General features: G+C 44.6%; 52 protein-coding genes, 5 tRNA genes, 3 rRNA genes and 1 other annotated feature (2 of these 61 cut by a window edge). Of the genes, 21 read left to right on the top strand and 39 right to left on the bottom strand.

Annotated features, from left to right (window positions below):
* The 16 genes from OKX00_RS00610 to OKX00_RS00535 form a co-directional block, all read right to left on the bottom strand.
* Positions 1-56, bottom strand: partial view of a S1C family serine protease gene (locus OKX00_RS00610; RefSeq protein ID WP_265410436.1) — the 5' end (the start) only. It extends 1,153 nt beyond the left edge of the window; 56 of the gene's 1,209 nt are visible here — the first part of the coding sequence; its start codon is at positions 54-56; its stop codon lies off the left edge, out of view.
* Between the two features lie 161 nt (positions 57-217).
* The gene (locus OKX00_RS00605) at positions 218-1,015 is read right to left on the bottom strand and encodes an MBL fold metallo-hydrolase (protein WP_265409010.1); all 798 of its coding nucleotides are present in this window, start codon (positions 1,013-1,015) and stop codon (positions 218-220) included.
* Between the two features lie 13 nt (positions 1,016-1,028).
* Positions 1,029-1,829 carry a two-component system regulatory protein YycI gene (locus tag OKX00_RS00600; RefSeq protein ID WP_053356339.1) on the bottom strand — a complete coding sequence of 267 codons (801 nt, stop codon included), beginning with the start codon at positions 1,827-1,829 and terminating at the stop codon, positions 1,029-1,031.
* Positions 1,829-3,223 (bottom strand): YycH family regulatory protein, encoded by a 1,395-nt coding sequence (locus tag OKX00_RS00595; protein WP_265409009.1) that lies wholly within the window; start codon positions 3,221-3,223, stop codon positions 1,829-1,831. Before OKX00_RS00595 ends, OKX00_RS00600 begins: the two co-directional genes overlap by 1 nt.
* A 3-nt stretch (positions 3,224-3,226) precedes the next feature.
* Entirely contained in the window at positions 3,227-5,071 is a 1,845-nt protein-coding gene (walK, locus tag OKX00_RS00590) for a cell wall metabolism sensor histidine kinase WalK (protein WP_265409008.1), read from the bottom strand.
* Between the two features lie 4 nt (positions 5,072-5,075).
* Positions 5,076-5,780 carry a response regulator YycF gene (gene yycF / locus OKX00_RS00585; RefSeq protein WP_053356336.1) on the bottom strand — a complete coding sequence of 235 codons (705 nt, stop codon included), beginning with the start codon at positions 5,778-5,780 and terminating at the stop codon, positions 5,076-5,078.
* Between the two features lie 243 nt (positions 5,781-6,023).
* Positions 6,024-6,608: a glycerol-3-phosphate acyltransferase gene (locus OKX00_RS00580; protein ID WP_265409007.1), complete on the bottom strand. Its 585-nt coding sequence runs from the start codon at positions 6,606-6,608 to the stop codon at positions 6,024-6,026.
* A gap of 160 nt (positions 6,609-6,768) precedes the next feature.
* Positions 6,769-6,844 (bottom strand) — tRNA-Phe (locus OKX00_RS00575).
* A gap of 161 nt (positions 6,845-7,005) precedes the next feature.
* Positions 7,006-7,081 (bottom strand) — tRNA-Asp (locus tag OKX00_RS00570).
* 46 nt (positions 7,082-7,127) lie between these two features.
* A tRNA-Glu gene (locus OKX00_RS00565) sits at positions 7,128-7,202 on the bottom strand.
* A 16-nt stretch (positions 7,203-7,218) separates the two neighbouring features.
* A tRNA-Lys gene (locus tag OKX00_RS00560) sits at positions 7,219-7,294 on the bottom strand.
* Between the two features lie 374 nt (positions 7,295-7,668).
* Positions 7,669-8,955: an adenylosuccinate synthase gene (locus tag OKX00_RS00555; protein WP_265409006.1), complete on the bottom strand. Its 1,287-nt coding sequence runs from the start codon at positions 8,953-8,955 to the stop codon at positions 7,669-7,671.
* 312 nt (positions 8,956-9,267) lie between these two features.
* Entirely contained in the window at positions 9,268-10,632 is a 1,365-nt protein-coding gene (gene dnaB, locus OKX00_RS00550; protein WP_053356333.1) for a replicative DNA helicase, read from the bottom strand.
* 96 nt (positions 10,633-10,728) lie between these two features.
* Positions 10,729-11,172, bottom strand: a complete 444-nt coding sequence (gene rplI / locus OKX00_RS00545; protein ID WP_265409005.1) for a 50S ribosomal protein L9 — start codon at positions 11,170-11,172, stop codon at positions 10,729-10,731.
* Entirely contained in the window at positions 11,169-13,142 is a 1,974-nt protein-coding gene (locus tag OKX00_RS00540; RefSeq protein WP_265409004.1) for a DHH family phosphoesterase, read from the bottom strand. The genes rplI and OKX00_RS00540 overlap by 4 nt, the downstream gene beginning before the upstream one ends.
* 17 nt (positions 13,143-13,159) lie before the next feature.
* Positions 13,160-14,098 carry a YybS family protein gene (locus OKX00_RS00535; protein ID WP_053356330.1) on the bottom strand — a complete coding sequence of 313 codons (939 nt, stop codon included), beginning with the start codon at positions 14,096-14,098 and terminating at the stop codon, positions 13,160-13,162.
* Between the two features lie 208 nt (positions 14,099-14,306).
* Here OKX00_RS00535 and OKX00_RS00530 point away from each other — a divergent pair, with 208 nt between their 5' ends.
* Positions 14,307-14,750, top strand: a complete 444-nt coding sequence (locus tag OKX00_RS00530) for a YtoQ family protein (protein WP_053356329.1) — start codon at positions 14,307-14,309, stop codon at positions 14,748-14,750.
* 54 nt (positions 14,751-14,804) lie between these two features.
* Here the strand turns inward: OKX00_RS00530 and OKX00_RS00525 are convergent, their stop codons facing one another.
* The 7 genes from OKX00_RS00525 to OKX00_RS00495 all read right to left on the bottom strand — a co-directional run bounded on the left by OKX00_RS00525 (position 14,805) and on the right by OKX00_RS00495 (position 18,827).
* Positions 14,805-15,026, bottom strand: a complete 222-nt coding sequence (locus OKX00_RS00525; RefSeq protein ID WP_265409003.1) for a hypothetical protein — start codon at positions 15,024-15,026, stop codon at positions 14,805-14,807.
* A gap of 89 nt (positions 15,027-15,115) precedes the next feature.
* On the bottom strand, positions 15,116-15,349 hold the full coding sequence (gene rpsR / locus OKX00_RS00520; RefSeq protein ID WP_053356327.1) for a 30S ribosomal protein S18: 234 nt from the start codon (positions 15,347-15,349) through the stop codon (positions 15,116-15,118).
* A gap of 57 nt (positions 15,350-15,406) precedes the next feature.
* Positions 15,407-15,916 carry a single-stranded DNA-binding protein gene (gene ssb / locus OKX00_RS00515; protein WP_053356326.1) on the bottom strand — a complete coding sequence of 170 codons (510 nt, stop codon included), beginning with the start codon at positions 15,914-15,916 and terminating at the stop codon, positions 15,407-15,409.
* A gap of 25 nt (positions 15,917-15,941) precedes the next feature.
* Entirely contained in the window at positions 15,942-16,229 is a 288-nt protein-coding gene (gene rpsF, locus OKX00_RS00510; protein ID WP_053356325.1) for a 30S ribosomal protein S6, read from the bottom strand.
* 183 nt (positions 16,230-16,412) lie between these two features.
* Complete coding sequence (ychF, locus tag OKX00_RS00505) at positions 16,413-17,510, bottom strand: redox-regulated ATPase YchF (protein ID WP_062238068.1); 1,098 nt, start codon at positions 17,508-17,510, stop codon at positions 16,413-16,415.
* A 246-nt stretch (positions 17,511-17,756) separates the two neighbouring features.
* A complete protein-coding gene (locus tag OKX00_RS00500) occupies positions 17,757-17,954 on the bottom strand; it encodes a DUF951 domain-containing protein (RefSeq protein ID WP_053356323.1) in 198 nt (65 codons plus the stop codon).
* A 75-nt stretch (positions 17,955-18,029) separates the two neighbouring features.
* Entirely contained in the window at positions 18,030-18,827 is a 798-nt protein-coding gene (locus OKX00_RS00495) for a mechanosensitive ion channel family protein (protein WP_265410435.1), read from the bottom strand.
* A gap of 403 nt (positions 18,828-19,230) precedes the next feature.
* On the opposite strand from OKX00_RS00495, the gene yyaC reads away from it, so the two are divergent.
* Positions 19,231-19,854, top strand: coding sequence for a spore protease YyaC (gene yyaC / locus OKX00_RS00490; RefSeq protein ID WP_265409002.1), 624 nt, complete (start codon positions 19,231-19,233; stop codon positions 19,852-19,854).
* A 31-nt stretch (positions 19,855-19,885) separates the two neighbouring features.
* Here yyaC and OKX00_RS00485 read toward each other — a convergent pair whose 3' ends face one another.
* Complete coding sequence (locus OKX00_RS00485) at positions 19,886-20,620, bottom strand: DUF554 domain-containing protein (protein WP_053356321.1); 735 nt, start codon at positions 20,618-20,620, stop codon at positions 19,886-19,888.
* Positions 20,621-20,708: 88 nt separating this feature from the next.
* Between OKX00_RS00485 and OKX00_RS00480 the strand changes: the two genes are divergently transcribed.
* Positions 20,709-20,963 (top strand): hypothetical protein, encoded by a 255-nt coding sequence (locus tag OKX00_RS00480; RefSeq protein WP_265409001.1) that lies wholly within the window; start codon positions 20,709-20,711, stop codon positions 20,961-20,963.
* 86 nt (positions 20,964-21,049) lie between these two features.
* Here OKX00_RS00480 and OKX00_RS00475 read toward each other — a convergent pair whose 3' ends face one another.
* The 11 genes from OKX00_RS00475 to rpmH all read right to left on the bottom strand — a co-directional run bounded on the left by OKX00_RS00475 (position 21,050) and on the right by rpmH (position 30,518).
* A complete protein-coding gene (locus OKX00_RS00475) occupies positions 21,050-21,895 on the bottom strand; it encodes a ParB/RepB/Spo0J family partition protein (RefSeq protein WP_265409000.1) in 846 nt (281 codons plus the stop codon).
* Entirely contained in the window at positions 21,876-22,649 is a 774-nt protein-coding gene (locus tag OKX00_RS00470; RefSeq protein WP_053356319.1) for a ParA family protein, read from the bottom strand. Before OKX00_RS00470 ends, OKX00_RS00475 begins: the two co-directional genes overlap by 20 nt.
* Before the next feature lie 163 nt (positions 22,650-22,812).
* Entirely contained in the window at positions 22,813-23,667 is an 855-nt protein-coding gene (gene noc / locus OKX00_RS00465; RefSeq protein WP_062238064.1) for a nucleoid occlusion protein, read from the bottom strand.
* Positions 23,668-23,803: 136 nt separating this feature from the next.
* Positions 23,804-24,520, bottom strand: a complete 717-nt coding sequence (gene rsmG, locus OKX00_RS00460; protein ID WP_265408999.1) for a 16S rRNA (guanine(527)-N(7))-methyltransferase RsmG — start codon at positions 24,518-24,520, stop codon at positions 23,804-23,806.
* Between the two features lie 16 nt (positions 24,521-24,536).
* Positions 24,537-26,423 carry a tRNA uridine-5-carboxymethylaminomethyl(34) synthesis enzyme MnmG gene (gene mnmG / locus OKX00_RS00455; RefSeq protein WP_265408998.1) on the bottom strand — a complete coding sequence of 629 codons (1,887 nt, stop codon included), beginning with the start codon at positions 26,421-26,423 and terminating at the stop codon, positions 24,537-24,539.
* A 13-nt stretch (positions 26,424-26,436) separates the two neighbouring features.
* Complete coding sequence (mnmE, locus tag OKX00_RS00450; protein WP_053356315.1) at positions 26,437-27,813, bottom strand: tRNA uridine-5-carboxymethylaminomethyl(34) synthesis GTPase MnmE; 1,377 nt, start codon at positions 27,811-27,813, stop codon at positions 26,437-26,439.
* A 429-nt stretch (positions 27,814-28,242) separates the two neighbouring features.
* Positions 28,243-28,863, bottom strand: a complete 621-nt coding sequence (gene jag, locus OKX00_RS00445) for an RNA-binding cell elongation regulator Jag/EloR (RefSeq protein WP_265408997.1) — start codon at positions 28,861-28,863, stop codon at positions 28,243-28,245.
* Entirely contained in the window at positions 28,860-29,633 is a 774-nt protein-coding gene (spoIIIJ, locus tag OKX00_RS00440; RefSeq protein ID WP_053356313.1) for a YidC family membrane integrase SpoIIIJ, read from the bottom strand. The genes jag and spoIIIJ overlap by 4 nt, the downstream gene beginning before the upstream one ends.
* A gap of 28 nt (positions 29,634-29,661) precedes the next feature.
* On the bottom strand, positions 29,662-29,892 hold the full coding sequence (gene yidD, locus OKX00_RS00435; RefSeq protein WP_053356312.1) for a membrane protein insertion efficiency factor YidD: 231 nt from the start codon (positions 29,890-29,892) through the stop codon (positions 29,662-29,664).
* Positions 29,889-30,248 carry a ribonuclease P protein component gene (gene rnpA / locus OKX00_RS00430; protein WP_053356311.1) on the bottom strand — a complete coding sequence of 120 codons (360 nt, stop codon included), beginning with the start codon at positions 30,246-30,248 and terminating at the stop codon, positions 29,889-29,891. Before rnpA ends, yidD begins: the two co-directional genes overlap by 4 nt.
* A 135-nt stretch (positions 30,249-30,383) precedes the next feature.
* On the bottom strand, positions 30,384-30,518 hold the full coding sequence (rpmH, locus tag OKX00_RS00425) for a 50S ribosomal protein L34 (protein WP_007201576.1): 135 nt from the start codon (positions 30,516-30,518) through the stop codon (positions 30,384-30,386).
* A 761-nt stretch (positions 30,519-31,279) separates the two neighbouring features.
* On the opposite strand from rpmH, the gene dnaA reads away from it, so the two are divergent.
* The 11 genes from dnaA to rrf all read left to right on the top strand — a co-directional run bounded on the left by dnaA (position 31,280) and on the right by rrf (position 46,784).
* Entirely contained in the window at positions 31,280-32,632 is a 1,353-nt protein-coding gene (dnaA, locus tag OKX00_RS00420) for a chromosomal replication initiator protein DnaA (RefSeq protein WP_053356310.1), read from the top strand.
* Between the two features lie 213 nt (positions 32,633-32,845).
* A complete protein-coding gene (dnaN, locus tag OKX00_RS00415) occupies positions 32,846-33,988 on the top strand; it encodes a DNA polymerase III subunit beta (RefSeq protein WP_053356309.1) in 1,143 nt (380 codons plus the stop codon).
* A 106-nt stretch (positions 33,989-34,094) separates the two neighbouring features.
* On the top strand, positions 34,095-34,307 hold the full coding sequence (gene yaaA, locus OKX00_RS00410) for a S4 domain-containing protein YaaA (protein WP_053356308.1): 213 nt from the start codon (positions 34,095-34,097) through the stop codon (positions 34,305-34,307).
* Positions 34,308-34,321: 14 nt separating this feature from the next.
* Positions 34,322-35,443, top strand: a complete 1,122-nt coding sequence (gene recF / locus OKX00_RS00405) for a DNA replication/repair protein RecF (protein ID WP_265408996.1) — start codon at positions 34,322-34,324, stop codon at positions 35,441-35,443.
* Positions 35,444-35,451: 8 nt separating this feature from the next.
* Positions 35,452-35,721 carry an extracellular matrix regulator RemB gene (remB, locus tag OKX00_RS00400; RefSeq protein WP_053356306.1) on the top strand — a complete coding sequence of 90 codons (270 nt, stop codon included), beginning with the start codon at positions 35,452-35,454 and terminating at the stop codon, positions 35,719-35,721.
* Between the two features lie 51 nt (positions 35,722-35,772).
* On the top strand, positions 35,773-37,695 hold the full coding sequence (gene gyrB / locus OKX00_RS00395) for a DNA topoisomerase (ATP-hydrolyzing) subunit B (protein ID WP_265408995.1): 1,923 nt from the start codon (positions 35,773-35,775) through the stop codon (positions 37,693-37,695).
* A 124-nt stretch (positions 37,696-37,819) separates the two neighbouring features.
* The gene (gyrA, locus tag OKX00_RS00390) at positions 37,820-40,345 is read left to right on the top strand and encodes a DNA gyrase subunit A (RefSeq protein WP_265408994.1); all 2,526 of its coding nucleotides are present in this window, start codon (positions 37,820-37,822) and stop codon (positions 40,343-40,345) included.
* 92 nt (positions 40,346-40,437) lie between these two features.
* On the top strand, positions 40,438-41,526 hold the full coding sequence (locus tag OKX00_RS00385) for an HD-GYP domain-containing protein (protein WP_265408993.1): 1,089 nt from the start codon (positions 40,438-40,440) through the stop codon (positions 41,524-41,526).
* A 317-nt stretch (positions 41,527-41,843) separates the two neighbouring features.
* A 16S ribosomal RNA gene (locus OKX00_RS00380) occupies positions 41,844-43,393 on the top strand.
* Positions 43,394-43,650: 257 nt separating this feature from the next.
* A 23S ribosomal RNA gene (locus OKX00_RS00375) occupies positions 43,651-46,588 on the top strand.
* A gap of 80 nt (positions 46,589-46,668) precedes the next feature.
* Positions 46,669-46,784: ribosomal RNA gene (gene rrf / locus OKX00_RS00370) — 5S ribosomal RNA — on the top strand.
* The 16S, 23S and 5S rRNA genes sit together here, the layout of an rRNA operon.
* A gap of 554 nt (positions 46,785-47,338) precedes the next feature.
* Here rrf and OKX00_RS00365 read toward each other — a convergent pair.
* Positions 47,339-48,292, bottom strand: a complete 954-nt coding sequence (locus tag OKX00_RS00365; RefSeq protein ID WP_265408992.1) for a YaaC family protein — start codon at positions 48,290-48,292, stop codon at positions 47,339-47,341.
* A gap of 131 nt (positions 48,293-48,423) precedes the next feature.
* On the opposite strand from OKX00_RS00365, the gene guaB reads away from it, so the two are divergent.
* From guaB to OKX00_RS00335, 6 genes are all read left to right on the top strand, one after another.
* Entirely contained in the window at positions 48,424-49,881 is a 1,458-nt protein-coding gene (guaB, locus tag OKX00_RS00360) for an IMP dehydrogenase (RefSeq protein WP_265408991.1), read from the top strand.
* A gap of 148 nt (positions 49,882-50,029) precedes the next feature.
* Positions 50,030-51,334 (top strand): serine hydrolase, encoded by a 1,305-nt coding sequence (locus OKX00_RS00355; RefSeq protein ID WP_416054323.1) that lies wholly within the window; start codon positions 50,030-50,032, stop codon positions 51,332-51,334.
* Positions 51,335-51,483: 149 nt separating this feature from the next.
* Positions 51,484-52,368: a pyridoxal 5'-phosphate synthase lyase subunit PdxS gene (pdxS, locus tag OKX00_RS00350; protein ID WP_053356298.1), complete on the top strand. Its 885-nt coding sequence runs from the start codon at positions 51,484-51,486 to the stop codon at positions 52,366-52,368.
* A 16-nt stretch (positions 52,369-52,384) separates the two neighbouring features.
* Positions 52,385-52,969 (top strand): pyridoxal 5'-phosphate synthase glutaminase subunit PdxT, encoded by a 585-nt coding sequence (gene pdxT / locus OKX00_RS00345; RefSeq protein WP_053356297.1) that lies wholly within the window; start codon positions 52,385-52,387, stop codon positions 52,967-52,969.
* A gap of 39 nt (positions 52,970-53,008) precedes the next feature.
* Positions 53,009-53,226 (top strand) — a binding site (T-box leader).
* Between the two features lie 467 nt (positions 53,227-53,693).
* A complete protein-coding gene (gene serS, locus OKX00_RS00340; protein ID WP_265408989.1) occupies positions 53,694-54,968 on the top strand; it encodes a serine--tRNA ligase in 1,275 nt (424 codons plus the stop codon).
* Positions 54,969-55,073: 105 nt separating this feature from the next.
* Positions 55,074-55,166: transfer RNA gene (locus OKX00_RS00335), tRNA-Ser, on the top strand.
* A gap of 347 nt (positions 55,167-55,513) precedes the next feature.
* Here the strand turns inward: OKX00_RS00335 and OKX00_RS00330 are convergent.
* From OKX00_RS00330 to OKX00_RS00320, 3 genes are all read right to left on the bottom strand, one after another.
* Entirely contained in the window at positions 55,514-56,182 is a 669-nt protein-coding gene (locus tag OKX00_RS00330) for a deoxynucleoside kinase (RefSeq protein ID WP_053356294.1), read from the bottom strand.
* Entirely contained in the window at positions 56,179-56,820 is a 642-nt protein-coding gene (locus OKX00_RS00325; RefSeq protein ID WP_265408988.1) for a deoxynucleoside kinase, read from the bottom strand. The genes OKX00_RS00330 and OKX00_RS00325 overlap by 4 nt, the downstream gene beginning before the upstream one ends.
* Before the next feature lie 114 nt (positions 56,821-56,934).
* Positions 56,935-57,537 (bottom strand): cysteine hydrolase family protein, encoded by a 603-nt coding sequence (locus tag OKX00_RS00320; RefSeq protein WP_265408987.1) that lies wholly within the window; start codon positions 57,535-57,537, stop codon positions 56,935-56,937.
* A gap of 109 nt (positions 57,538-57,646) precedes the next feature.
* Here OKX00_RS00320 and tadA point away from each other — a divergent pair, with 109 nt between their 5' ends.
* Positions 57,647-57,671: the 5' portion of a tRNA adenosine(34) deaminase TadA gene (gene tadA / locus OKX00_RS00315; protein ID WP_091010726.1), read on the top strand. 473 nt of this gene lie beyond the right edge of the window; the window shows 25 of its 498 coding nt (coding positions 1-25); the start codon lies at positions 57,647-57,649; its stop codon lies off the right edge, out of view.

The raw sequence follows: 57,671 nt of genomic DNA, 5'->3' as shown, positions 1-57,671 counted from the left end.
CGGTTACCTTTTTGCCTTCTTGGACTAGATTCATAATCATCATCATAATAGCCCATTCCCTGCTTCACCGTTCCTTTCAACAATAAAATGAATGCTGTGATGATTTTTTATTTATTATAAAAAATCAAATCCCTAACTTAAAAAATATGGGTTATTTTTCACACTTTTCCACATTTATTGTTATTTCCTTAAACGGTGTCCCTTAAACAGAGAGCAGTTAAACAAGCACCAAGTCAGTCGGCTGGGCTGCATCCGTATGATAAAGCTGCAGATCTTCACCGATCACAAACCCTTTGTTTTCAAGTGTCTGTTTTACAGCAAGGTGAGCAATATCTTTCATATTGTTGTCTTTACTCAGATGGGCGAGGTAGATTCGTTTCGTCTGGCCGCCAATCAGATCTGCAAGAGCAAACCCGCAGTCTTCATTGGAAATATGGCCGTGATCGCCAAGGATCCTTCGTTTGATGTTCCAAGGATAGCGCCCCATCATAAGCATGTTGATATCATGGTTCGATTCGATCACAAACGCATCGCTGTGCTTTGTGATTCCTTTCATCCGGTCACTGACATAGCCGGTATCCGTCATAAGCGTCAGCTTTTTTCCTTCATGATGGAACACATAAAACATCGGCTCGGCCGCATCATGGGAAACACCGAAGGACTCAACCTCCAGATCACCAAATGTGCGGACCGTTTCCATTTCGAAATCAAATTTCTGTTCCGTATCCACTTCACCGATCAGTCCGTTCATCGCTTTCCATGTTTTTGCGTTGGCATAGACCGGCAGTTTATACTTTCGTGCCAAAACGCCGAGTCCTTTTATATGATCGCTATGTTCATGGGTTACGAGAATTCCGTCCAGCTGATCCAGTTCACAGCAGCTTGCTTTTTCAAATAAGAGTTTCATCTGCTTTGCGCTAAGGCCGGCATCAACAAGCAGGCGTGCATTCCCCGTTTCCACGTAAATCGCGTTTCCTGTACTGCCGCTTGCCAGCACGCTGAATTGCAAACTCATTGTTCAATCCTCTCTATTGTTCTCTGTCAATCTCCTGAATGGAACTGTCTGTTGCGTTCACGAGAAAATGCGCATCCTCCGTTTCAATTGACCACGTTGGCGCATATACCTGCACATCCTCCACATTTGCCAGACTATAATAACCGAGAACAATCTTATTAATTTTGTCACCGCTTGAAAGGTGCTGGGTATTAAACAAGCTACCTAATGCTTTCATAGGTGAAATAATTTCCTGCGGCGTACCCTGTCTGTACACAGAAATAAAAGTTTGTGTATAGCGGGTGAGATAGCCTTTTTCATTCCATTCGAACATCACCATTCCGCTCGGGCGGTTCGTATCATCATTCGTATCAAAGAAAAGTGGTTGCCCCTGATAGATTTGTGTAAACCAAATCTTATGGTTTTTCGTGTCTTTTTTATAGAATCGATATTCATCGCCCCGGTAAACATCATCTTTCAGAAATTGAGAAACATCTTTGACAAGGTCGTTCTTATCCAGTTCCAGCGGCTTTTTTAAGTTAAAAATGAGCGTCGTATCTGTACTGCTGCTGTCCAGCTTACTCGTTTTTGATTTAATCTCGTTCGCTGAAAAAGGAGCCCGCTGACCGCTAATCAGGGTTTGATGGTCTTTATAGCTCTGCGGAAGACTATCTTTATAATCAATATTGTTGTCCGCCAGCCTTTTTTCAAGAGGCTGCTCAGACAGGTACTTGAGATTGCTCTTGTCCATTTTCTGCGAGAGCTGGTACCCGAGAAAGATATTCAGAATCAGGAACGTCAGAATAAAAATCGTCTTAGTTTTTTTCCAATCCATTAGAATTCTCCTCCAGGCCTTTGACTGTCACGGAATAATGGCTGCCAGTCATGGCTTGGTCCATAATTGACAAACCATTTCGGCTGGAGATTGTACACATTTTCCTGTCCTCTTGCATGCGTCATCTCATAGCCGACTGCCAGTTTGTTAACAAGGGACATGTCATAATCCTTAAGAGCAGCCTTAACTTCTGCTGCAGACTGAAGCTTCACTTTTTTCGGTTTGAATGAATATTCATTTTCATCCATGACGAGCTCTACCAAGGAACGCTGATATTCATTCAATTCGTTGTTCGTCCAGCCGAGTTTCATTTCCATATCACTCTTGATCACTGGAATGCCTCTGACAAACAGCAGAAATTCGACTGAACCGCTTGTAGGGTCCAAATTGTAAAAGTAATATGGATTTCCCCAGCCCGCATGGTTATTAATAAAATCAACACTGTTGAAGAGCGGGCTTCTCGTCTGCTGGGTCATATCTTCATCAGGGCTTTGTGTGAAATTGGTATATTTAATTCGATTTGTGTTGCGGTTCACGTCCAGTGCGGAGCTTTCATCAGTATAATATTCTCCGGTGTTGCCGCTCTTGACGTTGCCTGGATCACGGAACAGCGCGTTCTTGTAGCGGTCAATTGTATCACTATTAATGGAACGGGAGAGATAACTGTAGGAGTTAAGCTCAAAGCTTTGTTTTGGGAAATAGAAGCGTCTGGAAACTTCTGCCCCTTGGTCAGTATCGCGCTCCACATCATACGGCTCATATTCAAGCACACCGCTTTTCGCGTTATTGATAATGTTCTTCAAAGAATCAAACGGGAAGGTTGTGCTTGCAGTGATCATCTTCCTCTGTGTATAGGAGATGATGTGCGCCTCCACTTCATTTGTATCTTTTTTATAGAAAATGACACGGTCTGCAGATGGGATAGTAAACGTTCCGCCTGAGGATGTCAGGTTGAAGATCTGGCTGTAGATATCCGCTGTCATATCGGTCGGATAGATGACCTCGATGTACTCTTTATTCTTCAGCTTTTCATCAATGTTCGTTGAAGGCCGATTTCGGCTTTCATAAAACTTCGTGTTTTCAAGCATCTGGTTTACCCGCTCGATAAAATTATCATTGGCGGGCATTCCCCTGTAAGAGTTCTTGTCATAATAGATGATCTGGCTAGGCCTGATGACATCCGTAATTTTTTTCGTATCTGTCACTTGTGCTTTTTTCAAAGTCCTTGTTTCTTCCAAATTGCTGTAGTTCGGCTTAAGCGTCCACAGACTCCATGTCATAATCAGGCTTAGCATGATCAAAAAGATCAGTAAGACCGACTTAATGACTTCAAAATTCCGATATACAGACTTTGCCACAAATTTAATAATGTTGTAAATTTTGCTCCACGTCATCTTTTACTCCCCCCTTACCTTTTTTAAAGGAAGGGTAAAATGTATAGTTGTTCCTTGGCCCCATTCACTTTCAGCCCAAATATCCCCGCCATGGGCAAGCACGATTTCTTTTGTGATCGCAAGTCCCAGACCTGTACCGCCTAAGTCCCTGGAGCGGGCACGGTCTACACGGAAAAAGCGGTCAAAGATTTTAGAGACATTGTTTTTCGGGATGCCGACACCCTGATCGGTCACGCTGACCTTAATCTTTCTGCCGTGAAGAGAAGCGGAAACGGAAATCGTTCCACCCTCCGGAGAATACTTGATCGCGTTGGAAATAATATTATCCACGACCTGCGTCATCTTGTCGGTATCGATCTGCACCATAATCGAGCGCTCAGGCAAATTCCTTACAAAATGGAGATGCTCATGCTGAAGCATTTCAAAGCGTTCGATAATGTCCTGCAGAAATTGAACAAGGTCCGTTTGAATAAAGTTAAACCGGTAATCCTTGCTGTCCATTTTGGAGAGCTGCAGAAGATCGGTTACGAGGCGGATCATCCGCTCGGTTTCATTCTGCGTCACTTCCAAAAAGCGGGGTGCGATGTTTTCATCCTGCCATGCTCCTTCAGCAAGCGCCTCCAGGTAGCTTCTCATCGTCGTAAGCGGCGTACGGAGTTCATGGGAAACGTTGAATACGAACTCTCTTCGCTCATTCTCAATCTGCTCCTGCTCTGTCACATCATGCAGAACGGCGATCAATCCGTTTACCGGACCGCCTTCTTTTTGGATCACAGAGAAGTTTGCTCTAAGGACATAATGCACTTTATCTGTACTGAAATCGAGCAGCATGCTCTCATACTCGTTGTACAGCTCGTCCCACGTATACTGGTCATTGAGCCGAAGAAGCTCAAGCAGCGTGTTTCCGAGTGCATGCTGCCGGGAGATGTTCAGCATTTCTTCCGCACGGTCGTTCATTAGTATAATGCATCCGTCCCGGTCGGTGGCAATCACACCATCCGTCATATAAGTGAGGACAGAGCGCAGCTTCCTTCTCTCACTCTCAGTAATGGCGGTCGCTTCCTGCAGCTTTCTCGTCAGATCGTTGAATGTCATCGACAGCTGGCCGATCTCATCATCGCCATAAACCTGCACTTTTCGGGAAAAATCGCCCCTTGCCATAACAAGCGCCTGTTTACGCATATCCGCCATCGGCCTTGTGATCGTCCGGGCAAGAAAAATACCGAGTATCGCTGTTATTCCCAGGGCAATAACCGTACCGGTTGTCAAAATTTTATTAATATCACTGATTTGCTTGTATACACTCTCAATCGAGGATTCGACATAGATCGCTCCAAGAATTTGTTTGTTCTTGTCGACCTGCTTGTCTTTTCCGGCGATGATCGGTTTAGCCCAGACTATAACCCGCTGTTTCGAATCGCGGTCATACATTTCTGTCTGGTCTTCCGTGCCATTGAGGGCCAGTTTAATCTTGCTGTTCGTACTCACCTGGCCGATGAGATTCTGTTTGTCGCTGCCAAGAACGACACCGTCTTTGTTAAGTACCTGTACTTCCTTGATGTTCTGATCCTTCGTTTCGTTTACGAGCTGGGCGATGTCATCTCTCAGCATGCTGTTCTTATCCTCTGTTGCTTCTTTCATCTGCTGGGCATCCAGGATCTTCTGTTCAGCGTTAAACTCGAAGAAATCCAAATTATTCTTCAGCGCACTGTCATAGTTATTGCGAAGATTGGACTCCAGGTTATTAATGAAATACACACTGATAACCTGCATGGCGATTAAAATGAGCAAAACATAGATCAATACAAACTTAACGTGTATTGATCTGAAAAAGCCTACCTTATCCATTTGTCTACTCCTGATCAGGGTTTCGTAAATAGTAGCCCACTCCGCGCCTGGTAATGATCCAGAGAGGATGGCTTGGGTTGTCTTCCACTTTCTCACGGAGACGGCGGACGGTCACATCTACTGTCCTGACGTCGCCAAAATAATCATAGCCCCAGACGGTCTGCAGCAAATGCTCGCGCGTCATGACCTGGCCGATATGCTTGGCCAGATAATACAGCAGTTCGAACTCCCGATGGGTCAGTTCAATCGACTCACCGCGTTTCGTTACGAGATAAGCATCTGGATGGATGGTTAAAGAGCCAATCACGATTTCGTTGTTCTCATCAACTTCACGTTCTGTTTCTTGTTGATGGCGGCGCAGATTTGCTTTAACGCGTGCGATCAGTTCCCGTGTACTGAAAGGCTTCGTGACATAATCATCGGCACCAAGCTCAAGGCCAAGGACCTTATCAATCTCTGAGTCTTTGGCTGTAAGCATAATAATCGGGGTATCGTATTTTTTCCGGACCTCACGGCATACTTCCATTCCATCTTTCATAGGAAGCATGATGTCCAAAAGAATCATGTCCGGTTTCTCGTTTTCTATTTTTTCAATTGCCGATACACCGTCATATGCACACGTTACCTGGAACCCTTCCTTCTCCAGATTGAACTGTAAAATATCCGCAATCGGCCTCTCATCATCTACTACAAGAATCTTTTTGTCCATCCGGTAGTCGCTCCTTTTTGGAAACCGTAATTTCAAGTCTCTTTTATATAAATTGGTTGAATGAAATAGTTTGTCTATCCTTTATTTTACCACAATATCTAAATTCTCCATAACGTCAGTCTTCTCGCTCTGTAAGAAAAGCGGAAGCGGCCTGTTTAGGTCCGACAGGCGCTGAATCTGGACATTACTTCTATGTAAGCTTCTTTAAATCATAAAAATAATCCTCCTTTTTTTAAAAGAGGATCATTCATTTTTCCCCGTAAAGCGGAGCGCTAAATCATCTTTTTGCACATACACGACAAGCACAGAGATCAACAGGAGCAGAAGGGCAACCGTCAGCGTCTGATAAAAGGCATAATGCAGAATCGGCACCGCCAGAAACGCAATGAGCCCCGCTACGGTCAAACTTCTCCTGATGGCAAAAAGGAGGAGGAACAGTACAGCTGCCGCCGCCGCGATTTTCCAATCAAAAACAAGAACTCCGCCAATAAAGGATGCTACTCCTTTGCCGCCATGAAACTTGAGCGCAACAGGCCATAGATGGCCCGCTATGACCATGAAGAAAGCGGCCAGCTGCAGGGTCGGAGGGAGGCCAAAATAGGATTTTGCCAGCTGAACAGCCAGAGCTGCCTTGAGCAGGTCTCCTGCAAGCGTCAGAATAAATCCCCAAGGCCCGATTACGCGGCCGGCATTTCGAGCCCCAATATTTCCTGTTCCCTCAGTTCTGAGATCGACTCCCTTTAACCATTTAGCAACAAGATATCCTGTCATAATGTTTCCGATAAAATAACACGCGATCAAATAGAGAACCAGCTGAATCGTGCCCATATATCTGTCTTCCTTCCAACGGCTATTCTTCCTTTGTTCTTACTTTATGGGCACCGCCCGCTATTGGTGTAAAAATCAAAGAGTGTATTAAAAAGGCATGCAGAATGGTAGCTGCATGCCTTTTGTCATGATCGATCAGGTATAGTAATTGTAAGTAAAATGGTGGCTCGAGACGGAATCGAACCGCCGACACGAGGATTTTCAGTCCTCTGCTCTACCGACTGAGCTATCGAGCCAAGATTTAGTAATTTCTGTCCGTCGGTCCCTGTCTCTTCCTCTGCATGTGAATCTGACGATGGGTATCCGTCGAGACAACTCGCTGCTTAATCACGGTGTGTTGCTCGTGACTGAGTTATCAAGCCAAGATTTGGTATTTCTGTGAAAATTAAGAAAAAAATGGCGGACCCGACCGGGGTCGAACCGGCGATCTCCTGCGTGACAGGCAGGCATGTTAACCACTACACCACGAGTCCAAAAAACAAAATTAATAACTGGGGTTTTTTTGTCATGAAAATAACTTGGTGACCCGTACGGGATTCGAACCCGTGTTACCGCCGTGAAAGGGCGGTGTCTTAACCGCTTGACCAACGGGCCACTCTATAAGAAAAAATGGTGAGCCATGAAGGACTCGAACCTTCGACCCTCTGATTAAAAGTCAGATGCTCTACCAACTGAGCTAATGGCTCTTACTGTAAAAGTCGTTTTAACACGACAAGAGTTATCATATCATCATTTTATCTTTTTTGGCAAGCAGTTTTAAAAAAAAATGTAGAAATACGTTTTTTTCTGTCTGAGAAGTATTTTTAGAGGCACAAATTTAGGTTTCAAAGTCTCCCACTCATTCCTTTACTGGCCAAAATACTAAAAATACTGTCCAATCTTCAATGAATACATGCCAATGTCCAGTATTTACTGTCCAATCTCGCCTTTTTACTGTCCAAACCGTAAATATGGTCAACTAGCGCCCCTAAAGACCTACTTACTCTTCCTCAAACTTCAAAAAAAACCGGCCCCGCAAAAGCTTACAGGACCGGCTCTCAATATTCACCGAAAAATAGTATTAAACAAACACACCGCGGACCATGTTCGTTTGGTTACGGTCAGGTCCTACAGAGAAGATCGCTAGCGGAATACCAGTCAGCTGTGATACGCGTTCTACATAGTGACGAGCGTTTTCCGGAAGATCACTCAACGTTTTAGCTCCAGTGATGTCTTCTGTCCAGCCTGGAAGCTCTTCATAGACAGGCTCACATTCGCCTAGAATTTTAAGGCTTGCAGGGAATTCATTGATGACTTCACCTTTATGCTTGTAAGCGACACAGATTTTCAAAGTCTCAATTCCTGTAAGCACGTCGATGGAGTTCAGGGAAAGGTCGGTCAAACCGCTCACACGGCGTGCATGGCGGACAACCACTGAATCAAACCAGCCGACACGGCGCGGGCGCCCTGTTGTCGTACCGTACTCACGGCCGACTTCACGAATTTGGTTCCCGATTTCATCATTCAGCTCGGTAGGGAACGGGCCATCCCCGACACGAGAAGTATAGGCTTTGCAAACTCCGACTACGTGATGGATTTTTGATGGTCCTACACCAGAACCGATTGTTACTCCCCCTGCAATCGGATTGGACGATGTAACGAACGGATACGTACCTTGGTCGATATCCAGCATGACGCCTTGGGCACCTTCGAACAGGACACGGCGGCCTTCATCAAGCGCATCATTAAGTACAACGGAAGTATCGCAAACATACTTCGCGATCTGCTGCCCATAGCTGTAATATTCATCTAGGATTTCTTCTTTCGTAAATCCTTCAGATTCGTAGATCTTTTCAAAAAGGCGGTTCTTTTCAGCCAGGTTGCGCTCAAGCTTCTCTTCGAAAACTTCTTTATCCAAAAGGTCTGCGATACGGATACCGATACGCGCGGCCTTATCCATATATGCAGGTCCGATCCCTTTTTTTGTTGTTCCGATTTTGTTGGCGCCCTTGCTTTCCTCTTCTAAGATATCAAGGCGAAGATGGTAAGGAAGGATGACATGCGCACGGTTTGAAATTCTTAGGTTTTCTGTGTGAACTCCCAGATCGTGCAAATACTTAAGCTCTTCAACAAGCGCCTTCGGATCGATAACCATACCGTTTCCAATGACACAGACTTTATCGCTATAAAAAATTCCGGATGGTATTAAATGCAGCTTGTACTTCTTTCCATTGAACACGATAGTATGTCCAGCATTGTTACCACCCTGATAACGGGCTACTACTTCTGCTTTTTCAGAAAGATAATCGGTAATTTTCCCTTTACCTTCATCTCCCCATTGTGTTCCGACAACGACTACGGATGACATTTCGCCAGCACCTCCAAGTAAACTTAAAACTCTGTTATAAATACACCATTATTTCTAGTAAATTAAAAAACCATGCTTAGTTTACCAATTATCAGGGCGAAAGTCAACAAAACACGAACATTATAAAATATTTACAGTTTTTCCGTTCGTGTTTGTGTGGGTTGGGTGGAGGAGCGTAAAGGGCTTTGTCCTTTACGGCTCCTCAGCGCTGATGACTTGCTTTAGTGGGTCTCTCTCATCGTCAGTACGACTTCTTGTCACTCATAAAAAACAGGCATCCTCATATTTGAGAATGCCTGTTTTTGATCTATTTTATGCGCCGGATGGCATACTGCTTTCGTCATGCCTCCGGTCGAGGTTCACGAATTTGTTGTATTCTTTGACGAAGGCGAGTTCGACGGTGCCGGTTGGGCCGTTACGCTGCTTGGCGATGATGATTTCGATAATGTTTTTGCTTTCTGACTCTTTGTCATAGTAATCATCACGGTATAGGAACGCTACGATATCGGCATCCTGCTCGATACTTCCTGATTCACGGATATCAGACATCATCGGGCGTTTATCCTGGCGGGATTCTACGCCACGGGAAAGCTGGGAGAGCGCGATGACCGGTACCTGAAGTTCACGGGCAAGTGCCTTCAGGGAACGTGAGATTTCAGAAACCTCCTGCTGCCTGTTTTCGCCTGCTCTGCCGTTACCCTGGATGAGCTGCAAATAGTCAATCAGGATCATGCCTAGGCCTTTTTCCTGTTTGAGACGGCGGCATTTGGAACGGATATCTCCAATTCGTACACCTGGTGTGTCATCGATAAAGATGCCTGCTGCCGAGAGGCTTCCCATCGCCATCGTTAATTTTTGCCAGTCTTCCGGCACAAGGGAACCGGTACGGAGACGCTGTGCATCGATATTTCCTTCCGCACAAAGCATACGCATGACGAGCTGCTCGGCACCCATCTCCAGACTGAAGATCGCCACATTTTCTTCTGTTTTGGTGGCCACATTCTGCGCGATATTCAGAGCGAAGGCCGTTTTACCTACGGAAGGACGGGCTGCGACGATGATCAGGTCATTTCGCTGAAAACCTGCAGTCATGCGGTCCAAGTCAGCAAATCCGGTCGGGATTCCGGTAATGTCACCTTTACGGTTATGAAGCTGTTCAATATTGTCATAGGCCGCGACAAGCACGTCTTTGATGGAGATAAAGGCTCCTCCGTTTTTACGGTTGGCCACTTCCAAAATCGACTTTTCCGCCTCATTCAGGACAGCTTCTACTTCTTCTTCACGGGCGTAGCCGTTTGCTGCAATTTCCGAGGCTGCACGAATAAGCCTGCGAAGCAGGGATTTTTCTTCGACAATCTTACTGTAGTAATCAATATTGGCCGCGGTCGGTGAACTGTTTGCCAGGTCACTTAAATAGGAGACGCCGCCGATTTCGTCGAGCAGCTTCCGGTCAGCAAGATCGGAGGTGACCGTAATAAGGTCGACGGGCTCCCCTTTCTCTGACAGATCAAGCATCACCTGATAGATACGCTGATGTGAGGCGCGGTAAAAGTCCTCTGGAATCAAAATCTCTGAAGCGGTAACCAATGCTTCGGGCTCCAGAAAAACAGCTCCCAGGACCGCCTGTTCGGCCTCTATATTCTGTGGTGGAATGCGATCAACAAAAAGATCACTCATAATACTTCCTCCTGAAAAGATAACCTGCTGCAATCAGCAGGGAATATCCTGTTTACAGCAGATGAGACCGGTTGAACCCGGTCCCAGTCATTCTGCTTATTCTTCAACTACATGTACTTTGATCGTACCAGTTACTTCAGGGTGAAGCTTAACGGGTACATCTGTATATCCTAAAGATCGAATCGGATTTGTCAGATCGATTTTTCGTTTATCGATGGTAATGTTCATTTTCTTTAGGCTGTCTGCAATTTGTTTGCTTGTGACGGATCCGAAGACACGGCCGCCCTCTCCTGACTTGGTTTTGAGTTCAACCGTCATTTCACCAAGCTTTTCTTTTAACTGCTTGGCTTCTTCCAGGGCGGCTGCCGCTTTTTTCTCTTCGCTTTTCTTTTGGCCTTCTACGACGGAGAGAGCTCCTTTTGTCGCTTCAGTTGCAAGGTTGTTGGGCAATAAATAGTTTCGTGCATAGCCCTCGGAAACGTTTTTTATTTCCCCTTTTTTTCCTTTACCTTTAACATCTTTAAGAAAAACTACTTTCATTCTTCTTCTCCCCCTTCAAAATACTCGTCGATAATAGCTTTAAGTTTTTTCTCGGCGCCATCCAATGTTTCGTTCTCAAGCTGGCAGGCCGCATTGGTTAAGTGTCCGCCGCCTCCCAAGCCTTCCATTATCATCTGCACGTTTACATCCCCCAGAGAACGGCCGCTTATGCTGATCTTTTGATCAGGTCTTTTGGCAATAACGAAGGATGCGCTCACATCGTTCATGGAAAGCAGGATATCCGCAGCCTGTGCAATAAGCACCTGGCCGCATTCTTCGCTTGGCTCTGCTTTGGATATGACAATTCCATTTTTATAGGCTACAGCATTTTCAATCAGTTTTGAACGTTTGTTATAGGTTTCCAGATCTTCTTTTAGGAACTTCTGGACGAGTATGGTATCTGCTCCATGGGCCCTTAAGTAGGAGGCCGCATCAAACGTCCGTGAACCAGTGCGCAGTGTAAAGCTTTTCGTATCCACGATAATCCCCGCGAGCAGGGCAGTGGCCTCAAGCATACGCATTTTAAGCCGTTTAGGCTGATATTCCAGAAGCTCGGTCACCAGCTCTGCTGTAGAGGATGCATAAGGCTCCATATAGACGAGAACAGGATCTGCGATAAATTCCTCTCCGCGCCGGTGATGATCAATCACAACGACATGGTCGAGCTTGGAAAGAAGACGCTCTTCCATGACCATCGATGGTTTGTGGGTATCCACGACAACCAGCAGCGTGCCGGCTGTTGAGATCTCAAGCGCTTCTTCCGGTGTGATGAAATGTTTCCAAAGTGAGTCTGTACCTTTGATCTCATTCATCAACCGCTGGACACCAGTATCAAGATCAGATGTATCGAGCACGATATAACCATCTTTACCGTTGACCTGAGCCACTTTCAATATTCCCATCGCCGATCCCATAGAATCCATGTCAGGGCTTTTGTGGCCCATGATGATTACTTTGTCGCTGTCGAGAACAAGCTCACTCAAGGCGTGGGATATCACACGTGCACGCACTCTCGTTCTTTTTTCCACAGGATTGGTCTTTCCGCCATAGAAACGGACTTTTCCATTCTGCTGTTTAATCGCGACCTGGTCTCCTCCGCGTCCCAGTGCCAGATCAAGACTCGATTGCGCCAGCTGTCCCAGCTCGGGCAATGCAGACGGTCCTGAGGCAACACCAACACTCAAGGTAAGAGGAACGTTTTCCTTTGTGGTCGAATCCCTTACTTCATCCAGGACGGAAAAGCGGTTTTTTTCAAGCTCACTTAAGATCCGCTGGTTGAAAACGGCCAAAAAGCGCTCTGAAGACGTGCGTTTTAAGAAGATTCCATGGTCATTGGCCCACTTGTTCAAAATGGAGGTGACCTTGGAGTTAATGCTGGAACGGAACTGGTCGTCAAGTCCTTGTGTTACCTCTTCATAGTTATCAAGGTAGATGATCCCGATGCATGTCTGTTCTTCTTCATACATCCGCTCAACTTCAATTTGCTCTGTAACATCAAAGAAATAGAGGAGCCGTTCCTCTTTTTTGAAATGGACTACAAACTTCCTTGATTTTAAGATTACGATTTCTTCAAGCGCATCACTTTTTATAAACGGCACTAAATCTTCGGAAATAAGATTAAGCGAGTGGCCGATAAAAGCCTCTTCTTCAACCCATGCCCCCATAAAAGGATTCGCCCATTCAATTTTATAATCTTCGTCATACAGAATGATTCCGATCGGCATTTCCATCAGAGCTTCTTCTCCGACCTTTTTGATGCGATGGGAAAGGGTGGAGATATAATCGCCCAACTCTTCCTGGAAAGAATTTTCGGCCCGCATTACGAAATAGAAGAGCAAGCCTAATAAAAGAAAACCAACTGCTCCAATTATCCATTGATAGTACGTAATGATGCTTACAAAAAGGACCGATATGACGAACAAGGCTATCACGGGATAACCATGCCACCGTTTTAATAAAAACTTAGGCATACTTTCAGCTCCTACTATCAGGTATTTATCCGTTTCTTTAATTCGAACCCTAAGTCAATTATACCTAAGAATTTAACGACTTCCATAAGAATTGGCAGAAAGGAGGAAGTAAATATTACTAGAACAGCTAGAAAAACGGGAAGGGCTTTGGGCCATTGCTTTTTCTTGGCATAACTAAAGATAACGGTAAGCCCTTGTACAACAAGTACGAGGGACAAAATAATATATAGATTAATCGTAAGAATGTAGAGTCCAGACCCATGTTCAGGCCTTGTTAAGGTCAAGACAAGGGCTAAAATATAATACCACAAAAATGATTTTGGAAACGACCACTCCCGGAACGGCGGAAACGTCCTGTATTCCATCCTCATTCTTTTTAATACAAGTGAAGCCAGCCACTGCGTCAATAATGTAGAGAGCACGGCTCCTATAATAATAGAGATCGGCAGCATATACGGAATCATAGCCACCTGTTCACGCAAAAGGTCAAGCCGCGCCGTTTCGGGGCCGCCATCTTTATAGAACTGTGCGGCTTGATCAATAATATCGTTAAATCGCCCCTGGGTTACTTTTACGAGATTAAAATGCAATAAATACTTAGCAAAGACAAGCAGCAAAAGCAGATTGAATATGCCGGCAAGGCTTCCGCCGAGCAGTACACCAAAGGCCGATTTTTTTCGCTTGTACAGTTCACCCATCACAATACCGGCAAAGCCTGAAGGAAATGCGTAGATGATGCCGCCGGCTCCCCCTATCACTCCGGATAACACAAGAGTAACTGCCCAGACGAGCAGCCCTGGTTTCCAGCCGTGTTTGAAAACAAACAGGATAATGGGCAAAGGCAGCAAAAAGAAAGTAAATGCACCGATCAGCGGCAGGTTTAGACTGATAATCATTAAAATAATGTAGACGCCGGCCATAACCGCTCCGTCTACGATTGTTGATGTTTTACGCATGGTTCACCTCTGGCTTTATTGCCTACGGTCTTTATTGTAGTAAATTATTTGCTTTAAATCCAATTATATTAATTAGCTTAACCCCATCGTGCCAAATAAAACATACACAACAGTATCTACCTTATCATGATGGCCGTTATAATGGAACCAGACAAACCGTTTACAGGCGGGCTGAATGCGGTATTCTAGATTTAGAGGAGGAGATAGCATGGAACTAACAGTATACTTGGCAGGTCAGATTCACGATGATTGGCGGGAACAGATCAAATCTCAGGCAAAAGAAATGAACCTTCCATTAACCTTTGTTGGCCCGATGGAAGACCATGAACGGTCCGACAACATCGGAGAAGAGATCCTCGGCAAACAGCCGAACGCCATCTTTAAAGACGAAGCTGCATCAAGCATCAATAACCTGCGTACCGATATCTTGATCAACAAGGCGGATGTAGTGGTCGCTCTCTTCGGAGAAAAATACAAACAATGGAACACTGCCATGGATGCCGCCAGAGCAGCCTCGCTGCATAAGCCGCTCATTTTGATCAGGCCTGAAGCCCTTCACCATCCTTTAAAAGAACTGTCCAGCAAAGCCAGCCTTGTGGTGGAAACCCCTCAGCAGGCGATGCAGGCACTTTCCTACATCTTTGAAAGCTAAAAATGAAAATGAAAAAGCGGCCAAATCCTTGGATTTTTGCCGCTTTTTTTCATGTTATTGTGAAAGGCTCTTTTCTATAAGATTGTTGCTTAGGGAACCTTTTTGTAAAGAACCTTCATTGATCAGTTGATTGGAGTGCAAGGGGCGAGACTCCGGCGGGACGAGCGTGACAGGTGAATCCCGCAGGCGCAAGCGCCGGAGGGGTTCAGCGCACGCCCCGCGAAAGTAGGCGTTTACGCCGGTAAAAGCGAGCAGCCTGAAACGGAAATCAACCACTCCCAAGAGCACCAAAGGTTACGAAAATAGCCTTGCGAAACAAAAAAACACAGTAAAGAGTAATCTTTACCGTGCTTCAAGACTGAATACTATTCAGTTACGTATGGTAATAGCGCCATGAAACGTGCACGTTTGATAGCACGAGTCAATTGACGTTGATATTTAGCAGATGTTCCTGTCACACGACGAGGAAGAATCTTTCCGCGTTCTGATACGAAACGCTTAAGAAGATCTACATCTTTGTAGTCGATGTAAGTGATTTTGTTTACAGTGAAGAAACAAACCTTACGACGCTTTTGGCGTCCACCGCGACGTCCAGCCATGAGTATTTCCCTCCTTCTTGTTGAATTTTATATTTAGTCGATCACATATGTGTTGTCTTAGAATGGCAAATCGTCATCAGAGATGTCGATTGGAGTGCCGTCATTGGCAAATGGATCATCATTAAAGTTATTGCGCTTTTGGCTCTGCTGCTGTTGCTGCTGGCCATAACCGCGGTCACCTGATGGCCCGCCAAAGTTGTTCCCGCCCTGGCTTTGGTATTGCTGCTGTCCTCCGCCGGCGTTCGCATTCTTCGGCTCCAAGAATTGAACACTTTCTGCCATGACTTCGGTCACGTAAACACGCTGACCTTGGTTGTTATCATAAGAGCGTGTCTGAACGCGTCCGTCTACTCCGGCAAGTGACCCCTTCTTAAGGAAGTTAGCCACATTCTCAGCCGGCTTGCGCCAGATTACACAGTTGATGAAATCTGCTTCGCGTTCACCTTGCTGATTCGTAAATGCTCGATTTACTGCCAGTGTAAAGTTAGCAACAGCCACACCGTTTGGAGTATAGCGTAATTCCGGGTCCTTCGTTAAACGTCCAACAAGGATTACACGATTTAGCATAAGAACCTCTCCTCAAAGTTAAAAATTATCTCTCGTCTGCAATTGTCATGAAACGAAGAACATCTTCGTTGATCTTCATAAGACGGTCGAATTCATTGATCGCTTCAACAGGAGCATTTACGCTTAAAAGCGTGTAATAGCCATCACGATGGTCGTTGATTTCATAGGCTAGACGCTTTTTACCCATTTCTTTCTCGTTAGCGATTTCCGCACCATTATCAGTAAGGATAGTCTTCGCTCTTTCTTTAACAGATGTAAGAGCATCCTCTTCAAGATTTGGACGGACGATGTACATGATTTCGTACTTTTTCATTCCGGTCACCTCCTTTTGGTCTAAACGGCCCAACAATAGGGCAAGGAGTAAACTATCAACATTTCAATAAAAATCGATAATTACTCACAATAAAGAATTATAGCAAAAACTCTAGCGAAACACAAGACATGAATAAAAAAAGGAAAAAGCATTCAGCTTTTTCCCGGATTCCATCATTATCTATTAAACATTAAAGCGGAAGTGAACGACATCTCCGTCTTTCATTTCGTATTCTTTACCTTCCAGCCTTACTTTTCCTTTTTCCTTCGCTGCTGCCATGTTTCCAGCAGCCGTCAGATCATCATATGCTACAACTTCAGCACGGATGAACCCGCGTTCAAAGTCTGTATGGATGATCCCGGCACATTGCGGAGCTTTCATGCCTTTTCGGAATGTCCATGCACGGACCTCTTGAACTCCGGCTGTAAAATACGTAGCCAGGCCAAGCAATGAGTATGAAGCACGAATCAATTGATCAAGACCCGCTTCCTTGATGCCCAGCTCTTCCAAAAATGCTTTTTTCTCGTCGCCGTCAAGCTCTGCGATCTCTTCTTCGATCTTTGCACAGATAACGATAACCTCAGCATGTTCACGGGTAGCATATTCTCTTACCTTCTCAACATGCTCGTTTCCGCCTTCCAGCAAGTCTTCTTCACTTACATTCGCAGCATAAAGAATCGGTTTCATGGTCAGCAGATGCAGTCCATAAACGATTTTCTTTTCTTCCGGCGTAAGTTCGACGCTTCTTGCAGGCAATTCATTTAAAAGCGCATCCTTAATTTTTACAAGAACACTGAATTCAGCAACGGCTTCTTTGTCCTTTGACTTGGCCAGTTTCTCAACACGGACAATCCGCTTATCCACCGTCTCCATGTCTGCAAAAATCAATTCCAGATTGATGACTTCAATATCATCGATCGGATCGACTTTTCCGGAAACGTGAGTGATGTTTTCGTCTTCAAAACAGCGGACAACTTGAAGAATAGCGTCCACCTGGCGGATATGTGACAAGAACTTGTTTCCAAGTCCCTCACCTTTGCTCGCGCCTTTTACGATTCCGGCGATATCTGTAAATTCAAAGGCTGTCGGCACTACTTTTTTAGGCTGGACCATCTCGGTCAGCTTGTGCAGACGGTCATCCGGCACCTCAACAATTCCTACATTCGGGTCAATCGTACAAAACGGATAGTTGGCTGATTCAGCCCCGGCTTGCGTGATGGCATTAAAAAGCGTCGATTTCCCTACATTGGGAAGACCGACAATCCCAGTTGTTAAAGCCATATATTCCACTCCTCATTGATCTCATCAATTTGATTATATATTTTGTCGTTCCATACTTGTTTGCACATCTTTCATAATTATAGGGTGTCAGCAGATAAAAAACAAGTTGAACCCGCCAAAGTAAGAAGAGCGGCAAGCCCACTGATAATTTCCAGCAAGAACTGGAGCTGGTAATCACAAAAAAAAACAGAACCGGAATTGCCGGTTCTGTTACTGATGTTTCACGTGGAACGCTGTGTCTGTCTCTTACTCCTGATGTGAAACGAGCACTTTTTTCAGTTTTTTAACAAAATCTTTTCTGGGGATCAAAACACTGTGCTGACATCCCATGCACTTGATTCGGATATCAGCCCCCATACGGATGATCTTCCAGCGGTTCGTACCGCATGGGTGAGGTTTTTTCATTTCTACTTCGTCGTTTAAAAAAAATTCTTTACCTTCCAAGTCGTTCACTCCCCCAGACATTCGCTTTTTTTCTATTTTATAGAGAAAATCGTCTTGAAACAACGGCTTTATATATTAAGTCTCGGATACCGTAGTTTTGTGATAGGAAACCAGCTTCTGATAAGGCAATTCGATGCCTTCTTCATCCAGTTTGATCTTAATCGCTTTTTTGAGCTCTCTTGCCACTTTAAAATGTGTCATGGGAAGCACTTCGGCTGTTACCCTGATGACAATTTCGGTCGTGCCGACAGCCTGGATGCCAAGAACTTCTGGTTCAGCGACCATTTCAGGGTATTCAGGTGTTTTCTCTCTTACCACATCTTCAATGATTGCCTGGGCTTTGTCGATGTCTTCTTCATAAGCGATACTGACATCAACGACTGCGACACTGTTATGAATGGAAAAATTTGTCACTTCCATTATGGATGAGTTCGGAAGGATATGCAGCTCTCCTGTCCATTGTTTCAATTTGGTCGTTCGAAGGCCGATCTCCTCTACGGTTCCTTCAAAGTTATTGATTCTCACAAAATCCCCTACCGCAAATTGTTGTTCAAAAATGATAAAGAATCCGGTAATTACGTCTTTCACCAGGTTCTGTGCGCCAAAACCGATGGCTAGTCCAACCACACCGGCACCTGCGAGCAATGCCTTCACATCTATATTGAATTCGCTCAAAATCATTAGCAAAGCGATGAAATAAATAAGATAAGCTGCTACATTGTCTAAAAGTCCAATAAGTGTGTTCTCCCGCCGCTCCGACATTCTAAGCGGGCTCTTCATTCGAATTTTAAAAACATTGGATATGGCTGCACGTACAATTTTCACGACAAATGCAGAGCCAAAGATTATAGCGGCAATCTTAAGCACTTTCATGCCAAGGTTAATCCATAAATCTCCATTCCCTACCTGCTTATAAATATCCTCTGCCTGATGGATCACACTGAGTAGTTCCACTCGATTCCAACCTCCATAATGTTCTTAACTATGCATTAATGTACCCAATTTCGGTTGAACTTTCAACGAATAAAACTAATTCTTCTCTCCATCTGCACTGGTTAAAAAGAGGCCGAAGGGGGTATAAAACCCTTAACCCTAAATTAAGCAGTTTAGCTGCCAGGCAAATGTCAGTGCTTGCCACAGATATATTTTTTCAAAAGAAAAACAGCTTCACCCCTTTCCTGCTTTAATAAAAATGCATCTCGTAACCCGCTTCACAATGTATAGTATTGCCATTTAGTCCGTATACTGGTAGTAACATTTTAAAGGAGTGGATTCTATGTTCCTTAAAAGGAAGCTCGTTCCCGACAAGCTTTTTCAATATAAATTGCACCACGAGGAAAAAGATGCATGCATGGTCATTACTGAAAAAATTGGGAACCTTCTTCCTAACACGCCAACAACTCCCGTAGTGGTGGTTTGCATCGGGACAGATCGATCCACTGGCGATGCATTAGGTCCTCTTGTAGGCACTAAACTTCATGCGATAAAAGCATTTCCCTTCCATGTGTACGGAACACTGGATGAACCTGTTCACGCTGTAAACCTCTCAGACAAACTTAAAATGATTGAAAAAAATCATCCAAACGCTTATATCATCGGTATTGATGCCTGCCTTGGAAAGCTGAATCATGTCGGGATGATCTCAATTGGAGATGGACCGGTTAAACCGGGAGCAGGCGTGAATAAAGAACTTCCTCCGGTAGGAGATATGCATATGACAGGAATTGTAAATGTCAGCGGATTCATGGAATATTTCGTACTTCAGAATACCCGGTTGAGCGTCGTCATGAAAATGGCCGAACTTATTGCAGATTCCCTTTATTTCGCCTCAATGAGCCATCGGGTAAAGAAGAATATTTCAACCCTTCCAATCAAAGACGATCTTTATAACATTCAATAAAAAACTGTTCAGGATATCCTGAACAGCTTTTTTAAATTAAATTCCCGGCAAAACCAGAAAGCTTGTCCCAATAGTAAACGATACTAACGATGGTGATCGTAAAGAGAAGGGCAGGGAGGAGGTTGGCTACCCTTATTTTGGTTAATCCCAGGATATTCAAGCCAATGGCAAGAATCATGATCCCTCCTGTACCCGTAATTTCCACAATCATCTGCTTCATTAGATCAGCAGGGACGATTCGGTCGATCTGGGTAGCAAACAAGGCAATAATTCCTTGATACAGTATTACAGGAACGGCTGAAAATATCACACCGACTCCTAAAGCCGACGTAAAAAAGATAGCACAAAATCCATCGATCAGGGCTTTCGTATAGAGTACGGCATGGTCATGTCTTAGTCCGCTGTCCAGAGCACCTACAATGGACATTGCGCCTATGACAAAGACGAGGGTTGCTGTTACAAACGCATTTGCTATACCCCCTTTTTCTTTCCCGCCCAGCTTCTTTTCAAGCCAGTCGCCCAGTTGGCCAAGCTTTCCTTCAAGATCCAGCCGTTCGCCAAGAACGCCTCCGATGGCAAGACTGGCAATCACGATTAAAAACTGTTTGCTTTTCAGCCCCATGCCGATTCCGAGAATAATGACTGCAAGCCCCATCGCCTGCATGATCGTCACTTTTGTTTTTTCGGGTATATTCCGCCAGAACAAGCCAAGCAAGCTTCCGATTACTATTGCAAGGCCGTTTACCAAAGTCCCTAATAATGCCAATGTCTTTCCCGCCTTTTCATCTAATGTACAAGCTGCGTTTTCAAGCTTAAAATCTAAGTCTGTTTTCGTAACCTTTGTTGCCTTAGGAGTGGTTGATTTCCGTTACAGGATTCTCGCTTTTACCGGCGTAAACGCCTACTTTCGCAGGGCGTGCGCTGAGCCTTACCGGCGCCAGCGCCTACTTTCTCGGCGCAAGCGCCTGTGGGTCTCACCTGTCCCGCTTCCCCCGCAGGACAAGGAAGGCTTCGGCAGCATTATATCGCACGAAGAAAATGTGAAATTCATTTTGGAAGAGTCTCGCACCTTCCACTCCAATCAACATAGCAATGAAAGCTATTTGTGAAAATGTTCCAAAAGCCACAATCTTTTAGAAAAGAACTTTTAGAAAAGAGCCAAATCAAAAAAAAGTAAAACCACCGTATGATGGTTTTACTGCTTTCCGATCAGATCCAAAATCCTCTCCAAATCTTCATCAGAGAAAAACTCAATTTCTATCTTGCCCTTCCGCTTCGTTCGTTTGATAGAAACAGAGGTGCCAAAATGATCACGGAGGTTCGATTCTTTTTCAATCAAGAAGATGTTTTTCTCCTGATTTTTTTTCTTTGTTTCACGTGAAACATTCTGATTGACCTGCTGAATCAGCTTCTCAAGCTGGCGGACGTTCATTTTGTCGTTTAAGCACTTCTCAACAACAGCCTGCATTTTTGCTTTCTTTTTCAAACCAAGCAGTGCTCTGCCATGCCCCATAGACAATGCGCCTTTTGACAGCATGTCCTGAACGGGCTCAGGAAGCTGCAATAAGCGGACAAAATTAGCAATATGGGGTCTGCTTTTGCCTACCCGCCCTGCAAGTTCTTCCTGAGTGAGTTTGAGGTGCTCCATCAGCTTTTGATAAGCCTGAGCTTCTTCAATCGGATTTAGATCTTCACGCTGCAGGTTCTCGATGAGGGCGATCTCCATCATCTTCTGCTCTGTAAATTCACGGACGATAACAGGCATTGTTTTCAGCCCAGCTTCTTTAGCAGCTCTGAAACGCCGTTCACCTACTACAATCTCATAACCCTTAATGCTTTTTCTTGCAATAATAGGCTGCAGAACTCCGTGCTCCTTAATTGAGTCGCTTAATTCTGCAATGGCTGACTCACTGAATACTTTCCTCGGTTGATAGGGGTTGGGGCGCAATTCCTTTACGTTAATTTCAGTAACAGCATCCTCTTTTTCAAGTTCTGTACCCGGAAAGAATGCATTGATTCCTTTACCTAACCCTTTCGCCACTGCCAATCACTTCCTTTGCTAATTCTAAATAAACCTCTGCACCTCTGGATTTAGGATCGTAAATGATAATCGGTTTTCCATGGCTTGGCGCTTCAGAAAGTCGAACGTTTCTTGGAATAATGGTCGTATAGACTTTATCCTGAAAGTACTTTTTCACTTCTTCAATTACCTGAATTCCTAAATTGGTTCTGGCATCAAGCATTGTCAAAAGAACTCCGGCAATCATCAGGTCCGTATTCAAATGCTTTTGCACTAGCCTGACAGTGTTTAACAGCTGGCTCAGACCTTCCAGCGCGTAATATTCACATTGCACCGGAATGAGCACTGCATCCGCTGCGGTAAGTGAATTGATCGTCAGCAATCCCAAAGAGGGAGGACAGTCGATGATAATGAAATCATATTGGCTGCTGACCGAAGAAAGAGCTCTTTTCAGTCTAACTTCCCTGGAAATCGTCGGCACCAGCTCAATTTCTGCACCTGCCAACTGTATCGTAGAGGGCAATATATGTAATCCTTCACAAATCGTTTCTAAAATGATGTCCTTCACTTCTGCATCGTCAACAAGGACGTTATAGATACATTGATCAATATCGCCTTTGTCAACTCCCACACCGCTAGTAGCATTCCCCTGTGGGTCTATATCAACAAGTAAAACCTTTTTGCCGAAATAAGCCAGGCATGCTCCGAGGTTTACGGATGTAGTTGTTTTTCCAACACCACCCTTTTGATTGGCAATTGCAATGGTTTTAGCCACGATGACACCTACCTCAATTCTTTACGAGAGTTCATTTCCTTTATCATATCATGAATATCTGCATTTTCTTATGGAAATCTATCAAAAAAAAAACGGAAAAAGTTTTTTATAAGGGAACATAATAAAAAGCCCTTCTCAATCAAAATAAGAAGGGCTTTTTGCATTATTTTTTCGGAATTCGAATAGTGAACTGATAGAATTCTTCGTGATCTTCTTCTTCCGTGTTAATCGTCAATCCGCTCTTTAATACCATGTCGACAGATTGTCTGACCGTATTAATGGCAAGCCGAGTATCTTTACTGAAAGATTTTCTCTTTGCGACAGGCTTTTTCTCGGTATTTTCCCCTTCGATCATCCGTTTCACACGTTCTTCTGTCTGTTTTACATTCAGATGCTTCTCTAAAATTTCCTGCAGGACCGCTTCCTGTTTGTCTGGAGTTTTTAAAATGATGAGAGCTCTTGCATGCCGTTCTGTGATCTGCTTCAACAATAATGCATCCTGGATAGGCTGGGGAAGTTTCAGCAGCCGGAGCTTGTTGGCGACCGTAGATTGCCCTTTTCCAAGTTTCTGAGCAAGACTCTCTTGGGTAAGGCCGTGGATTTCAAGAAGTTTTGCATAAGCCATGGCTTCCTCAATGGCTGTCAGCTCTTCCCTCTGCAGGTTCTCGATCAGTGCAACAGAGGCTGTCTGTGAGTCATCAAATTCCTTTATAATAGCCGGAATCGTATCCCAGCCCAGTTTTTGTACTGCCCTCCACCGCCGTTCACCGGCGATGATCTCATAAGTTTGGTCTCCCGCTGACCTGACAACAATCGGCTGGATGATCCCATGAGTCTCAATCGTTTGGGATAACTCTTCAATTCTTTCATCTATAAAAACGGTACGAGGCTGGAATTGATTCGGATGGATATCTTTGACCTGGAGTTGCAGTATTTCTTCATTTTCGTTCTTCTCTTCAGCTTCAGCTGTCTGATTTTTCTCACCGATGCCGAATAAGCGTGAAAAAGGATGTTTCATATGAATGACACCACCTTTTGTTATCTATCTTAGATTTTCGCTCTGTCCATCAGTTTTCCTGCCGGATTTTGAAATTTCTTTGTTCCTCGCGGGATATGTAGACCGGATGTTTCACGTGAAACATTCGGCTTATGAATCAGGAAAGAGGATTCTTATTTGGCGTCCCAGGCTTTCTTGGGTATTTCTTTGGTGTGGTTTTTACTTTATCCACCAGAACGATGTATCTGTCACTGTTCTCAACCGGAAGCTTAAAGGAATAAACATCTTTTACGCTGCCGCCCAGCATTTGAACTGCTTTTTTGCTGTCCTTCATTTCGTCCGGAAGCTGTGAGCCTTTCATAGCAAGGAAATGGCCTCCCTTTTTAACAAGGGGAAGACAAAGCTCGCTCAATACCGACATCCTGGCAACCGCGCGGGCCATGACAAGATCATAAGCCTCTCTTATATCGGGGCGGTGTCCGAACGTTTCTGCACGGTCATGATACAACGAAATATCGGTTATTTCCAGTTTTTTTGAAAGGTGTTCTAAGAAAGTGATTCTCTTCTGCAGCGAATCACAGATCGAGAGCCTAATTTGCGGAAAACAGATTTTCAGCGGAATTCCCGGAAAACCTGCTCCTGCACCTACATCACACACCGTTAACTCCTGATTAAAATCGAAATAGAAGGCTGCTGATAAAGAATCATAAAAGTGTTTTAAGTACACTTCTTCTTTATCCGTAATAGCCGTTAAGTTCATTTTCTCATTCCACTCGACCAGGATATGAAAATAGTCTTCGAACTGCTGGAGCTGGCGGGGAGAAAGGCTGATACCCTTCTCTGCCAACTTTTCTTGAAAGGTTGTAATATTCATTTTGTCCTCCAAAAACTTAACGTGCAAGCTTAGCTAGTTTCCCTTGCTCAAGGTAAACAAGCAAAATCGAAATATCCGCAGGGTTAACTCCCGACACCCGTGATGCCTGTCCTACTGATAGAGGACGGACTTCAAGCAGTTTTTGTTTAGCTTCAGTAGCCAGGCCGTTGATTGCACCGTAGTCCAGATCCACTGGAAGTTTTTTGTTTTCCATCTTTCTCATCCGGTCAACCTGTGCAAGCTGCTTCTCGATATAACCTGCATATTTCACTTGAATTTCAACCTGCTCGGCAATAACTTCGTCCACAGGCGTTTCAGAAGGAAGGATTTGAGCCACTACATCGTAGGTAATTTCGGGTCTCTTCAGGAGCGTCGCTGCTGTCATTGGCTCTTTAAGCGGGGAGCTTTTTGCCCCCTCAAGAATTTCCTGAACTTCAGGCGACGGTTTGACTGTCAGATGCTCCAAACGGTCGATTTCCTGTTTGATCTTTTCTTGCTTTTCAACAAAACGGTCATAACGCTCTTGAGGAATTAATCCAATTTCATATCCCTTTTCCGTCAGCCTGAGGTCTGCATTATCATGACGGAGAAGCAGACGGTATTCTGCACGAGATGTAAGAAGACGGTAAGGTTCATTAGTCCCTTTTGTAATCAGGTCATCAATCAGCACACCAATATAGGCATCTGATCTGCTGAGAATAAGCGGTTCTTTGTTTTGAACTTTTAAAGCCGCGTTGATTCCTGCCATGACCCCTTGGCCTGCAGCCTCTTCATAGCCGCTCGTTCCGTTCAGCTGGCCGGCAGTGAAAAGCCCTTCGACGTTCTTCGTTTCAAGGGACGGCCATAGCTGTGTCGGTACGATGGCATCATATTCAATTGCATAGCCTGCACGCATTAATTCCGCTTTTTCCAATCCTGGAATAGTCGAAAGAATTTTTCGCTGAACATCTTCAGGCAAGCTCGTCGAAAGTCCTTGAACATAAACTTCTTCCGTATTTCTTCCCTCAGGCTCTAAAAAGATCTGATGGCGCGGCTTGTCATTGAAACGCACGATTTTATCTTCAATAGACGGGCAATAACGCGGGCCTGTACCCTCAATCATCCCTGAATACATAGGTGAACGGTGAAGGTTTCCATTAATGAGTTCATGAGTTTCAGGACTGGTATAAGTCAGCCAGCATGGAAGCTGGTCTGTAATATACTTCGTTGTTTCATATGAAAAAGCACGGGGTACTTCATCACCTGGTTGAATTTCGGTCACGGAATAATCAATGGTTTTGCTGTTCACACGCGGAGGAGTACCTGTTTTGAAACGGACCATCTGAAAACCAAGCTCTTGAAGATGGTATGACAAGTTAACGGATGGCTGCATGTTATTCGGTCCGCTTTCATAGGACAGCTCACCGATAATAATCTTGCCTCTTAAGTAAGTTCCCGTCGTCAGAACAACAGCTGAAGCATGATATTCCGCTCCGGTTTTCGTAACGACACCTTTACAGACGCCGTCCTCGATCAAGAGACGTTCCACCATACCTTGTCTTAAGGTAAGATGCTCCGTGTTTTCCATCGTTCTTTTCATTTCGTTCTGGTACAGAAATTTATCGGCCTGGGCACGCAAAGCACGTACAGCCGGGCCTTTACCTGTATTCAGCATTCGCATCTGAATGTGTGTTTTATCAATATTCCGGGCCATTTCTCCACCAAGAGCGTCAAGCTCCCGGACGACAATCCCTTTGGCAGGACCGCCGACCGATGGATTGCACGGCATATAGGCAATGGTATCTAAGTTAAGGGTTAAACACAGAGTTTCTGCCCCCATTCTTGCCGAAGCAAGTGCGGCTTCAACCCCTGCGTGGCCTGCTCCGACAACAATGACATCGAACCGGCCTGCATCATATCCCATTTTTCTTCCTCCTTTATTTCCCTAAGCAGAACTGGGAGAACAATTGGTCAATTAAACTCTCGGAAACCGTATCTCCAATAATCTCACCGAGAATCTCCCAAGCCCTGGTAATATCAATCTGAACCATATCGATCGGCAGGTTCAAATCTATTCCGTTTAACGCTTCATCTATATGGTGAATGGTTTGCTGCAAAAGGGCAATATGCCTTGAATTGGAAACATACGTCATATCCTGTGACTCGATGCCTCCCTGGAAGAAAAGCTGAGCGATCCCTTCTTCTAGCAAGTCCACTCCTTCTTCGTCAAGGAGAGAAGTGGTGATTACAGGATGTTGTCCTGCCAATTCTTTTACCCTGTCCATTTCTATTTCTTGTTTAAGGTCTGTTTTGTTGACGATCACAATAACATCAAGCCCTTTTACTGCTTCAAAAAGATTCTCGTCTTCTTGGGACAAAGGTTCGTTATTATTGACTACAAGTAAAATAAGATCTGATTCTTTAAGGACTTTTCGCGATTTTTCCACGCCGATTCGTTCAACGATATCTTCAGTTTCACGGATTCCTGCTGTATCAACAAGGCGAAGGGGAACTCCTCTTACATTCACGTATTCCTCAATCACATCGCGGGTCGTTCCGGCAACATCTGTTACGATGGCTTTGTTTTCATGAACAAGCGCATTCATCAGCGAGGATTTTCCGACGTTGGGGCGGCCGATAATAGCGGTAGACAGACCTTCACGCAAAATCTTCCCTTGCTGTGCTGTAGTCAGGATCTTATCTACTTCCTGTTTAACAAACGTCAATTTCTCGTTCAAAAGGGAATGAGTCATTTCCTCTGCATCGTATTCCGGATAGTCAATGTTCACTTCGACATGTGCAATGGTCTCCAGCAGTGTCTGCCTTAGTTTTCCGACCAGCTTGGATAACCGCCCTTCCATCTGGTTAAGCGCCACGTTCATCGCCCGGTCTGTTTTAGCACGGATCAAATCCATAACCGCTTCAGCCTGGGACAGGTCAATCCTGCCGTTCAAAAAGGCGCGTTTTGTAAATTCGCCTGGTTCAGCCAGTCTTGCACCATTGTTGAGTACCAGCTGAAGTACACGGTTTACAGAAACAATACCCCCGTGGCAGTTGATCTCAACCACATCTTCCCTCGTAAACGTACGAGGGCCTTTCATGACCGAAACCATGACCTCCTCAACAGGTTCCCCTGTTTTTGGTTCAATGAGTTTGCCGTAATGAATCGTATGTGACTCCACTTCCTGAAGCATCTTTTTCCCTTTATATATGGAATCGGCAATGGCTATAGCCTCACTGCCGCTCAATCGTACAATGGCTATAGCACCTTCCCCCATCGGTGTGGAAATGGCCGTAATTGTATCGTATTCCATCCTTCTCACCTCTCTTTGAAACCCAAAACATACTGTATCTATTGTATTATTTCCTTTATTTGTGTTTCTAACATATCCACAGTGGATAACTTCCATGAAAAAAACAGACATAATTATCCACAATACCTTTTAGTTTAACCTAGCAGGGATATAAAAGGCAATGAAAAAAGCCGGGTGTTTTGTTAATTTTGGCGGGTATCTTCCTTTTCAAACCAGGATCCAGCTTCAGTGTCCAGGCCCTCGAATGATGAAAAGTAAAATCTTCTTTTCATCCTTGGTCGTTTTTTGTCTTTAGCGAAAACAAAGTGCGTTTTATGCTCAAAGCCTCCAGCGCTTGTCGAGCCTAACAGGATGAAAAGAACCTATTTCGTCTTAGGACACTTCAGCTTTTCCAACTAAAAAACTCCGGGCATCAGCCCGGAGCAGATCTTACTTTTTCAAGGGGCGGATGATGACCTTGCGGAATGGCTCTGCCCCTTCAGAAGTAGTTTCTATTTTTTTATTGTTTCGCAGTGCCATATGTATGGCTTTTCTTTCGTTGGAAGGCATCGGTTCGAGTGCTACTCCTTTACCAGTCGCCGAAACTTTTTGAGCTGTATGGACAGCCAGTCTTTCAAGCGATTCGCGGCGTCGTTCTCTGTAATTTTCTGCATCAATGATGATGCGGAGATAGCGGCTCGAGTGATTATTGGCTACAAGATTGGTCAGGTACTGAAGGGAGTTAAGGGTCTGTCCCCTTTTTCCGATCAAAATGGCAATCTTTTCACCTGTTAATTCCAAGATGATTTCTTCCCGCGTTTCTTTCAGTGAAATGGTAACAGGCACACCCATTTTATCGGTGACTTCCTGTAAAAAAGCAACAGCCAGCTTTACCGGGTCTGGTTTAAGAGAGACTTCTATTAAAGCCGGTTTTCCGCCAAAACCCAAAAACCCTCTTTTAGATTCTTCGAGTACTTTTACCTCAACCTCTTCTTTAGAAGCATGAAGCTTGGCCAATGCTGTGGAAACTGCTTCTTCTACTGTTTTTCCCGTTACCTTTATCTGTTTCACTTTTTAGCTCCCCTATCAATTTCATTTTTCTTATTCTTTTTCGGGGCTGTAATAAAATAAGTCTGTACGATCATAAATAAGTTACCAATTACCCAGTAGAGTGATAATGCCGCAGGGAAATTAATCGCAAATACAACAATCATGACCGGCATGATATAAAGAAGCATTTTCATTTGCGGGTTCGGGTTGTCCGTGCCGCCCATCATAATTTTCTGCTGAAGGAATGTTGTAAGACCCGCAACAACAGGCAAGATATAATAAGGGTCATGCACACCTAAATCGAACCATAGGAAACTGTGATTCTTAATTTCCTGAGTACGCATAATCGCATGGTAAAAACCAAGCAGGATCGGCATCTGAATCAGCAATGGCAGGCAGCCCGCCAAAGGGTTAACCCCTTGGGATTGGAACAGCTGCATTGTTTCCTGCTGAAGCTTCTGCTGCGTTGTTGCATCTTTGGAACTGTATTTCTCACGCAGTTTTTGAAGTTCCGGCTGGATGTTTTGCATAGCTTTCGAACTTCTTGTCTGCTGAATCATGAGCGGCAGCAAAGCCAAACGAATAAGAATCGTTACAACCACAATGGACAGACCATAGTTGTTGCCCATCATTTCAGCAAACTGTGTAATAACCCATGAGAGCGGATAAACAAAATATTCATCCCAAAATCCGGTACTTTCGGGGGTAATCGGCGTTTTAGTCGAGCTGCAGCCAGATAACAGTACCATTAAACTGACTAAGGCAAACGTAATTCCTAATTTCTTTCGCACTCCTCATCCTCCTTAAAGCGTTGTTTCTTTATTTTCGGCGATTCTTTCTTTCAGGCACAGGATCAATTCCGCCTGGATGGAAAGGATGGCATTTTAATATACGTTTTAAAGTCAGCCAGGTTCCTTTGATTGCTCCAAATCGCTGAATTGCTTCAATTCCATAGGTCGAACATGTGGGATAAAACCGGCAAGTTGGCGGAGTCATTGGGGATATAAATCGCTGGTAAAAACGGATGATCAAAATAAAGAGCCGTTTCATTTTCGCCTTCCCTTAGACTGTCTGATCGAACCGGCTCGCTGTAAAACGTGTAGAAGGCTTTTTTCCATCTCAAAAAAATCCATATCTGCTGTTGGATTTCTGGCAATAATGATGTAATCTCTTCCGGATGTGATCTCTTCTTCATGCTTCATGAAGATTTCTTTGACCACACGCTTTATCCGGTTCCGGGTCACCGCATTTCCGACCCGCTTGCTGACTGATAATCCAAGCCGCAGATGAGGCTGATCGCTTTTTTCCAGCGCATATATTACAAATTGGCGATTGGCAGACGATTTTCCTCTTTTAAATACTTCTTGAAATTCTTCATTTTTCTTGATGCGCTTTTTCTTTTCCATCCGGCAACACTCCACCTGGATCTGATACGGCCTATTTATTCATTCAATTACTATTAACAGTATCGGTTACTTATTTTAATCTAAACTGATTTCTGCTATTCCTACATCAGAAAAAAGACCACTGATGTCAGTGGCCTATGCAGATAATACTTTTCTTCCTTTTTGACGGCGGCGAGCAAGAACTTTACGGCCGTTCTTAGTTGCCATACGCGCACGAAAACCATGTACTTTCTTACGTTTACGGTTATTTGGTTGGAACGTTGGTTTCATTATATATTACACCTCCCTGAGGATATATCAAAAAAGACAGTCTAAGTAAGTATAAGGATGATACCCTCGATTTGTCAAGTCTTCACAGAATTTAATTATAAAAACAGGAAAAATCCCCAAAGTAAAACTTTTGCTGATCCGTACGGCAGTTTTCGTTTTCCCTCCCCCTGTGGATACTTTTTTCGACACTTTTTTCATTATCCACACCCTTTATCGACAAGTTTTACACAAAATCTAGTGCTGTGGACAACATCCGTACACAAGTTGTAGGGGTTGTGGATAAGTGCGAAAAACACATTGCATTCATGGGATTTATTTGTTATGATTGTTGTGTTTTAACTCGTTGATAACTTCATGCGACAATGTTTTTATCCACAGCGTGTGGATAAAGTTGTGGACAGTTTAAAATTGATGTTTATAAGGTTGTCCACATCCTCTGTATGACTTACCTTATACTGATTTTCTACTATATTAATAGATTGTGCACTTTTGCTGTGAATAGTATATTTATTCGATTATATACATATCGCTGTACAAGGCTTGAACAACATCAAGCGTTTTGTGAAAAGTGCCTTTATAAGCCTCAAGATGAACCTTTACCCGCGACGGCTATTTTATGATTGGAACATCAAATCTGGTTTCACTCATTTAAAATTGCCCTCGACTGTCTTGAGGTTTTCTTTCGCGCTGCCTTTGAATTTAAGCTGTACGCAAGGAAGAAAAAGCTTCGTTTATATAAATATTTTTAGGAGGGACAGTTGGTGGAAAATATTAATGACCTATGGAACAAAGCACTGGCTGCCATGGAAAAAAAGGTCAGCAAGCCCAGCTTTGAGACATGGTTGAAGTCCACAGCGGCACATGCACTGCAAAATGATACGCTTATCATTACTGCACCGAACGAGTTTGCCCGTGACTGGCTGGAATCCCGTTATTCCACCCTGATCTCGGAAACCCTTCAGGATGTAACCGGTGCTGCGCTGGATGTCAAATTCATCATTCCTCAAAATCAGATGGAAGAAGAAGTTGACCTTGAAAAAGTGTTAAAGAAAACACAAAAAGTGAATGTGGAGCAGCAAGAAGAAGTGAAACAAAGCATGCTGAATCCGAAGTACACATTTGACCGGTTCGTTATCGGGTCAGGGAACCGATTCGCCCATGCTGCTTCTCTAGCGGTGGCTGAAGCTCCCGCCAAAGCCTATAATCCTTTGTTTATCTATGGAGGCGTAGGTTTGGGGAAGACCCACTTGATGCATGCGATCGGCCATTATGTGATCGACCATAAACCCAATGCCAAAGTGGCGTATTTGTCCTCTGAAAAGTTTACAAATGAGTTCATTAACTCGATCCGTGACAACAAAACTGTCGAATTTAGAAATAAATTCAGGAGTGTTGACGTTCTATTGATTGATGATATTCAGTTTTTGGCGGGAAAAGAACAGACTCAGGAAGAATTTTTCCATACGTTCAACGCTCTTCATGAAGAAAGCAAGCAGATTGTTATTTCAAGTGACCGTCCTCCAAAAGAGATTCCTACATTAGAGGACAGGCTCCGTTCCCGTTTTGAATGGGGGCTGATTACAGATATCACTCCGCCGGACCTTGAGACGAGAATTGCGATTCTGCGTAAAAAAGCGAAAGCAGAAGGATTGGACATTCCAAATGAAGTGATGCTTTACATCGCGAATCAAATCGACACCAACATCCGTGAACTGGAAGGTGCTTTGATCCGTGTTGTTGCCTATTCTTCTCTTATAAACCAGGATATGAATGCGGATCTGGCAGCAGAGGCATTGAAGGACATCATTCCTTCCTCTAAACCGCGTATGATCACGATTCATCATATTCAAGAGATTGTCGGCAGGCATTATAATATCAAGCTTGAAGATTTCACTGCCAAGAAGAGGACAAAGTCTGTTGCCTTTCCTCGACAGATCGCCATGTATCTCGCAAGGGAGCTGACCGACAATTCACTGCCTAAGATCGGCGAAGAATTTGGGGGAAGGGACCATACGACTGTCCTGCACGCTCATGAGAAAATTTCAAACTTAATGGTTTCCGACCAGCTGCTGCAAAAGAATATCAAGGAAATTCACGATCAGTTAAAATCGTAGTGCCTCTATAAGCACCTGTTTTTGCTGTGAATACTGTGAATAACCGGTACATGCTTATACACAGTCTGTCCACATGTGGATAGGCTGTTCTTCCTTTAACTTTTTGCAGTTATCCACAGATTCACAGGCCCTACTATTACTACGACTATTTTTTATTTAAAAAAATGAATAATATAACACAATTTCAAAATGAAAATGTTCAGGGGGATGACGATGAAATTTCAAATTAACCGAAGCCAGCTAATTGAAGGTGTTCAAGATGTAATGAAGGCCGTTTCTTCACGAACAACGATACCAATTTTGACAGGGATCAAAATGGACGTACATAGTGAAGGAATGACATTAACCGGCAGTGATTCCGATATATCCATTGAACGTTTGATTCCTATGGAAGAGAACGGAACTGTCAATTTAGAAGTTCAAAAACCAGGAAGTATCGTGCTGCAAGCAAGGTATTTCTCTGAAATCGTTAAAAAACTGCCAAATGATACGGTTGAAATCGAAGTCGGAGAACGTTTTGAAACAAAGCTTCGTTCGGGAGCATCCGAATTCAGCCTGGTTGGCCTGGATCCTGAAGAATATCCTCGCCTTCCTCAGATTGAAGAACAAAATGTGTTCAGTATTCAAGGAGATCTGCTTCGCCAAATTATCAGGCAAACTGTCTTCGCGGTGTCCACGTCAGAAACACGCCCTATATTAACTGGGGTGAACATCAAGCTTGAGGATGGCGTATTAAGCTGTGTAGCAACAGACAGCCATCGCCTCGCACTTCGCACAGCAAGAATTGAGAGCAACACGGAAGAATTATCGTTCCAGAATGTTGTCATTCCAGGTAAAAGCCTGAATGAACTTTCGAAGATCGTAGAAGAATCCAGTGAACTGGTTCAAATCGTTGTGACCGATAATCAAGTACTGTTCAAAACGAAGAATACATTGTTCTTCTCCCGCCTGCTTGACGGCAATTATCCTGATACGAGCAAGCTGCTTCCCAGTGAGAGCAAAACAACACTCGGATTATCTACGAAAGATTTCCTGCAGGCGATTGACCGAGCCTCCCTTTTAGCAAGAGAGGGCAGAAATAATGTGGTCAAGCTGGCCACATTGGATAACCAGACAGTCGAGATCTCTTCCAACTCACCGGAAATCGGAAAAGTTTACGAGAATGTCATCACTGAATCGATGGAGGGAGAAGAACTTAAGATTTCGTTCAACGCGAAGTATATGATTGATGCCCTTAAAGCGATGGATTGTACAGAAATTAAAGTCTTGTTTACAGGTGCTATGCGGCCGTTCCTTATCACACCTGTAGAAAATGAGACAGTTAAACAGCTCATTCTTCCTGTCAGAACGTATTAAGAACATAAATAACGCATAAAAAGCTGCTGGTCTTTATCCGGCAGCTTTTATGCCTTTTCATAAAGAGGATAAAAATGAAAATACTAGCTATAAAAGGGGTGTAACGATGGAAACTGTAAAAATAACAACCGAGTATATTACGCTGCAGCAGCTTTTAAAACAGGTAGATGCCATCTCTAGCGGAGGAATGGTAAAATGGTATTTAGCAGAGAATGAAGTGCTGGTTAACGGTGAACCTGAAAACCGCAGAGGCAGAAAGCTTTATGAAGGCGATGCGGTTTCTGTTCCCGATTTAGGTGAATTTACTGTAGCGAGATAGATGGGGGTATCCCGTTGTATATTGAAGAATTAAGCATTAGGAACTACCGGAATTATTCGTCCCAGGAGATTAACTTTGAAAACAAAGTGAACGTGTTTCTTGGTGAAAACGCACAGGGTAAAACAAATGTGATGGAGGCCATCTATGTGCTTGCGATGGCTAAATCCCACAGGACTCCCCGTGATAAAGAATTAATCTATTGGGACGAAGAATATGCTAAAATAGAAGGACGGGTTCAAAAAAGGACCGGACCATTCAGTTTAAGCCTGGTCATTTCGCAAAAAGGAAAGAAAGCAAAAGTCAATGGACTTGAACAGCGGAGGCTGACTGATTATATAGGGGCATTAAATGTCGTCATGTTTGCACCTGAGGATTTGAATCTTGTAAAAGGGAGTCCGCAGGTGCGACGTCGTTTTATCGATATGGAGATCGGACAGGTCAATCCTGTATATCTCCACTACCTGACCCAATATCAAAAAGTCCTCGCTCAGCGCAACTCGCTTTTGCGGGATATGCAGCGGAACCGTTCAAAAGAAAACGGAGTCATGCTGGATATCCTGACTGAACAAATGATTCAGTCGGCTGCAAGAGTTACAGAAAAACGCATGAGCTATATGAAACTGCTTCAAAGCTGGGCCGATCCGATCCATCACGGGATCAGCCGGGGGCTTGAAAGGCTGGAAGTTTTATATAAACCGACCATTGAGGTATGTGAAGAGCAAGATTTGTCGAAAATGATAGAAGCTTATGAACAAAAGTTTGTTAAAATAAAAGATAGAGAACTAGAGCGAGGGACCACTCTTTTCGGACCGCACCGTGACGACCTGCTTTTCCACGTGAACGGAAAAGATGTGCAAACGTTCGGTTCACAGGGCCAGCAGAGAACTACTGCGCTTTCGATCAAACTTGCAGAAATTGATCTCATTCATTCAGAAGTCGGGGAATATCCACTGCTCCTGCTGGATGACGTTTTATCAGAACTTGATGATTACAGGCAGTCTCATCTGCTGAACACTATTCAAGGCAAAGTACAAACGTTTGTTACGACAACAAGTGTGGAAGGTATTCATCATGAAAAGCTGGAAAAGGCGGCAACGTACCATGTCGAACAAGGTGCGATTGAACGGATAAGGTGAGGTGAACCATGTTACTTCATATTGGCGAAGAAGCGGTGATCCAGCAAAAAGATATCGTAGCTATTCTGGATTACCATGCTCTTGAAAGCTCGGAATTAATGAACGACTTTTTAAGGCAGCACAAAGAAAAGAAAAGCATGGTCAATCTATGCGACACAAATCCAAAATCCGTTATCATCACAAAGAAACAGGTTTATATCTCCCCTCTATCCTCGATCACACTGAAAAAACGGGCAGGAGAACGTATTGATTTTGCCCATAGCTGGTATTTAAAATAAAAGGCTTTATTTGAAATTGTTCCCGAAACCGAAATGTAGGTGAAGAAAAAAATGACTACTGATCAGAAATTAGAACAGCATTATGATGAAAGTGATATTCAGGTATTAGAAGGGCTCGAAGCTGTCCGTAAACGTCCCGGAATGTACATCGGTTCCACGAACGTAAAAGGGCTGCACCACTTAGTGTGGGAAATCGTCGATAACTCAATCGATGAAGCTTTGGCTGGTTACTGTGATGAGATTACTGTCACGATCGAAAAAGATAACAGCATTACTGTTACGGACAATGGACGAGGTATTCCTGTTGGGATTCAAGAAAAAATGGGACGTCCTGCTGTAGAGGTCATCATGACCGTACTTCATGCCGGCGGTAAATTTGGCGGCGGAGGTTATAAAGTATCCGGAGGACTTCATGGTGTTGGTGCGTCCGTTGTAAATGCGCTTTCCAGTGAAATGGATGTAACCGTCCATCGTGACGGCAAGATTCATTATCAGCAGTACCACCGCGGTGTTCCAGCGGCCGACCTGGCTGTGATTGGAGAAACAGACAAACGGGGAACGATCATTCACTTTGTTCCGGATAAAGAAATCTTTACGGAAACGAGGGAATTTGACTTTACCACACTCTCTCAAAGGATTAGAGAACTTGCCTACCTTAATCGCGGAATCAAGATTATCGCTAGGGACAAGCGCGAAGAAGAGCCAGTCGAACAGGAGTACCATTATGAAGGCGGGATCAAATCCTACGTTGAACACATCAACCGCGCACGTGAAGCTATTCATGAGCCGATCTTCATCGAAGGAGAGAAAGATGGAATCTCTCTAGAGATTGCACTTCAGTATAACGACAGCTATACGAGCAATATCTACTCTTTCGCCAACAACATTAACACGCATGAAGGCGGAACCCATGAGTCTGGGTTTAAAACCGCGTTAACACGTGTCATCAATGATTATGGGCGCCGAAACAATATGTTCAAAGACAGCGATACAAACTTGTCGGGTGATGATGTGCGTGAAGGTTTGACTGCCATCATCTCCATCAAGCATCCAGATCCACAGTTTGAAGGACAGACGAAAACGAAACTTGGAAACTCTGAGGCGAGAACGATTACTGAATCTCTATTCTCTGAACAGTTCTCCACCTTTATGCTGGAAAATCCAAATATCGCCAAGCGGGTACTGGAAAAAGGGATGATGGCGCTTCGTGCGCGCGTCGCTGCCAAAAAAGCCCGCGAGCTGACACGCAGAAAAAGCGCACTTGATGTTTCTTCTCTTCCAGGTAAACTGGCAGACTGTTCTTCAAAGGACGCCAGTGTATCTGAATTGTACATCGTTGAGGGTGACTCGGCAGGTGGATCAGCCAAACAAGGGCGCGACCGCCATTTTCAGGCGATTCTGCCATTGCGGGGAAAAATCATCAACGTAGAAAAAGCACGTCTTGATAAAATCTTATCAAACAATGAGATCCGAGCCATCATTACGGCACTCGGTACGGGTATCGGTGAAGATTTTGATATTTCAAAAGCGAGATACCATAAAATTATCATCATGACGGATGCTGATGTCGATGGCGCTCATATCCGTACACTGCTGCTGACGTTCTTTTACCGGTATATGAGACCGATCATCGAGAATGGATATATCTACATCGCACAGCCGCCTCTTTATAAGATTCAGCAGGGCAAGCGGATTGAATATGCTTATAACGATAAAGAAATGGATAGAATTATGAAAGAGATCCCGCAGAATCCAAAACCGGGAGTTCAGCGCTATAAAGGTCTTGGAGAAATGAATCCCACTCAGCTGTGGGAAACGACCATGGATCCAGAAACAAGAACGCTGCTGCAGGTTGAACTGAAAGATGCGATGGAAGCGGATGAAACCTTTGAGATTTTGATGGGGGATAAGGTCGAACCGCGGCGTGATTTCATTCAGGAAAATGCCCATTACGTCAAAAACTTGGATATTTAACAACAGTGGAAACAGGGCATACCCCTGTTTCTCTTACCGTTTTTATAGATATTATTTGTAAGGAAATGAGTGCACCGTAAAGAGAATTTCTTATGGATCATGCAGTAAATGGAGGTTAGAACTAATGTCTGAAGCAGATCAATCCCGGGTGAAGGAAATAAATATCAGCTCGGAAATGCGTACATCATTTATGGATTATGCGATGAGCGTTATCGTGAGCCGTGCACTTCCTGATGTCCGTGACGGCCTGAAGCCTGTTCACCGGCGGATTCTTTATGCGATGAACGACCTGGGCATGACCGCCGATAAAGCGTACAAAAAGTCCGCTCGTATCGTCGGGGAAGTTATCGGTAAGTATCACCCTCACGGCGACTCTGCCGTATATGAAACGATGGTTCGTATGGCGCAGGATTTTGCATATCGCCACATGCTGATCGACGGCCACGGCAACTTTGGTTCCGTGGATGGGGACGCCGCTGCGGCAATGCGTTATACAGAAGCAAGAATGTCAAAAATTGCGATGGAAATGGTCCGTGACATCAACAAGGACACGATTGACTATAAGGATAACTATGACGGCTCCGAACGTGAACCAATTGTTATGCCTTCCCGTTTTCCAAACCTCTTGGTCAACGGTACTTCCGGGATTGCTGTTGGAATGGCAACCAATATTCCTCCTCACCATCTCGGAGAAGTCATCGACGGTATTTTGGAACTCAGCCGAAATCCTGATATTTCTATTCCGGAACTAATGGAATTCATTCCTGGGCCGGATTTCCCGACAGCAGGTGAAATTTTAGGACGTGAAGGAATCAGGAAAGCTTACCAGACTGGAAGAGGCTCCATCATTATCCGTGCCAAAGCAGAGATTGAAGAACAGGCGAACGGCAAAAGTACGATTATCGTTAATGAAATTCCTTACCAAGTCAACAAAGCCCGCCTGATCGAAAAAATCGCAGAATTAGTCAGGGATAAAAAGATTGACGGCATCACGGATCTTCGCGACGAGTCAGACCGAAATGGAATGCGTATTGTCATTGAAGTCCGCCGTGATGCGAATGCCAATGTACTCTTAAATAACCTTTATAAACAGACGGCGCTGCAAACCAGCTTCGGCATCAATATGCTGGCATTAGTCGATGGGCAGCCGAAAGTACTGAACCTTAAAGAATGTCTGTATTATTACTTGAAACATCAGCAGGTCATCATCCGCCGCAGAACCGAGTTCGATCTTCGGAAAGCAGAAGCGCGTGCTCATATTCTTGAAGGCTTAAGAATTGCGCTGGATCATCTTGATGAAGTCATCGCCCTTATCCGTTCTTCAAGAACAACAGAGATTGCGCGAGACGGCTTGATGGAGAAATTCTCTCTAAGCTATGAACAGGCTCAAGCCATCCTGGAAATGAGGCTTCAACGTTTGACAGGCCTGGAGCGGGACAAGATTGAAAATGAGTATAAAGAGCTTGTCGCTCTCATTGCAGAGCTGAAAGCCATCCTGGCAGATGAGGAAAGGATTCTCGAAATCATTCGTGAAGAACTCACTGAGATCAAAGAACGTTTCAGTGATGCGCGCCGTACGAACATTACCGTCGGCTTCGACATGATTGAAGATGAGGACCTCATTCCAAGAACAAATATCGTCATTACTTTGACGAACAAGGGATACATTAAGCGTCTTCCCATCTCCACCTACCGCTCACAGCGTCGAGGCGGCCGCGGCATCCAAGGCATGGGAACGGGTGAAGATGATTTCGTGGAACATCTCTTTACAACAAACTCTCATAATACGATCCTCTTCTTTACGAATAAAGGTAAAGTGTACCGCCTGAAAGGTTATGAGATTCCTGAAATGAGCAGAACGGCAAAAGGAATTCCGATTGTCAACATGCTTCAGGTTGAACGGGATGAAACGATTTCAGCTGTCATTCCTGTAGAAGAATTCGAGGATACGTGGTACCTCAACTTCATGACGAGACATGGGATTACGAAACGTTCTCCGCTTTCTCAGTTTGCTAATATCCGAAAAGGCGGTCTGTTTGCCATTACCTTGCGTGAAGATGACGAGCTGATGGGTGTTAAACTGACAGATGGCAGCAAGGAGATTATCGTTGGAACGAGCCAGGGAATGGCGATTCGCTATAAAGAGGATGATGTACGATCAATGGGCCGTACAGCTGCAGGAGTAAAAGCTGTAACTCTTGGCGAAGACGATTATGTCGTCGGAATGGAAGTTCTCGATGAAGCACAGGATGTATTAATCGTTACCAAAAAAGGTTACGGAAAACGTACACCAATGGAAGAATACCGTCTGCAGTCACGCGGCGGAAAAGGAATCAAAACCTGTAAAATCAACGATCGAAACGGAGCGATCATCGCGCTTAAAACGGTAACGAATGATGAAGACCTCATGATTATTACCGCTGACGGCATCCTGATCCGTATGAATATGTCAGGCATCTCATCCATGGGAAGAAATACTCAGGGTGTGAAATTGATCTCCATGCACGAAGGCAACCATGTAGCCACTGTTGCGGTTGTAGAAAAAGAGCTTGATGAAGATATTGAAGACGGATTGGAAGAAGAAATGGGAGGCCACGAAGACACACAGGCTCCAGAAGAATCTTCTAATGAAAACGATACAGAAGAATAATTGATAAAAAGAGGAAAATAATCATATATTTTCCTCTTTTTTATATGTAAAATGAAAATGAATTTCATATACATAAAAAGCGGGGAACCAAGATGATAATCCATCCTTCAGCGGCAAAAGTCGGCCAAGTTCTTGCTACTGATCATTTCGGCCGTACGAATCATCCGATTATAAAAAAGAATACTGTCCTGACAGCTGAGCACCTGGACATTTTATCGTTGTTCATGATCAGGGAAATTGAAATTGTCTCTGAAACTTCCAAAAATAAACAGACAACAAAGACTGCTCCTGAAAAAAGCAAGCCATCTCCTGTTTCTTCTATAGATATGCCCGGTGCCTTCCTGCCTCTCTATAACGAAGCCGTAAAGCGATTTAAAGTGCTGTTCACCAACTGGAGAGCAGGTGCTCAAATCGATGTGCTTACATTAAGGAAAGCAATCGTACCTGTTGTGGAAAAAGGAATGGACCAGCCTGGGGGATTAAAGGACATGCAGCAGGCGCAAAATACAGACGATTATTTGTATCATCATGCAGTGTCTCTTTCTGTACTTAGTGCTTTCATAGCTAAAAAACTTGGATTCTCAAGAGGGAACTGTCTCCAGATTGGAGTGGCAGGCGCGCTGTGCGACTGCGGCATGTCCAAAATATCTCCAGCTATCTTAAAGAAAAAAGGGCCTTTGAACCTTCATGAGCTTAAAGAAGTGAAGCAGCATTCCATCCAAGGCTATAACATGCTTAAAAAATTGCCTGCTATAAAAGAGGGTGTTCTTCTCGGGGTCCTGCAGCATCATGAACGTCAGGATGGAAGCGGCTATCCACTCAAGGTTCATGGAAGCAAGCTTCATCCTTACAGCAGAATCCTTGCCGCAGCGGACGTCTACCTTGCGATGACTTCAGAAAGGCCCTACCGGAAAAAACTAAGTCCTTTTAAAGTCATCGAGCTAATGATGAAAGATCAATTCGGCCAGTTTGATCCAGCTATCATTCGGGCGGTGACGGACGGACTGTCTATCTTTTCAGCAGGGACGAGAGTAAGACTATCGGACGGCCAGACAGGATCTATCGTTTTTAAGGAAGACTCTCATCCTGCGAGACCGATTATCCAGCTGGATCAATCGTCCGCCATTATCTCTTTAAGGGACAACAATGATCTCTTTATTGAAGAAGTTCTCTCTGAATAACGGAAGCAAGGGAGTCCCAAAGCCAGAAGGGACTCTTTTTTTTATGTTTATACAGCTTTATTTAAAAAACACTTGCAATAGATCCATTATGGTGGTATATTTATTGAGCTTCTTGTTTTGCCTATTCTTTCAGGCGAACTTCTGATAAAAACTTTTTCAGAAAAACGGTTGACTTAATAGTTGCTAGTATGGTATTCTAATAAAGTCGCCAAAACGAGCGGCGCAAACTTGTTCTTTGAAAACCAAACAAAAGCCAGGTAAGTCAGGGATTTTACAATCCCATCAATTTTTAAACTTTAAGAGCTATATCAAACACTTTATTGGAGAGTTTGATCCTGGCTCAGGATGAACGCTGGCGGCGTGCCTAATACATGCAAGTCGAGCGGACCAAAGAGAGCTTGCTCTCTGAGGTTAGCGGCGGACGGGTGAGTAACACGTGGGTAACCTGCCTGTAAGACGGGGATAACTTCGGGAAACCGAAGCTAATACCGGATGATAAAGAGAAACGCCTGTTTCTTTTTTGAAAGTCGGCCTTGTGCTGACGCTTACAGATGGGCCCGCGGCGCATTAGCTAGTTGGTGAGGTAACGGCTCACCAAGGCGACGATGCGTAGCCGACCTGAGAGGGTGATCGGCCACACTGGGACTGAGACACGGCCCAGACTCCTACGGGAGGCAGCAGTAGGGAATCTTCGGCAATGGACGAAAGTCTGACCGAGCAACGCCGCGTGAGCGATGAAGGCCTTCGGGTCGTAAAGCTCTGTTGTCAGAGAAGAACAAGTACCGGAGTAACTGCCGGTACCTTGACGGTACCTGACCAGAAAGCCACGGCTAACTACGTGCCAGCAGCCGCGGTAATACGTAGGTGGCAAGCGTTATCCGGAATTATTGGGCGTAAAGCGCGCGCAGGCGGTTCTTTAAGTCTGATGTGAAAGCCCACGGCTCAACCGTGGAGGGTCATTGGAAACTGGGGAACTTGAGTGCAGGAGAGAAAAGTGGAATTCCACGTGTAGCGGTGAAATGCGTAGAGATGTGGAGGAACACCAGTGGCGAAGGCGGCTTTTTGGCCTGTAACTGACGCTGAGGCGCGAAAGCGTGGGGAGCAAACAGGATTAGATACCCTGGTAGTCCACGCCGTAAACGATGAGTGCTAGGTGTTGGGGGGTTCCACCCTCAGTGCTGACGTTAACACATTAAGCACTCCGCCTGGGGAGTACGACCGCAAGGTTGAAACTCAAAGGAATTGACGGGGGCCCGCACAAGCAGTGGAGCATGTGGTTTAATTCGAAGCAACGCGAAGAACCTTACCAGGTCTTGACATCCTCTGACCATCCTAGAGATAGGACTTTCCCCTTCGGGGGACAGAGTGACAGGTGGTGCATGGTTGTCGTCAGCTCGTGTCGTGAGATGTTGGGTTAAGTCCCGCAACGAGCGCAACCCTTGACCTTAGTTGCCAGCATTCAGTTGGGCACTCTAAGGTGACTGCCGGTGACAAACCGGAGGAAGGTGGGGATGACGTCAAATCATCATGCCCCTTATGACCTGGGCTACACACGTGCTACAATGGGTGGTACAAAGGGTTGCAAAGCCGCGAGGCCGAGCCAATCCCAAAAAGCCACTCTCAGTTCGGATTGTAGGCTGCAACTCGCCTACATGAAGCCGGAATTGCTAGTAATCGCGGATCAGCATGCCGCGGTGAATACGTTCCCGGGCCTTGTACACACCGCCCGTCACACCACGAGAGTTTGTAACACCCGAAGTCGGTGGGGTAACCTTTTAGGAGCCAGCCGCCGAAGGTGGGACAGATGATTGGGGTGAAGTCGTAACAAGGTAGCCGTATCGGAAGGTGCGGCTGGATCACCTCCTTTCTATGGAGACATGAGTGCACTTAGTAGCCTCATGAACTTACCTGAGCTTTTGTTTGGTTTTGAAAGAACATCGTTTCTTTCAAACAATAGAGGTTATGTGACGCATTTTTTTGCGCGCACGGACCATGTTCCTTGAAAACTAGATAACGAAACATCCAAACAAAGCCAACTAATTCATTAGTTGTGCGCTGATTATGCAAGACCCATGATCTAACGATCATGTGAAACGATTCAGCTGAAAAGCTGATTCGGTTAAAGGTTAAGCTAGAAAGGGCGCACGGTGGATGCCTTGGCACTAGGAGCCGAAGAAGGACGGGACGAACACCGATATGCCTCGGGGAGCTGTAAGTAAGCATTGATCCGGGGATTTCCGAATGGGGGAACCCACCATCCGTAATGGGATGGTATCCATATCTGAATACATAGGATATGAGAAGGCAGACCCGGGGAACTGAAACATCTAAGTACCCGGAGGAAGAGAAAGCAAATGCGATTTCCTGAGTAGCGGCGAGCGAAACGGAATCAGCCCAAACCAGAGGGCTTGCCCTCTGGGGTTGTAGGACACTCAACATGGAGTTACAAAGGAACGGGGTAGATGAAGCGGTCTGGAAAGGCCAGCCAAAGAAGGTAACAGCCCTGTAGTTGAAACTTCGTTCCCTCCTGAGTGGATCCTGAGTACGGCGGGACACGTGAAACCCCGTCGGAATCCGGGAGGACCATCTCCCAAGGCTAAATACTCCCTAGTGACCGATAGTGAACCAGTACCGTGAGGGAAAGGTGAAAAGCACCCCGGAAGGGGAGTGAAAGAGATCCTGAAACCGTGTGCCTACAAGTAGTTGGAGCCCATTAACGGGTGACAGCGTGCCTTTTGTAGAATGAACCGGCGAGTTACGATAACGTGCAAGGTTAAGCTGATAAGGCGGAGCCGCAGCGAAAGCGAGTCTGAACAGGGCGCCATAGTACGTTGTCGTAGACCCGAAACCGTGTGATCTACCCATGTCCAGGGTGAAGTTCAGGTAACACTGAATGGAGGCCCGAACCCACGCACGTTGAAAAGTGCGGGGATGAGGTGTGGGTAGGGGTGAAATGCCAATCGAACACGGAGATAGCTGGTTCTCCCCGAAATAGCTTTAGGGCTAGCCTCGCGGCTAGAGTCCTGGAGGTAGAGCACTGATTGGACTAGGGGCCCCCACAGGGTTACCGAATTCAGTCAAACTCCGAATGCCAGAGACTTATCCGCGGGAGTCAGACTGCGAGTGATAAGATCCGTAGTCAAGAGGGAAACAGCCCAGACCATCAGCTAAGGTCCCAAAGTATACGTTAAGTGGGAAAGGATGTGGAGTTGCCCAGACAACCAGGATGTTGGCTTAGAAGCAGCCACCATTTAAAGAGTGCGTAATAGCTCACTGGTCGAGTGACTCTGCGCCGAAAATGTACCGGGGCTAAACGTATCACCGAAGCTATGGATTGTACCTTAGGGTACAGTGGTAGGGGAGCGTTCGAAGTGCAGTGAAGTCAGACCGGAAGGACTGGTGGAGCGCTTTGAAGTGAGAATGCCGGTATGAGTAGCGAAAGACAAGTGAGAATCTTGTCCATCGAAAGCCTAAGGTTTCCTGAGGAAGGCTCGTCCGCTCAGGGTTAGTCGGGACCTAAGCCGAGGCCGAAAGGCGTAGGCGATGGCCAACAGGTTGAAATTCCTGTACCACCTCCTTTCCGTTTGAACGACGGGGGGACGCAGGAAGGTAGGGAGAGCGCGCGATTGGAAATGCGCGTCTAAGCAGTTAGGCTGATTGTGAGGCAAATCCCGCAATCGTGAAGGCTGAGCTGTGACGGCGAGGGAAATTACAGTACCGAAGTCCCTGATCCTACACTGCCAAGAAAAGCCTCTAGTGAGGAAAGAGGTGCCCGTACCGCAAACCGACACAGGTAGGCGAGGAGAGAATCCTAAGATGATCGGGAGAACTCTCGTTAAGGAACTCGGCAAAATGACCCCGTAACTTCGGGAGAAGGGGTGCTCTGATAGGGTTAACGCCCGAGAGAGCCGCAGTGAATAGATCCAAGCGACTGTTTAGCAAAAACACAGGTCTCTGCGAAGCCGCAAGGCGAAGTATAGGGGCTGACACCTGCCCGGTGCTGGAAGGTTAAGAGGAGGGGTTATCCCTTACGGGAGAAGCTCTGAATTGAAGCCCCAGTAAACGGCGGCCGTAACTATAACGGTCCTAAGGTAGCGAAATTCCTTGTCGGGTAAGTTCCGACCCGCACGAAAGGTGTAACGACTTGGATACTGTCTCAACGAGAGACCCGGTGAAATTATAGTACCTGTGAAGATGCAGGTTACCCGCGACAGGACGGAAAGACCCCATGGAGCTTTACTGCAGCTTGATATTGGATTTTGGTACAGTTTGTACAGGATAGGTAGGAGCCTGGGAAGTCGGAGCGCCAGCTTCGATGGAGGCGTCGGTGGGATACTACCCTGACTGTATTGAAATTCTAACCTGGAACCGTGATCCGGTTCGGAGACAGTGTCAGGTGGGCAGTTTGACTGGGGCGGTCGCCTCCTAAATTGTAACGGAGGCGCCCAAAGGTTCCCTCAGAATGGTTGGAAATCATTCGCAGAGTGTAAAGGCACAAGGGAGCTTGACTGCGAGACCTACAAGTCGAGCAGGGACGAAAGTCGGGCTTAGTGATCCGGTGGTTCCGCATGGAAGGGCCATCGCTCAACGGATAAAAGCTACCCTGGGGATAACAGGCTTATCTCCCCCAAGAGTCCACATCGACGGGGAGGTTTGGCACCTCGATGTCGGCTCATCGCATCCTGGGGCTGAAGTAGGTCCCAAGGGTTGGGCTGTTCGCCCATTAAAGCGGTACGCGAGCTGGGTTCAGAACGTCGTGAGACAGTTCGGTCCCTATCCGTCGCGGGCGCAGGAAATTTGAGAGGAGCTGTCCTTAGTACGAGAGGACCGGGATGGACACACCGCTGGTGTACCAGTTGTTCCGCCAGGGGCATAGCTGGGTAGCTACGTGTGGACGGGATAAGTGCTGAAAGCATCTAAGCATGAAGCCCCCCTCAAGATGAGATTTCCCATCACGTCAAGTGAGTAAGACCCCTTAGAGATGATGAGGTTGATAGGTCTGGTGTGGAAGCGTGGTGACACGTGGAGCTGACAGATACTAATCGGTCGAGGGCTTATCCTTAAAATAATCAGAAGTTTGGATGAAAAGTTATCTAGTTTTGAGGGAATATACCTCAAAATAGGTTGAAAAACCTACATATGTCTGGTGGCGATAGCGAAGAGGTCACACCCGTTCCCATACCGAACACGGAAGTTAAGCTCTTCAGCGCCGATGGTAGTTGGGGGCTTCCCCCTGTAAGAGTAGGACGTTGCCGGGCATGCACGAAGCACTGTTGGAAAGATTCCAGCGGTGCTTTTTTGTATGTTCTTTTATGAAAATGATGGGTTTGGCATGTAAAGGGTGAAAAGTCGCACGTAAAGTCTCCATTCCCGCATGTAAATCCTTCAAAGTCGCACGTAAAAGGGCCGAAGCCGCATGTAAACCGTACAAACCCGCAAGTAACGATCCCGAATCAACAAAGTAGAACCTTCAAATCCTTATCCCTTAGCCACAAAAAAAGGATTTTTAAAGAGAACACGAAAGGATAAAGTCAATACAAACTAAAACCATCGAGGGATCAACCAAATAAGTATGAAAATGACGTGATAGGCAAGTAAATCTTGTTGAATCGCAAGTAACGGCTGTGAAATCGCAAGTAAACGCTGTCGAACCGCAAGTAAACGAGCCAAATCCGCAAGTAAACCCACCAAATCCGCAAGTAACGATCCAAATCACCCAAGGAAGTCCGCCTGAATCACCCTTTTCTGGTCCTCGAGCCCTCAGAGCCCTCCCTCAAGCACCCACGAAACTCTTTTAAATCAAGAATCCTGCTCACCCTTTCCGCTGCAGGAATTGTCCAAGCAAATAGGGCATTTTTGTACGTGTAATGGATAGGAATTCCTTGATAAAAGGGAGATCATTGGTAGTATAGGAATGAAAGATATCACTCCACCACTCGGTCTCATATCGGCACAGCATGCTCAGGTTATAAAGAACAGCATAATGAATCATGCATTCATTCAATTCTTTCATCTCTCTTCGGCTGCTGTAGAGATAATATGAACCGTTAGTGTGATAGCTGAATGGTTCGCATTCAAGGGGATGGAGTTCTTTGGAAGAATGAACAATGATATGTTCTTTTGTTTCTTTTAAAAGTTGAAAGGTGATTTCCGGGTTTTCATTGAGAAAGGAGATCAGTCTTCCGGTGTTCATATGGAGACCATCTAGCACATCAATGGGAATAATAAGCTCCTGATCGTTTCGCATTACTTGAACGTTTATATCTTCGTTATGAACATGAAGAAAAAGATCTCTCAATTCGGGTATAAGAGCCATAATATCATTCATCTTAAGCTTTTCGCCTTCTGCATGTTTCACATGAAACAATTTAGTGGAAAAGTGATTAAAAAGACCGCTCCTCTGAATCCTCACTTCATCATGAAGAAATTCATAATACTTCTTTTTACGTTTCCTGGTTGTTACACCGTGGGCAAGAACAGAACTGTTTTCTGGATAGTCAGGGTCAACGGTCAGTATGCACGCCTTTAGCAGCTGGATCATGCCATAGAACAGTAAAACCGGCTGGAGTTCAGTCGGTGCTGTACCTGCCAGGTCATAATATTTCTTTCCATGTTCCAGAAAATAAATGAAGGGATAGCAGTTTTGATAGCTTTTGCTTTCTGCCTGCTCAATTCCAGCGTTTTCGTAGCAGCCGTAAAGGTATTTTTGCGCCCTGCTTGAGGAAAAAAAACTGTAGTATAATGACCAGGTATTTGCATCGGACACCGGGCGCTCACCTCCGTGTTATTTTTTGAAAAGTTAGACTTATTGTTCCTTCCTTGACAGTAGTTTATCCAGTTGTTAATCTACAAATAATATTTTTCAGGAAGTTAATTGAAGAGAAGGGTGGAGTATGCATGTGGGAGAGCAAGTTTGAAAAAGAAGGATTAACGTTTGATGATGTGCTTTTAGTGCCGGCAAAATCTTCTGTTTTGCCAAAAGATGTTTCATTGAAGACACGTCTTTCAGATTCTGTACAGTTAAATATCCCTGTTATAAGCGCTGGAATGGACACGGTAACAGAGGCAGAATTGGCGATTGCCATGGCTCGCCAGGGCGGATTAGGTATTATCCATAAAAACATGTCTATCGAACAGCAGGCAGAGCAAGTGGACAGAGTAAAACGCTCTGAAAGCGGAGTTATTACTGATCCGTTCTACCTTACACCTGATCATCAAGTTTTTGATGCTGAACATCTTATGGGGAAATACAGAATCAGCGGTGTTCCCATTGTTGATGAAAATAAGAAGCTTGTAGGCATTCTCACCAACCGTGATCTTCGTTTTGTTGAAGATTACTCCATTCAGATTTCAGATGTAATGACGAAAGAAAATCTTGTGACTGCCCCAGTAGGAACTACCCTAAAAGAAGCAGAGCAATTACTTCAAAAGCATAAGATTGAAAAGCTTCCATTGGTCGATAATGAAGGCACTCTTCAAGGATTAATTACAATAAAAGATATCGAAAAGGTTATTGAGTTCCCTAATTCTGCAAAAGACAGCCAAGGTCGTTTGCTGGCTGGTGCGGCAGTAGGGGTAACAAAAGATGCGATGGTTCGCATTGATAAATTGGTCGAAGCAGGAGTGGATGTTATCGTCATCGATACGGCTCATGGCCACTCTGAAGGTGTATTGACTAAAGTAAGAGAAGTTCGTGCTAAATACCCTGAACTTACCATCATTGCTGGAAACGTAGCAACAGCAGAAGCGACAAAAGATTTGATCGAAGCTGGAGCAAGTGTGGTTAAAGTCGGAATCGGGCCTGGATCGATCTGTACGACCCGTGTTGTTGCCGGTGTAGGTGTGCCTCAAATTACGGCCATTTATGACTGCGCAACAGAAGCTCGCAAGCACGGAATTCCGATCATTGCTGACGGAGGCATTAAATATTCGGGAGACATCGTGAAAGCTCTTGCTACAGGCGGAAATGCTGTTATGCTCGGTAGCTTGCTTGCCGGAGTAACCGAAAGCCCAGGAGAACGGGAAATTTACCAAGGGCGCCAATTTAAAGTTTACCGGGGGATGGGATCGATCGGGGCCATGGAGCAAGGAAGCCGCGACCGATATTTCCAGGAAAATAATCAAAAACTTGTTCCAGAAGGCATTGAAGGTCGAGTACCTTATAAAGGGCCACTGGCTGATACATTGTTCCAGCTGATCGGCGGAATTCGTTCAGGTATGGGATATTGCGGAACTCCTACATTAGAGGAGCTTCAAAATAATTCTAAGTTCGTTAAGATTACCGGTGCTGGATTAAGAGAAAGCCACCCTCACCAAGTACAAATTACCAAAGAAGCACCAAATTATTCAGTCTAAAGATGGATTTTATAAAAAAAGTGGACAGAGGTCATTCCTCTGTCTATTTTTTTGTATATTGCTATGGTACAATTACGTTTGTGTAAATTGTATGGAGGTGTCAGTTTTGTTCGGCAACAAACTTAGAGGATTTACTTTTTCAGCTGTCATGGTTTCAATGCTATCAGCCAGTGTATTTGGATATTCAGAAAAAGCAAGCGCTGCTCCGGAATTGAAAACAAAATCGGAGACGGCAATTTTAGTTGATGGAGATACAGGTAAGATTTTATACGAAAATAAAGCCGATCAAGTATTGCCGCCAGCCAGTATGTCAAAAATGATGACTGAATACCTGGTCAATGAAGCGATTAAAAAAGGCAAAATCCAATGGGATCAAAAAACAGCCATTAGTGATTATGCACATAAAATTTCTCAAAACAGAGACCTTTCAAACGTACCATTGCGAAGTGATTATAAATATTCAGTAAAAGAATTATATGAAGCTATGGCCATTTATTCTGCAAACGGTGCTTCGATCGCATTGGCAGAGCTTGTTGGCGATGGTAAAGAGTCCAAGTTTGTCGGGATGATGAACGACAAAGCTAAAAAAATGGGAATCAAGGATGCTCGTTTTGTTAACAGTACAGGTCTGAACAACAATGACCTCCAAGGGTATGATTCCGTTGGGAGCAAGACGGATGAAAATAAGATGTCCGCAAAATCAGTAGGGATCCTTGCATTCAAATTAATCAGTGACTATCCTAAAGTTTTAGATACAGCAAGTATTCCATCCAAATGGTTCCGTCCTGGGACTGACGATAAAATCATGATGAAGAACTGGAACTGGATGCTTCCGTCCCTCGTTTATGGGTATAAGGGAGTAGACGGACTAAAGACGGGTACTACGGACAATGCGGGTTACTCTTTTGCAGCTACAGCGAAAAGAGATGGAACACGGTTGATTTCTGTTCTTATGAAATCGAACAGCTATGCAGGCCGGTTTGGTGAGACGAAACAATTGCTTGATTACGGATTTTCCAACTATACAAAAGAAACACTTCTTCCAAAAGGCTATCAGCTGAAGAAACAAAAAACTCTTCCTGTTATCCAAGGAAAAGAGAAAGAAGTTGGGATTGCAACAAAAGAACCGGTTTCAATGCTTGTGAAAAATGGTGAAAAGCAAAATTATAAACCAGTGCTTGTGATCGATAAGAAGCACCTGGATAACGACGGCAAATTGAAAGCCCCTCTAAAAAAAGGTGAAACAATCGGCCATATTCAATTGAAATATACAGGTAAAGATGCGGATCACGGCTATTTGCTGAATGACGGATCCGGTAAAGGGCAAGCTAGTGTTGTAACGACCAAGGCAGTAGAAAAAGCCAATTGGTTTGTTCTTGCCATGAGAGGTACTGGCCATTTTTTTGGCGGTGTCTGGGATTCTGCAGTTGACACTGTAAAAGGCTGGTTCTGATCTTGATGAAATACTCTTCAAAAGCATTGCTTTTGAAGAGTATTTTTTAAATCCTAGCGAATTTATTGGTTTTACGTTAAAATGAATGTGAATTTGATTATTTAAAAAACTCATAAAAGAGTTAATAAATAAACAGGGGGATATGTAGCATGTTAAAGACAGGTACAGATCGTGTAAAACGCGGAATGGCTGAAATGCAAAAGGGCGGCGTCATTATGGACGTTATCAATGCAGAGCAAGCTAAAATTGCCGAAGCTTCCGGAGCAGTAGCCGTTATGGCGTTAGAACGAGTTCCAGCAGATATTCGTGCAGCGGGCGGAGTAGCGCGCATGGCGGATCCTACAATCGTAGAGGAAGTACTAAATGCAGTCAGTATCCCTGTAATGGCGAAAGCTAGAATCGGACACATCGTGGAAGCACGTGTTCTTGAATCAATGGGTGTTGATTACCTTGATGAAAGTGAAGTACTTACTCCTGCGGATGAAGTATTCCACTTGAACAAACGTGATTTCACAGTTCCTTTTGTATGTGGAGCCCGTGATCTTGGGGAAGCTTCCCGCCGTATCGGAGAAGGCGCTTCTATGCTTCGTACAAAGGGTGAGCCTGGAACAGGAAACATCGTGGAAGCTGTTCGACATATGCGCATGATTCAAGGCCAAATCCGCAAGGTAGCAGCTATGAGTGAAGATGAACTCATGACTGAGGCTAAAAATCTTGGAGCACCATATGAAATCCTTCTTCAAATCAAAAAAGACGGACGTCTTCCTGTCGTTAACTTTGCAGCTGGCGGCGTAGCCACTCCTGCTGATGCAGCATTAATGATGGAGTTAGGCGCTGACGGAGTATTTGTCGGATCAGGAATCTTCAAGTCCGAAAACCCTGAGAAATTTGCCCGTGCGATTGTAGAAGCAACCACTCACTACAGAGACTATGAATTGATTGCTAAACTATCAAAAGGACTCGGTACTGCAATGAAAGGAATCGAGATCTCTACGCTACTTCCTGGAGACCGCATGCAGGAACGAGGCTGGTAAGAAAGGAAGCAACGCGATGATTAAAATTGGTGTTCTTGCCCTGCAAGGCGCTGTGAGAGAACATATTAAAGCTTTGCAAGAAAGCGGCGCAGAAGCAGTGAGCGTAAAGCGTATTGAAGAGTTGAATGATCTGGACGGGCTTGTGATCCCAGGCGGCGAAAGCACTGCGATGAGGCGTCTGATCGATAAATATAATTTCCTTGAACCATTGAAGGAGTTTGCACAAGAAAAGCCAGTTTTCGGTACATGTGCAGGCCTAATCCTCATGGCAAAACGCATTCAAGGTCAAGACCATGCGCACCTCGAGCTCATTGACATGACCGTTGAGAGAAATGCATTCGGCCGGCAGGTGGACAGCTTTGAAGCTGACTTGCACATTGAAGGTGTAGGCGAAGATGTGAATGGTGTTTTCATCAGAGCTCCTTATATAGTAGAAGTCGGGGAAGAAGTAGAAGTTTTATCTGTTCATAATGACCGTATCGTTGCTGCAAAACAAGGACACTTCCTATGTGCAGCTTTTCACCCGGAACTGACCGATGATTACCGTCTTCACCAGTTTTTTGTAGAAATGGCATCTCAGAAGAAAAAGGTTATTGCATAAAAGCGGAAAATATTGTACATTACTATACAAACATTATTTGTTAAATCGCTGACAGGAACCAGTAGCAAAATGATCTTTGCCTAGAGAGTCGGTGGCTGGTGTAAACCGACCAAAGTCATTTGTGAATCCATCCTTGAGTGGGAAGCTGAAATTAAACGTAAGCTTTCCCGGTATACATTGTCCGTTATCAATGACAAGGTGGCAGGTGTATTTACTTGCAACTAGGGTGGCAACGCGGGTTAACTCTCGTCCCTTTATAGGGACGGGAGTTTTTTGTATTTGTACGCCGAACAATAAGCGGCGGATTTCTTCGTTGCCTTGATTTCCTCGGATCCTCATTTGGGGTTTACCAAACTCCGGTCCTCGGAATCAGCGGCGCCTCGAACTCCTTGCTTCTTGTTCGGCTACTCGGGCAAAGCGGCGGATTTCTTCGTTGCCTTGATTTCCTCGGATCCTCATTTGGGGGGTATACCAAACTCCGGTCCTCGGAATCAGCGGCGCCTCGAACTCCTTGCTTCTTGTTCGGCTACTCGGGCAAAGCAGCGGATTTCTCCGTTGCCTTGATTTCCTCGGATCCTCATTTAGGTATACTAAACTCCGGTCCTCGGAATCAGCGGCGCCTCGAACTCCTTGTTTTTTGAACGGATACCGGGCCACAATTACGGATTTCTTCAGCTATTTGGGTTTTGTCAGAAAAAGGTTATTGATTAAAGGAGGAAGAAACATGCTTGATTTGAAATATGTTCGGGCGAATTTTGATGAAGTAAAAGAGAAATTAAGCAAACGGGGAGAAGACTTAACAGGCTTGGACCGTTTTGTTGAATTGGATGAAAAGCGCCGTGAACTGATTGGTGAAACAGAAACATTAAAGTCTAAACGTAACGAAGTATCCAAACAGGTAGCGGAATTCAAGCGTGAAAAGAAAGATGCCGACCACTTGATCACAGAGATGCGTGAAGTGGGAGACCGGATTAAATCCATCGATGACGATCTGCGCACGGTGGAAGAGGATCTGAACCACCTGATGCTCACACTGCCGAACCTGCCTCATGAAAGTGTACCGGTTGGTGAAACAGAGGACGATAATGTACCTGTACGCCATTGGGGAGATATTCAGGAGTTTGCATTCGAACCAAAAGCTCACTGGGACTTGGCGACAGATCTTGATATCGTCGATTTTGAAAGAGCCGCTAAAGTAACTGGAAGCCGTTTTGCTTTTTATAAGGGAGCGGGAGCACGCCTTGAACGAGCTTTGATCAACCTTATGATGGACTACCATGAAGATAAGCATGGCTATACTGAAATCTTGCCTCCTTACATGGTGAACAGAGAAAGCATGACAGGAACTGGGCAACTGCCGAAGTTTGAGGAAGATGCATTTAAAATCCGCGAAGAAGATTACTTTTTGGTCCCGACTGCTGAAGTTCCGGTAACCAACCTTCATCGCAATGAAATTTTAACTGCCGAAGAGCTTCCGAAAGGTTATGTTGCATACAGCGCTTGTTTCCGATCTGAAGCGGGATCTGCTGGCCGTGATACACGCGGTCTCATCCGTCAGCATCAGTTTAATAAAGTAGAGCTTGTCCGTTTCGTGAAACCGGAAGAGTCTTATGAAGAGCTTGAAAAACTGACAGGCCATGCAGAAAAAATTCTTCAGCTGTTAAAGCTTCCATATCGTGTATTGAGCATGTGTACAGCTGATTTAGGATTTACTGCTGCGAAGAAGTACGATATTGAAGTATGGCTGCCGAGCTACGGAACGTACCGTGAAATTTCTTCTTGTTCTAACTTTGAAAGCTTTCAGGCGAGAAGGGCGCAAATCCGCTTCCGCCGCGAAGCGAAAGGGAAACCTGAATTTGTTCATACACTGAACGGATCAGGACTGGCAATCGGCCGTACCGTAGCTGCCATCCTCGAGAATTATCAGCAGGAAGACGGCTCTATCGTCATCCCTGAAGTGCTTCGCCCATATATGGGGAACAAAGAAGTTATCAAGTAAAAAGAGAAAGGGAAGGATTTACTCCTTCCTTTTTCATTTTTTTATAAAAGAATGTTGACATATAATTGAGTCACATGGTATTATTATTTTTGTCAGTAAGACCATGGAGGTATACCCAAGTCCGGCTGAAGGGATCGGTCTTGAAAACCGACAGGGGTGTAACAACCCGCGGGGGTTCGAATCCCTCTACCTCCTCCATACATAATTTCAACATCTGCCGCTGTGCAGATGTTTTTTTATTTGGCTTTTTTCCAAAAGATTGTTGCTTAGTGAAGATTTTTTGTCTAGATTACCTCCTTGACAAGTTGATTGGAATGCAAGGTGCGAGACTCCAGCGGGATATGCGTGACAGGTGAGACTCCCGCAGGCGCATGCGCCTAGAGGCTCACCGCACGCCCCGCGGAAAGCGAGCAGCCTGGAATGGAAATCAACCACTTTCAAGAGCAACAAAGGTTGCGAAAATAGCTTTTTATTTTTCAGCCTATATAGGAGATAAATCGCTAATAAAAAAAGTGCCTTCCGTCATCATCGGAGGCACTTCTTTTTTATAACCGGACTTCTCTTTTGGCTTCAATCTTTTGGCCGATCTTCGCCATAATTTTTTCGAGTGATTCAGGATCATGAAGCAGATCGTAATCATTGATGTTCAAGCGAAGGACGGGGCAGATGCTGAAGTTAGAAATCCATTGTTCGTAGCGTTCATACATCTCTTCCCAATATTCAACAGGTGTATCCTGTTCCATCTGACGGCCACGCTGTTTAATGCGCTGCAAGATATCATCAAGCGATCCTTCGAGATGGATCAGAACATCCGGGTGAGGGAAATAAGGGGTCATAACCATTGCCTCAAACAAACGCGTATACGTATCATAATCCACTTCGGACATTGTCCCTTTATCGTAATGCATTTTTGCAAAGATGCCTGTATCCTCATAGATTGACCGGTCCTGAATAAAGCCTCCGCCGTATTCAAACATTCTCTTCTGCTCTTTAAAACGTTCAGCTAGAAAGAAAATCTGAAGATGAAAGCTCCATCGCTTAAAATCTTTATAAAATTTATCCAGGTACGGATTGTTGTCGACCTTTTCCATTGATGTTCTGAAGTTTAAGGCTTGAGCGAGAGCTGAAGTCAGTGTAGATTTACCGGCTCCGACCGTACCTGCAATAGTGATGACTGCATCTGAGGGAATGCTGTATTTTTCGGCTAAATTCATCGAGTCAGTTCTCCTTTATGCAAGGTGGCTTCAATCGCAGCAAATATCTTTTCCTTGTCACTGCTTTGAGTGACAAAATCCAGTTCATCACCATTAAAAGATAGAACAGGGATCTCAGGATGCTCGTTTTGAAAAGCCGCCATAAACATTTCGTAATCATTGATGAGTCTCATTAAGTATGATGGATCGATCTGCTTCTCGATATTTCTGCCCCGAAGTTCTATGCGTTCCAGCAGCGTATCAAGGCTGGCGTTCAGATAGATGATCATATTGGGCACAGGCATGTCTTTCGTGAGAATATCGAAAATCTGCATATATTTATTATAATGATCGGCGGCGAGTGTCTGGCCCGCAAAGATGCGGTTTTTAAAAATATGGTAATCAGCCACAACCGGAATGTCTTGATTTAAGTAGTGTATTTGTATATCTTCAAGCTGTTTGTAGCGGTTGCATAAAAAGAACATCTCTGTCTGGAAACTCCACTCTTCGATGTTATCGTAAAACTTCCCCAAGAACGGATTTTCTTCAACGATCTCTTTCAACAGCTTAAATTTATAGTGTTCTGAGATGGCTTTTGCTAATGATGTTTTTCCAACACCAATTGGCCCTTCAACTGCAATAAAGGGGGTAGAATTCATGCTGCTTTTCCTCCCTATTTTCAATTACAAAAAAATAACAGACAGAAAATATTGTAGCATATGAAGGGCGGAGGGAATAGAACAAAATACTATTAAATTAAAATCTTCTTCATTCTATAGAATTGTCCGTTTTTTATTTTGTTCCGCCTCTTTTATGATTTGTTTAAAGTTAAGTTCATGGCTTGAGGAAGTATCGGCTCTCAATGTATTTTTTATTAAAAGAATAGCCCGTTCATTATCTTCAGTAATGTTGGAAGCGGAGCAGTCTTCCGGCACATAGAGCGTGAAATCACGCATGAATGCATCGTTTGCCGAAAACAGGACACAAATGTTGCCGGCCAAGCCCGCGAGTATTAAAGTTGTTATTTTCATATCATGCAGCAGCGTGGATAATGGTGTTGAAAAGAAGGCTGAATGCATGGGTTTAATAATGAAAAAATCGTTATCCTCAGGCACGAGCTGCTCGACAAATTCTTTCCCTTCCTTTTCAAGGCAGTAATTAACCAGTTTCTTTCGGTCGGACTGCCATTTTCCGAAATTATCGTTCACATAGATAACTGGAATGCCGTTCTCTTTGGCTTTATTTTTGAGATCTGCAATGTTCGGGGCAATAGGCAGTGCCTGTTCAATGAGCATGTGGCCTTCCGGAAAATCAAAATCATTGATAACATCTATAATAAGGAGAGCAACCGGTGGATAAGATGGTGTTGAGGACATATGAAATCCACTCCTTTACGTCTTTTTGCACATCCATAACTATTCCTCTCTTTATTATTGGCCAAACCTTATGTATAATCACATAAAATACAAAGATGGAGTCGGAATGATGCTTCAAAATGAAAAAGATGAAC

It is taken from the genome of Fictibacillus sp. KU28468, assembly GCF_026153615.1.
Classification (GTDB): domain Bacteria; phylum Bacillota; class Bacilli; order Bacillales; family Fictibacillaceae; genus Fictibacillus_C; species Fictibacillus_C marinisediminis.
The sequence above is the reverse complement of the archived record's forward strand: the minus strand, read 5'-3'. Positions and strand labels throughout refer to the sequence as shown.

What these genes read in the sequence shown, in the direction of transcription:
- OKX00_RS00605 (WP_265409010.1), bottom strand. Translation starts at nt 1,015, where the DNA reads ATGAGTTTGCAATTCAGCGTGCTGGCAAGCGGCAGTACAGGAAACGCG.
- OKX00_RS00600 (WP_053356339.1), bottom strand. Translation starts at nt 1,829, where the DNA reads ATGGATTGGAAAAAAACTAAGACGATTTTTATTCTGACGTTCCTGATT.
- OKX00_RS00595 (WP_265409009.1), bottom strand. Translation starts at nt 3,223, where the DNA reads ATGACGTGGAGCAAAATTTACAACATTATTAAATTTGTGGCAAAGTCT.
- walK (WP_265409008.1), bottom strand. Translation starts at nt 5,071, where the DNA reads ATGGATAAGGTAGGCTTTTTCAGATCAATACACGTTAAGTTTGTATTG.
- yycF (WP_053356336.1), bottom strand. Translation starts at nt 5,780, where the DNA reads ATGGACAAAAAGATTCTTGTAGTAGATGATGAGAGGCCGATTGCGGAT.
- OKX00_RS00580 (WP_265409007.1), bottom strand. Translation starts at nt 6,608, where the DNA reads ATGGGCACGATTCAGCTGGTTCTCTATTTGATCGCGTGTTATTTTATC.
- OKX00_RS00555 (WP_265409006.1), bottom strand. Translation starts at nt 8,955, where the DNA reads ATGTCATCCGTAGTCGTTGTCGGAACACAATGGGGAGATGAAGGTAAA.
- dnaB (WP_053356333.1), bottom strand. Translation starts at nt 10,632, where the DNA reads ATGAGTGATCTTTTTGTTGATCGCATTCCACCACAGAATATAGAGGCC.
- rplI (WP_265409005.1), bottom strand. Translation starts at nt 11,172, where the DNA reads ATGAAAGTAGTTTTTCTTAAAGATGTTAAAGGTAAAGGAAAAAAAGGG.
- OKX00_RS00540 (WP_265409004.1), bottom strand. Translation starts at nt 13,142, where the DNA reads ATGCCTAAGTTTTTATTAAAACGGTGGCATGGTTATCCCGTGATAGCC.
- OKX00_RS00535 (WP_053356330.1), bottom strand. Translation starts at nt 14,098, where the DNA reads ATGCGTAAAACATCAACAATCGTAGACGGAGCGGTTATGGCCGGCGTC.
- OKX00_RS00530 (WP_053356329.1), top strand. Translation starts at nt 14,307, where the DNA reads ATGGAACTAACAGTATACTTGGCAGGTCAGATTCACGATGATTGGCGG.
- rpsR (WP_053356327.1), bottom strand. Translation starts at nt 15,349, where the DNA reads ATGGCTGGACGTCGCGGTGGACGCCAAAAGCGTCGTAAGGTTTGTTTC.
- ssb (WP_053356326.1), bottom strand. Translation starts at nt 15,916, where the DNA reads ATGCTAAATCGTGTAATCCTTGTTGGACGTTTAACGAAGGACCCGGAA.
- rpsF (WP_053356325.1), bottom strand. Translation starts at nt 16,229, where the DNA reads ATGAAAAAGTACGAAATCATGTACATCGTCCGTCCAAATCTTGAAGAG.
- ychF (WP_062238068.1), bottom strand. Translation starts at nt 17,510, where the DNA reads ATGGCTTTAACAACTGGGATTGTCGGTCTTCCCAATGTAGGGAAATCG.
- OKX00_RS00495 (WP_265410435.1), bottom strand. Translation starts at nt 18,827, where the DNA reads ATGAAAGTGCTTAAGATTGCCGCTATAATCTTTGGCTCTGCATTTGTC.
- yyaC (WP_265409002.1), top strand. Translation starts at nt 19,231, where the DNA reads ATGTTCCTTAAAAGGAAGCTCGTTCCCGACAAGCTTTTTCAATATAAA.
- noc (WP_062238064.1), bottom strand. Translation starts at nt 23,667, where the DNA reads ATGAAACATCCTTTTTCACGCTTATTCGGCATCGGTGAGAAAAATCAG.
- rsmG (WP_265408999.1), bottom strand. Translation starts at nt 24,520, where the DNA reads ATGAATATTACAACCTTTCAAGAAAAGTTGGCAGAGAAGGGTATCAGC.
- mnmG (WP_265408998.1), bottom strand. Translation starts at nt 26,423, where the DNA reads ATGGGATATGATGCAGGCCGGTTCGATGTCATTGTTGTCGGAGCAGGC.
- mnmE (WP_053356315.1), bottom strand. Translation starts at nt 27,813, where the DNA reads ATGGAATACGATACAATTACGGCCATTTCCACACCGATGGGGGAAGGT.
- yidD (WP_053356312.1), bottom strand. Translation starts at nt 29,892, where the DNA reads ATGAAACGGCTCTTTATTTTGATCATCCGTTTTTACCAGCGATTTATA.
- rnpA (WP_053356311.1), bottom strand. Translation starts at nt 30,248, where the DNA reads ATGGAAAAGAAAAAGCGCATCAAGAAAAATGAAGAATTTCAAGAAGTA.
- rpmH (WP_007201576.1), bottom strand. Translation starts at nt 30,518, where the DNA reads ATGAAACCAACGTTCCAACCAAATAACCGTAAACGTAAGAAAGTACAT.
- dnaN (WP_053356309.1), top strand. Translation starts at nt 32,846, where the DNA reads ATGAAATTTCAAATTAACCGAAGCCAGCTAATTGAAGGTGTTCAAGAT.
- yaaA (WP_053356308.1), top strand. Translation starts at nt 34,095, where the DNA reads ATGGAAACTGTAAAAATAACAACCGAGTATATTACGCTGCAGCAGCTT.
- remB (WP_053356306.1), top strand. Translation starts at nt 35,452, where the DNA reads ATGTTACTTCATATTGGCGAAGAAGCGGTGATCCAGCAAAAAGATATC.
- gyrB (WP_265408995.1), top strand. Translation starts at nt 35,773, where the DNA reads ATGACTACTGATCAGAAATTAGAACAGCATTATGATGAAAGTGATATT.
- gyrA (WP_265408994.1), top strand. Translation starts at nt 37,820, where the DNA reads ATGTCTGAAGCAGATCAATCCCGGGTGAAGGAAATAAATATCAGCTCG.
- OKX00_RS00385 (WP_265408993.1), top strand. Translation starts at nt 40,438, where the DNA reads ATGATAATCCATCCTTCAGCGGCAAAAGTCGGCCAAGTTCTTGCTACT.
- guaB (WP_265408991.1), top strand. Translation starts at nt 48,424, where the DNA reads ATGTGGGAGAGCAAGTTTGAAAAAGAAGGATTAACGTTTGATGATGTG.
- OKX00_RS00355 (WP_416054323.1), top strand. Translation starts at nt 50,030, where the DNA reads ATGGTTTCAATGCTATCAGCCAGTGTATTTGGATATTCAGAAAAAGCA.
- pdxS (WP_053356298.1), top strand. Translation starts at nt 51,484, where the DNA reads ATGTTAAAGACAGGTACAGATCGTGTAAAACGCGGAATGGCTGAAATG.
- pdxT (WP_053356297.1), top strand. Translation starts at nt 52,385, where the DNA reads ATGATTAAAATTGGTGTTCTTGCCCTGCAAGGCGCTGTGAGAGAACAT.
- serS (WP_265408989.1), top strand. Translation starts at nt 53,694, where the DNA reads ATGCTTGATTTGAAATATGTTCGGGCGAATTTTGATGAAGTAAAAGAG.
- OKX00_RS00330 (WP_053356294.1), bottom strand. Translation starts at nt 56,182, where the DNA reads ATGAATTTAGCCGAAAAATACAGCATTCCCTCAGATGCAGTCATCACT.
- OKX00_RS00325 (WP_265408988.1), bottom strand. Translation starts at nt 56,820, where the DNA reads ATGAATTCTACCCCCTTTATTGCAGTTGAAGGGCCAATTGGTGTTGGA.
- OKX00_RS00320 (WP_265408987.1), bottom strand. Translation starts at nt 57,537, where the DNA reads ATGTCCTCAACACCATCTTATCCACCGGTTGCTCTCCTTATTATAGAT.